Raw genomic sequence first — 44,610 nt, forward strand, 5'->3', positions numbered from 1 at the left:
TTGAACGAATAAAATCCGCAGGGGGCAGAACGTGCCCTCTCTTCCGCTTGCTCCTCTAGGGTTTGCTTTAGGGCATAGCCCCACTCAGGTTTCATTGAAAGGTAAGTGTATGATATCAAGATTCTTCACGTTGTATAAAATTCCTGCTGCGGTTCTTTTCTGCGCAACCCTCCTCCTCAGCGGATGCGGGGGAAATGGCGCGGTGACGGCGGAGGAGACGAAGCTTGTTATGGGAACGGTGGCGCGGCTCACGGTGCGCGCGGACGAGATTACGTCGCAGGCGGCTCTGCGTGACGGGCTTGCCGTACTCGCACAGGTGGAGCGCGACGCGGACGGGGCGGCTCTTGCAGATGTTGAGGCTGCGGCGGGGACGGGAGAGTGGCGGGAGATTTCGCCCGCGCTCTATGAGACACTGCGGCTTGCGCAGGAGATCGCGCGCCGCTCGGACGGCGCGTTTGATGTGACGGCGGGGGCGCTCACGACTCTTTGGGAGCGTGCACGTGCGGAGAAGCTGCCGCCGTCTCCCGAGGAGGTTGCCGAGGCGCGTGCGCGTGTCGGGTATGAGTTCCTGGAACTGAATACGGTGGAAGAAACCGGACAAAAAAGATACCAAGCGCGTCTCCTTCGCGCAGGGATGAAGATTGACCGTGGCGCACTCATCAAGGGGCTGGCACTCGACGGCATCCGCAGCACATGGCAAAACGCAGACATCAAAAACGCACTCGCCGATCTCGGCACGAGTTCGATTCTCGGCATGGGGGTGAATGAGGCGGGAGAGCCGTGGCAGATCGGGATCCGCAATCCGCGCGGCGAGAGAGCGGGGGATGCGCTCGCCGTTCTTCCGCTTTCCGATGAAGTCCTCTCGGCATCGGGGGATGATGAGCGTTTCTTTCTCTATGAGGGGCGGCGGTATCATCACCTCATTGACCCGCGCACAGGCTATCCTGCGGACACAGGGCTCGCCTCGGTGGTGGTGACACTGCCGCTGAGCGCAGAGGATTTGCCCGCATGGCAGGGGCATATGGGGCTGCTCTCGGATATGTTGTCGACGGCGGTCTTTGTGCTCGGTGCAGAGGAGGGGCGGAAGCTGCTTGCGGACGTTCCGTCTGCTCTCGTCATTCTCATCGGGACGGATGGGAGACTCATTGGGGAGTGAAAAACGCATACAAAAACTCTGCCGCTCTGGCTGCGGCAGAGTTTTTGTATGGATGAAGGAAAGGTGTGTTCAGCCGATCTGGATGACGTGGCTGACTTTGAATCCCTTTGACCAGAGGCGATCCTTGACCGTATCCACGTCGTCGATGTCGGCGCGGATGATGATCTGATAGGTACCGCTTGGCTGCGGGAGCGTGACCATGCTGTCGATGCTGATGTCGAGGTCGGCAAGAACGGTCGAGATGTCGCGTAGGACGCCTGTACGGTCGGCGACATCTATCGTGAGGCGCGTCTTGCCGCTGTCCAGTCCCATGACGGCGATAAAGGCGCGGAAGATGTCCGTCGAGGAGATGATGCCGACGAGCTTGCCGACCTCGGAGAGGACGGGGACGCCGCCGATTTTCTCGCGCGCCATGATGAGCGCGGCCTCCTCAATCGTCATCGTGTCCGTGACGGTGATGACGTTTTTCTGCATGACATCGGCAACCTTGATCTTCGATAGCAGGGTGCGCACTTCGAAGCGGTCAAGCGTGGTCGCCGACGAGGGCGAGGCACGCAGGAGATCGCGATTCGTGAAAAAGCCGACGAGCTTGCCGTGCTCCACGACGGGCAGACGGCGAAAATGCCCCTTGTCCATGAGCTTCGATGCTTCATCTATGCCTGCATCGGGACCGATGGTGACAGGGTTCTTGGTCATACAGTTGGCAACAAACATAAATGCTTCCTCCTTGCCAATGGTAACGCGCGATATATTCTATGATATTCGCGTTTTGCGTTGATTTTTCCTGCTTTTATGGGGAAAGTATGTATTGTATACGGGGGAGGCTTGTATCATCCTCCGAGGTATGCCTTCCTAACATCCTCACTCGCCGCCAGTTCCTTCGCTGCGCCCGAGAGCGTGATGCGTCCCGTTTCGAGGACGTAGGCGCGGTTGGCAATCGAGAGTGCCATGTTCGCATTCTGCTCGACGAGCAGAATGGTCGTGCCTGTCTTGTTGATGTCGACGATGATCGAGAAGATCTCTTTGATGAGGAGCGGTGCGAGCCCCATCGACGGCTCGTCGAGGAGCAGGAGACGCGGACGGCTCATGAGCGCGCGCCCCATCGCAAGCATCTGCTGCTCGCCGCCCGAGAGCGTGCCCGCCTGCTGGGCGATGCGCTCCTTCAGGCGCGGGAAGCGCGTAAAGACCATCTCCATGTCGGCGGCGATGCCGTCCTTGTCGCTGCGCGTGAACGCGCCGAGCTCAAGGTTCTCGAGCACGGTCATCTCGGCGAAGATGCGCCGTCCCTCGGGCACTTGGGAAATCCCCGCACGAACAATCTCATGTGCGCCCGTTCCTGCGATGTTTTTTCCTTCAAATTCGATGCTGCCGCCGCGTGGGGCGATCAGCCCCGAGATGGTGCGGAGCGTCGTGGACTTGCCCGCACCGTTCGCCCCGATGAGGGTGACGATCTCGCCCTCATTTACCTCGAGACTCAGTCCCTTCAGCGCGTGAATTGCGCCGTAGTAGACCTCCAGATCCGAGACGCGGAGCATGGGGGTGTTTTTCATATTCGTTTCGTTTGCCATCTTACTCCTCCGCTCCCAGATATGCACGGATGACCTCGGGGTTCGAGCGAATCTCCTCGGGGGTGCCGTTCGCGATGATTGCGCCGTACTCAAGGACGTAGATACGCTCGCAGATGCCCATGACGAGTGCCATGTCGTGCTCGATGAGGAGAATTGTGATGCCGAAGTCCTTCTTAACCCAGCGGATCATCTCCATGAGTTCGAGCGTCTCCTGCGGGTTCATGCCCGCCGCCGGTTCGTCGAGGAGCAAAAGGCTTGGCTGTGCCGCGAGCGCACGCGCAATCTCAAGCCGCCGCTGCGCGCCGTAGGGGAGATTCTTCGCCTTTTCCCCTGCGACATCCGCGAGATGGAAGATCTCGAGCAGACGGTATGCCTCCTCCTCCAGCTTCCGCTCCTCTTCCCAGTATCGTCCGAGGCGCAGCACCGACTCGAGAAGACCGTAGTTCATATGGCAGTGGTACGCGATCTTGACGTTGTCGAGCACGGAGAGCTCGCCGAAGAGGCGGATGTTCTGGAACGTACGTGCAATGCCGCGCTCTGTGATCTGGTTCGGCTTCAGCCCGACGATGCTCTTGCCCTTGAACAGGATTTCGCCCGTGGTCGGCTGATAGACCCCCGTAAAGAGGTTGAACGCCGTCGTTTTGCCCGCGCCGTTCGGCCCGATGAGTCCGAGCAGTTCGCCCGTCTTGATGTGGACGTTGAAGTCGACAATCGCCTTCAGTCCGCCAAAGACCATCGAGACATCGGTCGCTGTTAAGAGTTCCTTTGCCATTATGCCTCGCCTCCCTTCTTAAAGAAGCGGCGGAGCGGCTGCATCGCCGTGACCTCGACATAGCCGAAGAGCCCCTGCGGGCGGTAGAACATGAGCAGGATGAGCGCGAGCGCGTAGATAATCATGCGTGCGTTCGGGAAGCTCGCGAGTGCCGCCGAGAGGAAGGTGACGACAAGTGCGCCCGCGATCGAGCCGGTCATCGAGCCGAGGCCACCCATGACGACCATGATGAGGATGTTGAACGACTGCATGAACGTGAACGATGCGGGGCTGAGGATATACATATTATGTCCGAAGAGCACGCCCGCAACACCCGCGAAGAATGCGCCAATGCTAAATGCGAGCACTTTGTAGCGCGTTGTGTTCACGCCCATCGATTCCGCCGCAATCTCGTTCTCACGAATCGCGAGGCACGCGCGGCCGTGGCGCGAGTTTACGAAATTCTTGATGATAAAGAGGGTGACGAGCATCAGGCAGAAGACCCAGGTAAAGTCCGTGTGGTGGGGGATGCCCTTGAAGCCCGCCGCGCCACCGACATAGGGGACGTTGATGATGACGATGCGGACAATCTCACCGAGGCCGAGCGTTGCGATGGCGAGGTAGTCGCCGCGCAGACGCAGCGTCGGCAGACCGATGAGTGCACCGAGGAGTCCTGCCGTGACACCGCCCGCGAGAATGGCGACTGGGAAAGCCATCTGAAAATTCGTCGTGAGCACGACACCGACGTACGCGCCGACCGCCATAAATCCAGCGTGTCCGAGCGAGAACTGTCCCGTATATCCGTTGATCAGGTTGAGGCTCGCCGCAAGGATGATGTTGATCCCCGCAAAGATGAGGTTGAGCTGCCAGAACGCACTCAGCATCCCCGCACTCGTCAGCCCCATGATAATGCCGTAGATCACGAGGGCGAAGACGAGCATTTTGAGATCGTTTTTTTGCAATGAATTCATCTGCGCACCTCCTTAGACCTTTTCCTTGACATTTTTCCCGAAGATGCCTGCGGGTTTGAAGAGCAGGACGAGAATCAGGATGGCGAACGCCGCTGCATCGCGGAACATCGAGAAGCCGAACCCTGAGATAAACGCCTCGACGATGCCGAGGACAAGTCCGCCGACCACCGCGCCCGGCAGGATGCCGATGCCGCCGAACACCGCTGCAACGAATGCCTTGATGCCGGGCATCAGTCCCATGAGGGGATCGATGGAGTTGTAGTAGATGCCGATGAGCACGCCTGCGACCGCCGCGAGGGCCGAGCCGATGGCGAACGTGACCGAGATGATGCGGTTCGCATTGATGCCCATGAGCTGTGCCGCCTCTGTGTCGTACGACGCGGCACGCATCGCCTTGCCGATTTTGGTCGAGCGCACGATGTAGGTGAGGATGAGCATAAGCACAAAGGTCACACCCATGATGAGGAGCTGCTGCCCACTGATGATGAGCCCCGCCACGTCAAAGGATACGTCGCTGATCGTTGCGGGGAAGGTGCGCGGTGTGGGGGAGACGACCGCCATCATGACGTATTCGAGCAGGAACGACACGCCGATTGCCGTGATGAGCACGGAGATGCGTGGCGCGTGGCGCAGTGGACGGTAGGCGAACCGCTCGACGAGAACGCCGAGCAGTGACGTGACCGCCATCGAGATGAGGATCGCAGGCACAACGGGGATGCCGAGCGTGATGGCATAGAAGCCGAGGTATGCGCCGACCATGTAAATGTCGCCGTGCGCAAAGTTGATGAGCTTGATGATGCCGTAGATCATCGTATAGCCGAGCGCGATCAGCGCGTAGATGCTGCCGAGTGAGATGCCGTTGATCAGCTGTTGGAGTATCTGGTGCATAAACTCCATAGAATAACCACCTCCATGTGATAAAAAAGAGCCGCAGTTTGCGGCTCTTTGTGCACTCTTAGCCGAATGGATTACATACTCGGCATAATCTTTGCGACGACAACGCGGTCGCCGTCCTTGTTCTCGAGAATGACCGCCTGCTTGATCGGGTTGTGCTGCGCATCCATCGTGATCGTACCCGTGCCGACGACGAGATTCTTCGTCTCCTCGATCGCTTTGCGGAGTGCCTCGGGATCATCCGAACCCGCGCGCTTGAGCGCATCCACGAGCAGCTTGCCCGCATCATAGCCGAGTGCCGCGAAGACGTTCGGCGCATGGTTGTATTCCTTCTGGAACGCCTCGATAAAGGGGCGAACCGATTCGTCTTTATCGGAGTAGTGCGTGCTGAAGTACGTGTTGTTGAGAGCCGCTGCGCCCGCCAGCTCGGTGACCTTCGGATCGTCCCAGCCGTCCGTGCCGATGATGGGCGCGGTGATGCCGATCTCGCGTGCCTGCTTGACGATCTTGCCGACCTCTTCATAGTAAGCGGGAACGAAGATGACATCCGCATTTGCCGCGCGCAGACGCGTGAGTGTCGCCTTGAAGTCCTGATCCTTCGCGAGGAATCCCTCGGTCATGAGTACCTGACCGCCGCCCGCCGTAAAGACCTTCTCGAAAACGGCAGCGAGGCTCTTGGAGTAGTCCGTCGAGTTGTCGATGTAGATGACCGCCGTCTTTGCCTTGAGCGTATCCAGTGCGAACTTCGCCATGACATCGCCCTGCTGCGGGTCGATGAAGCAGCTGCGGAAGATCCACGGCTTTACCTTGCCGTTCTCCACGGTGACATCGACTGCCGTCGCATCCGGTGCAATGACGGGGATCTTGTTGTCCGTCGCCACCTGCGACTCTGCGATGACGTTGCCTGTCGTTGCGGGACCGACAATCGCGCGGACGTGGTCGTCGGAGATGAGCTTCGTCGCCGCATTGATCGACTCCGCCGCCTCAGACTTGTTGTCTGCCTCGACGAGGACGATCTTCTTGCCATTGATGCCGCCCGCATCATTTGCTTCCTTGATCGCGAGCTTCAGACCCTCCAGCGTCGACGTACCGTAGTTCGCCGTGTTGCCCGTCATCTCGAAGTTTGCGCCGATGCGGATCTCGTCCGACTTCGCCGCATCGCCGCCGCAGCCTGTGAGCGCGGAGCCGAGGAGCGCCGTGCCAACGAGTGCGGCCGCAAGACGCAGAGCCTTTCTGCCAAATATCATGAATATACCCCCTTAATCAGTTCCCCATATAGAAAAAGATAGCACTCATTATAGGGGAGCGCGCGCATTTCGTCAAGGTATACAATATGAAGTCTGATTGACAGACGTGTTTTTTCATTGCTATAATGGGAAAACTTACCAGAGGGAGGACAATATGAACGAAAAGACATTTCCGCTCACGCAGGAGGAGACCCTGCGGCTGATCGAGCGATACCCGACACCGTTCCACATCTACGACGAGGCGACGATCCGTGCGAACTTCCGCCGCCTGCGCGATGCATTCGCATGGGCGCCGAGCTTCCGCGAACACTTCGCCGTGAAGGCGCTGCCGAATCCGCGCATTGTACAGCTTCTCCACGAGGAGGGGGCGGGCACGGACTGCAGCAGCATCGCCGAGCTCATCATCTCCGAGGCGGCGGGTGTTACGGGAGAGGAGATCATGCTCACCTCGAACGACACACCCTACGACGAGTTTCAAAAGGCAATCGAGCTCGGTGCCGTCATCAACCTCGACGACATCACCCATCTCGACTATATGGCGGAGCACGCGGGGCTGCCCGAGGTGCTCTCGTTCCGCTACAACCCCGGCGACCTTATCGAGGGCAACGATATCATCGGGAAGCCGATGGAGGCAAAATATGGGCTGACACGTCCGCAGCTCTTCGAGGGCTATCAGCGTGCAAGCGAGATGGGCGTGCAGCGCTTCGGCCTGCATACGATGGTGATTTCGGCGGAGCTGCGTACGGAGGCATTCCTCCTCACCGCGCGCATCATGTTCGAGCTGGCGGCAGAACTCAAGGCGAACATCGGCATTCATGTCGAGTTCATCAACCTCGGCGGTGGATTCGGCATCCCGTACCGCCCCGAGGAGAGCCCCGTTGACTACGCCGCTGTCGGCGCGGGCGTGGAGCGCCTCTATAACGAGATCATGCGTCCCGCAGGACTGGATGATGTCGGCATCCGCACGGAGAGCGGGCGCGCCATCACGGGTGACGCGGGCTGGCTTGTCTCCACCGTCCTCCACGAGAAGAATACCTACAAGCACTACATCGGCCTCGACTCCTGCATGGCGAACCTCATGCGTCCCGCACTTTATGGCGCGTATCATCACATCACCGTCCTCGGCAAGGAGCACGCGCCCGCCGACCACATCTATGACATCACAGGCTCGCTCTGCGAGAACAACGATAAGTTTGCCATTGACCGCGCCCTGCCGAAGATCGACATCGGCGACATCGTCATCATCCACGACACAGGCGCGCATGGGAGCGCGATGGGCTTCAACTACAACGGCAAACTCTGGTGCGCCGAACTCCTGCGCCGCACGGACGGCAGCATCGAACTGATCCGCCGCGCACAGACGATTGATGATTACTTTGCGACATTGAAATACGATGGATCGCTGATGCAATAGAAAAAGAGGATTGCGCCGCTGCAATCCTTTTTTTCGTGGGCATTATGAATTGAGTTTTCGGTTTGGATAGATGCTGAGCCCCTTGAGCATCGCTCCAACGGCGAGACCCTTCGTCGTGACCTGATAGACCCATGTGTCCTTTGCGACGATGTCCGCGCCCTCAATCGCACCGCCCGAATAGCCGTCCGTTGCGGAGGCTTCCGCTGCGCCGCCGACTTTGAACTTGCCTGAGATAAAGGAATCCCATGCGTGTTTTGTGCCAAAGACAAAGATGAGATCGTATTCCTTCACGCCAAGCCCGATGCCGACCTGATACGCCTCCATCTTCATGTAGAGCTGTTCACCGGTGCGGTTGTTCTTGGCAAGACCTCGTCCGTGTGCGCCGCCGAGCAGCCCCACCTGCGAGCCTGTAGCACTGATTGTTGCGTATCCATAGGCATTGTTGATGACATCACGCGCATCGGGAGAGAGCTCATAGAGGTTTGTGAGTGCTTGCGTGTGGAGCCCTTGGATTTCGGTGCGCTGCTGATTTGCACTTTTGGCGAGTGCCGTGACTGAAAATGCGAGGAGCAGTGTGAGTGTGAGGATGATAAGCCGTGTTGGGAATTTCATGGTGACCTCCTTGCCGTATGGTAATAGAAATGAACGATAAAAAACCCTGATAAAATGAAGGCGTCAGATTGGCGCGACAGAATTCATCAGTGCTTCCTATATTTTATTTTACGGTCTTTTGCTGTCACTGGCAAGAAAAAGATAGATTGGAATACGTTGCGGACAGCAGGAGATCCATATAAAATCTGCATAGTAAAGGAGCATTGCATGAGGCAATGCTCCTTTTGCTTTTGTAAATGCTTTTGTAAATATCAGCGCAGCACGAAACTCAGCAGCGTGATCTCGAGCATGGCAGCGAGTCCGAGGACGAGCGTACCCATCGTCTGGACGCGGTAACCCTGATCGGGCGTCAGCCCGCTGAACTCGGAGACGACCCAGAAGTAGGAGTCGTTTGCGTGCGAGACGGTCATTGCGCCCGCACCGATCGCCATACAGACGAGCGTTGCCTGAATCGGCGTATCAAAGCCGAGCACGGTGAGCAGCGGTGCAATGATGCCCGCCGTGGTAATCATTGCGACCGTGGATGAGCCCTGTGCGGTCTTGAGCACCGCTGCGAGCAGGAACGGGAAGAAGATGCCCATGCCACCGAACACGTCCGCGTGCGCCGAGATGTATTTGACCATATCCGAGACCGCAATCACCTTGCCGAGCACGCCGCCTGCCGCCGTGATAAAGAGGATCGGGCCGACCGTCATGAGGCTGTTGTTGCAGATCGCATAGAACTCCTCGGAGCGCCCGACGGAGAAGAGCTGCAGCGTTGCGAGTGCCATGCCGACAGCGAGTGCGATGATCGGCGTGCCGAGGAAGCGGATGAGCTCGGGGACAAATCCCGTCAGTCCCAGCATTGCGACCACGGAGGACAGCGCCATCAGCGAGATTGGAACCATGATCGGAGCGAGTGTGCTGAACGCCGAGGGCAACTTGCCATAGGAGTCAATGAGATCGTTGTAGACCTTTGCGACCTCCTCGGGCTCGACCTCGTCCTTGGACTGCACGCGCGTGCCGATCCAGCGTGCGAAGAAATAGCCTGCAATCAGCGGGAAAATGGAGCAGAGAAGACCAAGCCCGATGACCTGCAGCAGGTAGTCGCCAATGCCGAGCGTGCTCGCCGCCGCGATCGGCCCCGGTGTCGGCGGGATGAAGACGTGCGAGATGAAGAGACCGGAGCTCAGGGCAAAGGTCATCGAGACTGCAGAGACTGCCGTGCGGCGTACAAGCGCCTTGCGGATCGGGTCGAGAATGACGAAGCCCGAGTCGCAGAAGACGGGGATCGACACCACCCAGCCCATGAGCTGAACGGCGATGACGGGGTTGTCCTTGCCGACGAGGCGGATCATCATGTCCGCGAGTTTCAGCGCGCCGCCCGTCTTTTCGAGCACCGTGCCGATCATCGCACCGAGGATGATAACGATACCGATGCTTGTAAATGTCCCCGAGAACCCTTGCCCGACAACAGTTGCAAGACCGTGCTGCACCGTGCCGTCCGCGAGCCTATGATCCACGAGGGGGATGCCCGCGACGAGTCCGAGTACGAGCGAGACCAACATGATCGAGATGAACGGATGAATGCGCAGCTTTGAGATCATGACAATCATAATGACAATCGCGACCCAAAAGGCGAGGATAAGCGGTAATCCAGTCATATCAAAACCTCCTTGCATTGGGGCACAATGATTCGCTGTGCCCATTCAAATGAAACGTCCCTGCACTGCTATTTTAATCCAATTCAAAAATTTTGGCAAGAAGGAAGATGAAAAAACGGACGCAGGAAATGCGTCCGCTTGTATAATTTTATGCCGTAATCCCGAGAATCTTGTCCAGCTTCTCGCGGTCGTAGCTGAGGGCGAAGTCTTTGCCGTCCGCTGTCGTCACGGGGACAATCGTGTCGCCCGAGAGGCGGCGGCACTCCTCGCGCGCTGCCTCATCGTGCTCGATGTTGAACTCCTCGTAGGGAATGCCGCGATATTTGAGGTATTTTTTCACCTTGACGCACCACGGGCAGACCGTGATGGAGTAGACCTTTACCATAGCCATCCCTCCTCACGCGCCGATGAGGCGGTCGATGGCGGGCTGATCGAAGCCGCGCACATACTCGCCGCTATCCGCGAGGATGACGGGGCATGCGCCCTCGCCCGTGAGCTTGATGAGATCATCGTAGGCGGCAGGCTCTTTCTCGATGTCGCGGACGGTGTACGCGACGCCCTTCTTGTCGAGATACTTCTTTGCCTTTGTGCACCACGGGCACGCGTCGAATGAAAAAACCTGAATCATGGAAATGCCCTCCTTATTTGTTTGTATCGAATAGTTCGTTACTTCTGAACGCCCCTATCGGCTCACTGCGTTCGCCACTTCCCCGTAGCGACGGGGGAAGCTAATATGCCGTTTTCGAAAGCCTCCCCTGCCACAGCGGGGGAGGGGACCATGCGCAGCATGGTGGAAGGGGCGCCCCTCATCACTTCTTCAAACTTGCGAGATACTTCTCCGCATGGAGCGCGGCAGTCGTACCGTCGGCGGCGGCGGTTGTCAGCTGGTGGATCTCCTTGACGCGAATGTCGCCCGCGACAAAGACCCCCGGGATCTCCGTGCGGCAGTTCTCATCCGCCGCGATGTAGCCCGTTTCCGTAAGCTTCAGCTGCCCTACAAAGAGGTCGGTATTCGGGAGAACACCGATGTTGACGAAGATGCTGTCCACAGGCAGCGTCTCCTTTTTGCCCGTGTCCTTGTGCAGGAGATCGACGGACGTGAGCCGATCCTCGCCGTTCAGATGCGTGATCTCTGTCTCGAGCATCACCGTCACCTTCGGATTCGCATAGAGCGCATCCTGCGAGGACTTGTCTGCGCGCAGCTGCGAGCGGTGAATGAGATAGAGATGCGAAGCGTACTTCGTGAGGAAGTTCGCCGCATCCACTGCCGCGTTGCCGCCGCCCATCACCGAGATCACCTTGTCCTGATACGTGTGCCCGTCGCAGAGCTCACAGTAGTGCACGCCGCGATTGAAATAATGCGGCTCCTGCGGGAGCGGGAGCTTCCTGCGGTTCATGCCCGAGGCGATGATGATAACGGGCGTTTCATAAATATACGTTTCGGTCTCCACGATCTTCGGCGTGCTCTTGAGGTCAACGCGCTCGATGCGGTCGAACTCGTCAATCTCCGCGCCGAAATTCGTCGCCTGCTTCTCGAGCGTGCCGATCAACTCCATCCCGCTCACGCGCTCGAAGCCCGGATAGTTCTCAATGTCCGCCGCTGTCGCGATCTGCCCGCCGACGAGCGAGTTCTCAAGCACAAGTGTGCGCAGGTTCATGCGACCCGCGTAGAGCGCGGCGGTTAGCCCCGCCATGCCTGCGCCGATGATGACGACATCCTTTTGAATACGTTCCTTTGGCATGGATTCATCTCCTTTGACTGCCCGCTATAGAGGGAACGGGCGTATATACATCTGCCTGAACTTTTTGCAGTTATATTGACCTTTTGATTTATTATAACACAGCTGTCAATACTTGGATAGTATCTACCAAAAAGAAATTATTCTTTATTAGTTGCTTCGTGACAGACAAGAGCGCACAAAAATAGCCCACACTCCACTGTGGACTATCTTTGCTGTGTATTATATTTTAGGAGAGCTTTGGAAACGTCCGAGGACGTTCCCTAACGAAAGCCTGTATAGAATATAGCACACATGAGAAAGAAAATCAATAGGTCTATGAGAAAAATTTTCAGCGGCTGCATTTGACCCGAAGCCTTCCCAGTCGAAACGGGGGAGGGGGACTATGCGCAGCATGGTGAAAGGGGGGCTTTGAAGAGTAAATACTTTCTATCGTGAGAAAGTCGTTTGTGTCACAGGCGCCCCTATCGGCTCGCTGGTATCACATCTTCGATGAATATGTACAGTATCTCAATTCTAATGACTAATTTTTAGGTTTTTGTTGACTAGTGCAGGAACGCGGAGTTCAGCCCCGTGAGACCTGTGCTCACGGGGCTGAACTTATGCCCGAAAATGCAGAGCAGAAAAGAGTTGACGAACACCTCCCGACGTAGTAATCTCTGAGCGTTTGGAGGTGTTTCTTTGTCATTCTATACATATGACTACATCACAGCGCACAGTCAGTTTAACGATACCCTGTGGTACGTCCTGTCATTCCTCGCGCTCGCAGCACTCTTCGTCATGAGCGTCAAACATCTGCGCAGACGGCTCGTCACGCGTGACCGTGATCTCATCGTCATCCTCTTCCTTGCCGTCGCATTCCTCGGCGGCGTGCAGTGGAACAGCTACAATGCGGCGCAGAGCGACCACGAGCAGACTTCGCGCATGGTGACCTTCCTCCATAGTCTCAGCGAGGATCTGAACGTGCCGGTGGCACAGATCCGCACGAACTCCACCTATCTGAAGCAGGGGATGCTCGTCGATGTGCAGGGGGCGTTCTACGCCGTGACATTCAATGCGGACTTCACCGCGTTCCAGTACGAACGAACACATCTCCTGTATCGTGACGTGAAGATTGTGGACAAGGAGGACTGACATGCTCATCTACTCGCTCATGCTTGCAAAGCTCGCGCTCGGTCTCCTCTGTCTCATCGTGCAGATCAACCTCCTCGGCAAGGGTAACCTTGCGCCGAACTCCGCGACCGATCAGGTGCAGAACTATGTGCTCGGCGGCATCATCGGCGGTGTCATCTACAACAACAGCATCTCGATCCCCGACTTCCTGCTCGTCCTCATCGCGTGGACAATGCTCGTGCTGATCCTGAAATATCTGAAGTCGAACAGTGCCGTGGTCAAGGGCTTCGTCGACGGGCGTCCCGCCGTCCTCATCGAGCGCGGCAAACTCATGGTCGAGGAGTGCATGCGACACGGACTCCTCGCGCACGATATCACGCTGAAACTCCGCATGGCGGGGGTCTACTTCATAAAGGACGTAAAGCGCGCCGTACTCGAACCAAACGGACAGCTCACCGTCATCCAGTACGGCGAGCAGAACGCGCGCTATCCGCTCATCCTCGATGGGCAGATCGACGACGACGCCCTCGAACTCATCGACAAGGATCGCATCTGGCTCAACGGAGAGCTGCGCGTGGCGGGCGTCGAGCTGAAGGATGTCTACATCGGCGAGTACAAGGACGACGCGCTCGCAGTTTACCCGTATGAGAGTCCGTGAGGGGCATACGAAAGCCGCCCGACATTTCGTCGGGCGGCTTTTATGTGCAGCGGGACGCCTACGCCGCCTGCATAGTGCGGCTCTTCTATTCACCCTTCACACGATACGCGACTGCATACATGACAGGCAGCACCAAGAGGGTGAGTGCCGTTGCGACGATGAGGCCGCCCGCGATGGCGACCGCCATTGGTCCCCAGAAGACGCTGCGCATGAGGGGGAGCATGCCGAGGATGGCGGCGGCGGCGGTGAGCATGATCGGGCGAAAGCGCAGGACTGCCGAGTCGATGATGGCGTCGAGGGGCTTCTCGCCCGCATCCTCATGTTTTTTGATCTGGTCGATGAGGATGACGGAGTTGCGGATGATCATGCCAAAGAGGGCGAGGACGCCGAGGTAAGCGACGAAGCCGAGCGCGGAGTCGGTGAGGAGCATTGCGAGCGCAACGCCGATGAGTCCGAGCGGGGCGGTGAGGAGGGTGAGCGCCATCTTGCCTATTGTGCCGACCTGCAGCATGAGGAGGGTCATGATGATAAAGACCATGGCGGGCACAGGCTGCACGAGGTAGCCCATCGCCTCCGCCGAGTCCTCAAGCGCGCCTGCGGGGGTGATGCTCGCCCCTGCGGGCAGGGAGGCGCGCAGCTCCTCCGTCGCGCGGTAGATGCGCTGCGTCGCGTCGTTGCCCTCGCCGCGCACGACATCGCCCTGCACCATGATGGTGGGCAATAGGTTGCGCCGCTTGATGAGTCCGTCCTCCGCCGCATAGGAGAGGTGTGCGATCTGGGCGAGCGGGACGTAGCCGCCCTGCGTTGCAATCGGCAGCTCGCCGAGCCGCTCGAGATTCGTGCGGTCTGCGTCTGCGAGGCGCAGGACGATGCCGATCGTGCGGTCGCCCGTGTAGAACTCCGCCGCCTGTGCGCCCGTCAGCTCGGTGTAGAGCATCTGCTTGACATCGCGCGCGCTGATGCCGTAGAGTTTCAGCTTTGCCTTGTCAAAGTCAATCTGCACCGCCTTGGATTTCTCCGTCCAGTCGAGATGGATGTTCGCGGTGGCGGGATCGTCTGCGGCAATCGCTGCGACCTGCTCTGCGATGCGGCGCACCTCGTCCGTCGAGGAGGCAGAGACGCGCAGCATAACGGGGAAGTCGGCGGGCGGCCCTGTCTGGATGTACTGTGTGGCGACGCGCACGCCCGAGAGTTCGTTCAGCTGCGCCTCTGCAATGAGTGCGGCAAGCTCCTCGCGCTCCTCGGTACCGTTCGCCGTTATAACGAATTGGGCACGGTTGTCCGCGTCAGCTTTGACATTGACGGGCAGGACGAAGCGCGGCGAGGTGCGTCCGACATATGCGGCATAGTTTGCGATCTTGTCGCTGTGGGCGTCGAGGATGGCGGAGAGCACCTTTGCCTCGCGCTCGGTTGCGGCGATGGATGCGCCCTGCGGCAGGGTCAGCTCGACGAGGATTTCGGGGCGCAGTGAGGGCGGGAAGAAGGTCTGCTTGATGTGCGGAAATGCGGCGATGGATGCCGCGAAGAGGAGCACCGTACCGATGAGGACGGCGGCGCGGTGACTGAGAAAGAGTGTGAGCACGCGCCGAAAGCGTTGGTAGAAGGGGCTGCTGTAGGGATCGTGCGCAGCTTCCGCGCCCTTTTTCACACGGATCAGGTAGTAGCCGAAGAGCGGCGCGACCATGACGGAGACGATCCAGCTGAGGACGAGCGCGATGCCGATGACAGGGAAGAGACTGCGGCAGAACTCGCTCGCCATGCCCTTTGAGAATGCAACGGGGATGAAGCCCGCGCAGGTGATGAGCGTGCCCGTGAGCATGGGTTTCGCCGTCTGGGTAAAGGCGTAGCACGCAGCGTCAAAACGCTCCATGCCGCGCTCGAGCTGGACGCTCATCATCTCGACGGCGATGATGGCATCGTCCACGAGGAGACCGAGCGCGATGATGAGCGCGCCGAGGGAGACCTTGTGCAGGTCGATGCCAAGCATATGCATGGCGACGAATGTGCCCGCGAGGACGAGCGGGATGCAGCCCGCGACAACGAGCCCGGTGCGAAAACCGAGCGAGAGGAAGCTGACGGCGAGCACGATGATGATTGCGAGTGCGAGTGTCTCGACGAAATCGTGGATGGAGTGCTGCACGACGGCGGGCTGGTTCGATACCTCGTTCAGCTCCATGCCGAGCGGGAGATCCTGCCGTATTTCGTCGGTGAGTGCAGCGAGGTTGCTGCCGAGCGCGAGGATGTTGCCGCCGTCCTCCATGGAGACGGCGATGCCGATAGCGGGCGCGCCGTTGTAGAACATCATCGGCTCGGGTGGATCGGCTGTACGCCGCTCGACGGTGGCAATATCGCCGAGGCGGAAGACGTTTCCGTTTGCGGCAATCGGAAGCGCGCGGATGTCCTCAAGACTCTCAAATACGCCCGAGGCGCGCAGCTGCACGGTGTCCGTCTCCGTCTCGACCGTACCGCTCGTCGTCATCGTGTCCTGCGTATGGAGCGCGTCCGTGATCGCGGTCGGCGGGATACCGAGCTGCGCCAGACGCGCGAGGGAGATCTCGACGTAGATGCGCTCGGGCTGTACGCCGAGGAGGATGACCTTCTGCACGCTCGGGACGGTGAGAATGCGGCGGCGTGCATCCTCTGCCATGGCACGCAGCTCCTCGTAGGAGTAGTCCGCGCCTGTGATAGCGTAGATCGAACCGTACACATCGTCGAATCGGTCATTGTAGTAGGGGCCATAGACGCCGTCGGGGAGTTCGCTTTTGATGTCCTCGCCGAAATTCCGCACGTCGCGCCACGTTGGGCGGATGAGGCTGTCGTCAATGTCGGAGCGCAGCTGAATGTAGATGATGGTCTGCCCCGCACGCGTCTCGCTGTCGATGTTCTTGAGTCCCGGCGTGTCCTGAAAGCGCCGCTCGAGTTTGTCCGTGACCTGCTCCTGCATCTCCTCGGCGGTTGCGCCCGGCCATGCGGCGGAGACGACCATCTGGCGGATGGTAAAGGCGGGATCCTCCATGCGGCCGAGCGCGTTGTAGGCGAAGACGCCGCCGACGGTAAAGACGATGATGAAATACCAGACAAGAGCGCGGTGGCGCAGGGAAAGCTCTGTGAGATTCCTCATTTCGTCCGCACCTTCTCTCCGTCATGCAGCTGATGGACGCCCGCCGTCACGACGACTGCGCCGCGCGGGAGGCCCGTGACGACGGCGTTGCTCTCGTGAAATGCGGTGACGGTGACGGGGAGGAGGTGCGCAGTGCCGTCCTCGACGATGTAGACCCCTGCCGTGTCGCCCGTCTGATAGAGGGCGGAGAGGGGGATGACGGCGCCTTTTTCCGCGCTCTCACCGAGGAAGACGCGCGCCGTCATGCCGAGCGGGAGGTCTGCGGGTGCGTCCGTGAGTGCGATGCGTGCTGCATAAGTGCGCGTCGCCGCATCGGGGACGGGCGAGAGCTCGCGGACGTAGCCTGTGAGTGCGGCGTGATTCGCCCAGAGCGTGACGGCGGCGGGCATGCCGATGCTGACCGCAGAGAGCTGACTCTCGGGGACGGCAATCTCCACCTCGCGCTCGCCATCCTGCGTGAGCATCATGACGGTCTGCCCCGCCGCGATGATCTGTCCCTCCTCAGCGGTGATGTTCGAGATCACACCGTCCGCGCCTGCAACGAGGTTCGTGTAGCCGAGTGCGTTGCGACTCGCCGTGTCCTGTGCGACTGCCTGACGATAGGCTGCCTCGGCGGCGCGCGCATTCGTGCGGTACTGGTCGAGCATCGCCTCTGAGATTGCCTGTGCGGCGTACAGTTCCTCGTAGCGTTTGAGATTTGTCTGCGCGAGCTGCAGCTGTGCTTGTGCAGAGGAGACACTGGCATTTGTCGCGTTTGCCTGCTGCTGCACGTCGCGTGCGTCGATGACCATGAGCACATCTCCCGCGCGGACGTGCGCACCCATATTTACATTGCGTGAGAGAATCTGTCCGCCGACCTGAAAGGCGAGCCGCGTCTCATAGCGTCCGCGCACGGCGCCTGTATAGCCTGCCTCTGATCGGGCGGCATCGCCTACCGTCATCGTCCGCACGAGGGGCGCAGGTGTCTCCTGCACCTGCTCAGTGCCGCAGCCCGCCGCAGCGAGAGCTGCCGCAAGCAGGATTGTGATATAGGTACGCTGCTGCATGATGATCTCCCTTTCGTTTGACGTAATTTCCTAAATTTTACCACTGAAACGGGAGTGTGTCCATAGAGAGAGGATTTGAACACGTGCGCGTTTTATGCTAGAATGAATGGCGATAATGATGAGAAAGGATGTCACGATGGACGAGGAACTGCGGCGGTATGAGAAGATCAGGGGGGCGTATCACTCGGTGGGGCGCCTCGCGAGTCTGTACGATGGCATGATGACGTACTCGACGTGGTCGGGGAAGTTCGTCTCGCGGCTCGTGTGGGGATTGGACAGAAACGGTGTGAGCCGCTACGTCGGTCTTGCGCTGCGTGCGGCGCATGAGGGCTTTGAGGGACGGCTGCTCGAGGTGCCGGTGGGGACGGGATGTCTCTCGCTGCCCGTGTATGCGGAGCTGCCGAACGCAGACATCACCTGCCTCGACTACTCGCCCGCGATGCTCGCTGCGGCGCGCGCGCGTGCGGATGCAATCGGCATCCATAATGTCGCCTTCGTGGAGGGCGACGTCGGACAGCTGACGTTCGAGGATGATTTCTTCGATGCGGCGGTCTCGATCAACGGATTTCATGCGTTCCCGGACAAGACGGCGGCGTGGAGCGAGGTGCATCGCGTCCTGCGTCCCGGCGGACGGCTGACGGGCTCCGTGTTCGTCCTCGGCGGGAATCCGCGCACAGAGTTCGTTGTGAAACATCTCTACACGCGCATGGGCTTCTTCACGCCGCCATATGATACGAAGGCGGGACTCGAGGCGCGTCTGCGTGCTCTTTTCCGCGAGGTGGAGGTCGAGTGCGTGGAATCGCTCGCGTGCTTCTCCTGCATTAAGTAAGTTTCGATTGACATAGGAGGTTTTTATGAAATTCCGTACACTTTCCCGCATGCTTGCCGCTACGCTCGTTGCCGGCGGAGCATTCTTTGCAGCACCTGCCGCATACGCCGAGGAAAATGCGACTCCTGCTGCCGAGCAGGAGCAGACGCAGGAACAGGCGGCAGAGCAGACGCCGTTTGACGTGCAGGTGGTCGAGCAGCACGTGATGGCGACGATTGCACGCTTTGAAAAGGACGATGTGACCGGTCTGCAGGCGGAGGCGACTTCGGAGCTGCGCCCGCATCTGACGGCGGAGCAGATCTCTGGTGCAAAGGCGGAGTACGCGCCGAAGTGGGGCGCGCGTGCCGGCGTTGGCAAGCCTCTTATGACGGCGGGCAAGGAAGGTGACAAGTGGTATGTCATCTGCGAGCTCGCTGTGGGCTACAAGGCGACTGCCGTTGTCTACCGTCTTACGTACGATGAGAATATGAAGCTGGCGGCCTTCTTCGTCCGCTGATTGATTGACCGCATACAAAAAGCTCACGCCTTGTGGTGTGAGCTTTTTGTATGCGTTACACGTTGTCGTTGTAGACGCTCGTGTCGTTGTTCTCGCTATGCGAGGAGGTTGCTGCCGCAGCCTGGAACGGCGCAGCGCTGTCGTAGGTGGTCTGGACGCCGTAGACGGTGGTGTCAGTCTGCGTCTGGATGTAGAGCTCGGTGCCTGCGGGGAGGTCGATGTTCTTACCGTGGACGAATGCACCCGCGACAACACCGAGAGGTCCGAGGACGGCGATGCCCGCGAGCGATGCACCAGCAGCCATGGCGAGATGCTGCATTTCCTTCTTCGCCTCTTCGCCGATGAAGGTCGTGACGTAGGTGCCGTCGAGCGCCTTCGTGTTTTTGAAGTCGATGTCAACCTGCGCGTTGCGCCCGAAGTTCTTTGCCTGCTTTACCTTCGTGACCGTGCCCTCGCCGCGCGAGCCCTTTGTGAAGACGAGTGTATCGCCGACGAAGACGTCGTCCGCAACCTGATACTCGATCGTGTCGCCAACCTTCAGGTTCTTCGCGTTGACGGGGGTCACGAGTGCGACCTTGACGAGGGTGTTCGCGGGAACGGAGACGGGCGTGACGGGAATCTCCTTCGTGCCGAAGGATGCCTCGGAGAGGGTGGAGATCCGCTTTTGGAACGTGCCCTCGGCGGTCTTGCCGAGCAGTGCGACCTCCATCTCGCTCACGCGTTCCTGCACGGGGCGCAGACTCGTCTCGTGGTTGATGTTCCACTCAATCGCGTTGAGGTTCATGAGGACGGACGGCGTTGTGCTGTTCGTATAGACCTCGTCGTAGATGGCGTCGATGCGCGCCATCAGGCTGCCCGAGCGGTGCTTGCCGTCATAGTCGCGCTCAAGGCGGTTGATGCGGTCGATCAGCGCGCCCGTCTGCTCCTGTCCGTAGGTGTCCTGCTCGATGAGTGCGAGCTTGGACTGGACGGCGTTGGGCGGCTCGGCCGCGAGCGCCGTGCCGAAAGACGTGAGTGCGAGCACGAAGGTCAGCACGAGTGCACAGATTTTCTGCTGCATGAATGATCTCCTCCTACCGTGGCGGCTGCTGTTTTGTCGTCAGCAGCTCTTCAATGAAGTCCGCGATGCTTCTGAGGGGCGACGCCGGCGTGTATTTCTGCGGCACGTCCATGCCCTGCGTTGTACGCAGAACTTCCTTTGTATCGTAGATCTCAACCTGCGCGGAGACGAATTGGTACGTTCCCGCCTGCGGGTTGAGGCGTGTGCGGTACAGATAGCGGCGGTTCTCAGTCGCCTTCACGACGGCAACAACGGCGTCGCGCTCCGTATCCGAGACGCGCACGACGGTCGCTGCATCGACATAGTAGCCCGTGTCGTCCTCCGCGTCGACGAAGCGCATGTCCTCTGCCGCATTACACACGTTGAAACTTGTGAAAAACACGAGAGCGGCAAGCAGAATTCCACCGCTCATAAAACGCTGCATTTGTGGGATAGCCCCCTTCCGAATTTTTCTGTGATTCGGATTCATTATAGAGTAAAAAATTTTTTGCGTCAAATTTATCTTGTATGAGACTGCAATTTTACCTCGATGAGTATGCGCTCTTTTCAGTTGCGAAAACTCTGTTTATGATGTAGTATAAGAACGACAGAATTCTTTGTAAAAGACAGGAGAACGCGCCGATGACCAAGGCTACAAAAACGCGCATCCTACTTGCTATGACTACCGCCTGTACCGTGCTCCCACCGGCTGCACATGCTGCCTATCGCGGGGACACGGATACGGGCTTTCAGCATCTGGATTTCATCGAGAACGAGCGGCGTGAGGAGCGTGAGAACCGTCTCACGGAGGAGCAGAAGAAGCTGCTCGCCGATGTGGGGGAGATGGAGAAGTACCTGCGTCATCCCGTGGATGCGACGGCACCGTCGCCGATTGCGTTTGAGGGCGATGATTTGACCTATGACGAGCGCACGGGCGACTTCACGGCGAAGGGGCATGTGGACATCGTGCAGCTTGCGGCACGGCGCTTTCAGGGCGACTATGTAGAGGGCAACACTGTCTCGGGCGAGGTCTCCGTCCCTGATCGCGCGCATATGCTGCAGCTGACAGAGGGCGCGGCACGCGTGACGCTCGATGGCTACCGCATCAACTACAACTACAAGACACGCGAAGGCACGATGGCGGAGGCAAAGGGCAAGGTCGGCGGCTACTACATGACGGGCAAGCGGTTCGAGTTCTACCCGGACAAGATCGTGGTCTACGACGGCACGCAGACGAAATGCTCTGCGGAGAAACCTGACTACCATCTGAGTGCCGATGTGGCAGAACTGTATCCGGGCGACAAACTTGTGCTCACGAATGTAAAATTCTGGATCAAGAACAAGGTTATTTTCAAGAAGAAGCGGTATGTGGTCGATGTGGCAAGCCCCATACAGCGGAACTTTCCGACGGCGGGCTATGACAGCGAGGATGGCCTTTGGGTTGAGCAGACATTCGACTATGATATTGCACCGCGCGTCACGGCGAGTGCGAATCTCTATGTGACGACCAACAAGGGCTGGCGCAGTCACTACGATCTCGGCTGGCAAAACGGTGGTGCGAGTGCCGTCCTGACCTATGGTGTGTTCGACGACGGGGATGACGACTGGATCAAAAAGCAGCCCTCGTTCATCCTCGGCTATGGGCATCGCGTCGGTAAGACGCCGGTCACCTACAACCTGTACTCGGAGTATGGACGTTGGTATTCGGACGGGATTCACAGCAACCACTGGAAATACGGTGTCTCGCTCGCGCATGATACGATCCGTTTTCATGGGTATCGGCTCGATCTCGCGGGAGGGTATTCCATCACGCGTGAGAGCTATGACAGTTCGCGCGTACAGGGGTTCAATGCGAGCGTGTTCCTCACGAAGCCGTTCAACGAGCGTTTTGCGGCGTACATCGGAGGCCTGTACTCCAAGAGTTCGAAGGAGAATTCGCTCTTTGCCTTCGATCAGGAAGACTACTCGCGGATTTTGCAGACGGGGCTGAGCTACCGGATTGATGAACACAACCGCATTGCGGTGGGGACGAAGTACGCCGTTGAGCCACGGGAATGGACGGATGTGGACTACTACTGGTTTCACGATCTGCACTGCTCGCAGATCATCCTGCGCTATCGCTCGAAGCAGGATTCGTGGAAGGTCAAATGGGAGTTTACGCCATGGTAAATGCACTCGCGCAGATGGCAGATGCGCCTGTCCTCATCATTGGGGATATGGTGGCGGATGTCTACCTCGACGGCACGATTGCACGGATCTCGCGTGAAGCTCCCGTACTTGTGCTGGAGCAGCGCGAGGAGCGTGTGGTTGCGGGCGGCGCGGCAAATGTCGCGAACAACGCGGCAACGCTCGGCGGTATGGCGTACGCCGTGGGGGTCTGCGGCACGGAGCGCAGCGGTGACGCCCTCCTCGCGGTGCTCGGTGAAAATGGGGTGCATACAGAGTTTGTCCGCGCAGAGGCGCATCCGACGATCACGAAGACGCGTATCATTGCGGGCGGCCGGGCGACGGTCAGCCAACAGATCGTGCGCGTTGACCGCGAGTGGCACACGCCGCTCACGGCGGAGACGGAGAAGCTGCTCCTTGGGCGCATCCGTGAGCTCCTGCCGCAGGTGCGCGGCGTTGTGCTCTCGGACTACGGCTCGGGAACTGTGACGGAGCGCGTACGGCGCCTCGTCATCGAGGAGACGCGCAGGTTGGGAATTCCAAGTATCGTGGACTCGCGCTATGACATCCTCTCCTACGAGGGCATCGGCTACGTCAAGCAGAACGATGCGGAGCTGGCAGCAGCACTGGGACGGGAGCTGTGCTGCGAGGAAGAGATCTGTGCGGCGGGGCATGAACTGCGGCAGCGGCTCTCTGCAGACGGTGTTCTCATCACGCGTGGAGATAAGGGGATGACACTCTTCCTCGCCGATGGTTCGGCAACGAATATTCCCGTCAGCGACCACAGTGAGATCTTTGACGTGTCGGGCGCAGGCGATACCTGCGTCGCGGTTATGATTCTCGGGCTCGCGTCGGGGGTTGACCCGTTGACGGCAGCACGGCTCAGTAACATCGCATCGGGGATTGCCGTGCGCAAGCGCGGGACGGCGACGGTTGCACAGGAGGAGCTGTGCGCTGCTGTACTTGCGGCAGAAGGGGAGTGCTGATATGCTGATTCCGAATGAGCGGATTGCGGAGTTTGCCGCTGCGCTGCGCGAAGGAGGGGCACGCGTTGTCTTTACGAACGGTTGCTTTGATATCCTCCACGCGGGGCATGTGCGCTATCTCGCGGCGGCACGTGCGCTTGGCGACGTACTCATCCTCGGGCTGAACAGCGACGCATCCGTGCGCCGTCTGAAGGGAGAGACGCGCCCCGTGAATACGGAGGCGGATCGTGCGGAGGTCGTGGGTGCGCTGAAATCCGTGGACGCGGTCGTCATCTTTGGCGAGGATACGGCGGAGGAGCTGATTGCAAAGGTGCGCCCTGCGGTGTATGCGAAGGGCGGCGACTACACGCGTGAGACGCTGCCCGAGGCGCGCATTGTCGAGCGTTACGGTGGCGAGGTCGCCTTTATCCCGCTTGTGGCGGGGAAATCTACGACGAGCATTATTGAACGGGCGGGGCGGAAGTAGGGGGCGCGTTCGCGTGGGACAAGCACCAGAACCAACCTTTGACGATGAAAGGAGGGCAGGACATGAAGAACATCTTGGTTGTCAAACTGAGCGCAATCGGTGATGTGATTCATGCCCTGCCCGTTTCGTATGCCATCAAGGAGCGCTTCCCCGAGGCGCATCTGACGTGGGTTGTCGAAAAGCCCGCCTATCCGATCCTCGAGGGCAATCCCTACATCGACGACATCATCCTCTTTGAAAAGGCGAAGTTCCGCAGCGTCAGCGGCTTCCTGCACGAGATCGGCCCCTTTCGGCGCCGCCTGCGCGCGCGGCGCTATGACGCCTCGCTCGATCTGCAGGGGCTGTTCAAATCGGCGGCAATTGTATGGAATGCGGGCGCACGGCGGCGCGTCGGCACGGCGAATATGCGCGAGGGCGCGCATCTCGTGAGCCGTCCTGTGCGTGGTGCGCACGCAGCGGGGCACATCGTTGAGCGCTATCTCGATGTGGCGCGTGTGCTTGGCTGCACGGTGAACGAGGTGCACTTTCCCGTTGCCGTATCCGAACGCGATTGCTCGGCGGCTGAGATGCTGCTCGCACGCGAGGGTGTGCAGGAGGGGCGCGCGTTTGTCGCCTTTGCCATCGGTGCGAACTGGCCGAACAAGCGCTGGCCGGTGGAGCATTTCGCCGCGCTCGCGGACAGGCTCTACCGTGCGCACTACGTTCCCGTTCTCGTCGGCGGCGGACGGCTCGATGAGACGCTCGCACAGGACATCATGGCGGCGAGCGAGATTCCGCCCGTGAACCTCGTCGGGCGCACGAATCTGAAGCAGCTCGCGCATATCTTCACGCGCGCCGCGCTCGTCCTCGGCGGCGACACGGGCCCCGTCCACCTCGCGGCGGGGCTCGGCACGCCGACCGTCATGCTCATGGGGCCGACGGATGCGAACCGCAATGGCCCCTATGGACAGCTCGAAAACGCAATCGAGGCTGACCGTCCCTGCCGCGCGTGCTGGAAGCGCGCCTGTCCGAAGGGGCTGGACTGCCTCGCGGCGATCAGCGTGGATGCCGTCGCCGCGAAGATGAGACCGCTGCTTTCGCGGTAGTGTGTCAGGACGTATTCGCCTGTGGGAGGCTGTAAGTTTGTACCGAAACATTCTCGTCATCAACCTCATGCACCTCGGCGATCTGATGCTTGTGACGCCCGTGCTGCACACGCTGCGGCAAAGCTATCCCGAGGCGCGCATCCCCCTCCTCGCGGACGCGAAACTCGCGGACATTGTGCGGGAGAATCGGAACATCGACGAATGCCTCCTGATCGACAAGAAGGGGAAGGACAGCAGCCTCCTCGGTATCCTGCGGTTTGCATGGCGTCTGCGGAAAGCAAAATACGATCTCGTTGTCAATCTCCACCGCAACGAGCGCGCCTCCGCACTCGCGGCACTCAGCGGCGGCAAGTACATCATTGGTTATGCCAAGCCCGGCTTTGCGCTCCTCTTCAATCATGTCAGTCCCGATCAGCATATGATCATGCACGAGATTCACTCGCACTACGCGGCACTGCGTGCGGCGGGCGTGATTGACGAGATTGCGGAGGCAGGGCTCCGGATGTGGCTGCCCCCTGCGGCAGAGGAGGAAGCGGCGCGCCTCTGGGCGACGCATTTCGCCTCGGGGGACAGGGTGATCGCACTCAACATCGGCGCGAGCTGGCTGACGAAGCGGTGGGTGGACGAATACTTTGCAGAGGTGGCGGACACCTACCTCGCGCGCGGCTATCACATCGCCGTCATGGGCGGTCCGATGGATGTGGAGATCGTCGAGCGCTGCCGCGCACAGATGCGGGAGCGGGACAACGAGCGTCTGCACATCTTCACGGGGCAGGTCAGCCTTGGCGTGCTCGCGGGGCTTCTGCGCCGCTGCATCCTCTTCATCACGACGGACTCGGGTCCCATGCACGTCGGCGTTGCGATGCATGTGCCCGTCCTCTGTATGTTTGGCGCGTCGCCGATTCCGGGCTTCTACCCCTACGATGCGCGCAGCATCTCCGTGCGCGCGCCCGTGCCGTGCCATCCCTGCCGCATTCACGAGTGCCCGCTCACAGGAGAGGAGTATATGAAGTGCATGAAGGGAATGCCGTCCGATCTCATCATCCGCTATGCCGATCAGATGCTTGCGGAGTGCGGGGAGCAGCCCGCCTATGCGCTTGCGCCGCCGACGGCGTTCGAGACGCGGGTAGTGGAGCAGGTGGACGGTACATTCGTCCTCGCGCCAAAGGGGGCGGCGGGGCGCGTCGTTCGTCCCGTGATGCCCGCAGGGCTCAAAGCCCATGGGTTTGATTGATATTTCGATTTCCACAAAAGATAGGAGCGTTCTCATGGATATGGCAAAGATCCGCGCAACCGTTGCGGAGAAGAGTGTACGCAGCAACATTCTCGTCGTCGGCGATGTCATGCTCGATAAGTATTACTCGGGCGAGGTCACGCGCATCTCGCCCGAGGCGCCTGTGCCGATCACACATGTGACGGGGACGCGCGAGACACTCGGCGGTGCGGCGAACGTCGCACACAACCTCGCGTTGCTCGGGACGAATGTGAGCATTGCGGGCTATGTCGGCGATGATGCGCACTGCAAGAGCCTCCTTGAGAAATTCGCCGCGCGCGGGATTGACTATGCGGGGCTTGTCCATACGGATCGCCCGACCACGACGAAGATCCGCATCATCGGCGGGCATCAGCAGATGCTCCGCCTCGACTTCGAGGACGCCAGCCCGATTGACGGCGCGTATGCGGAGCAGTATCTCGACTACATCGACAAAAAGCTGAACGAGAGCATGGACTGTGTCATCATCTCGGACTACGGCAAGGGCGCGTGCACGGAGTTTGCGTGCCAGCACATCATCCGCGCGGCGCATGATCACGGCGTGCCCGTCATCGTCGACCCGAAGGGGGCGCAGTGGGCAAAGTACCGCGATGTCGACTACATCACGCCGAATGTCAAAGAGATCAATGAAATCATGCTCGAGCCGATTAAAAATGATGATTTCGAGGTCGAAAAGGCGGCGCGCTATGCCATCCGCAAGTTCGGCATTCGCAATGTCGTCCTTACGCGCTCCTCGAAGGGGCTTTCCCTCATTCACAATGAGGAAGTTGTCCACGTTCCAACGCGGGCACAGGAGGTCTTTGATGTCTCGGGTGCGGGCGATACGGTCATCGCCGTGTTCGGGCTGGGGCTTGCAGGCGGACTGAAGCCTGCAGACGCGGCATATCTGGCAAATCTGGCGGCGAGCGTTGTCGTCTCGAAACTCGGAACGTATGCCGTGAGCAGGGAAGAACTGCTGCAGGTGCTCGACCGTCAGGAGGGGGCAAATTCATGATTATCGTTACCGGTGGTGCCGGCTTTATCGGCAGCAATCTCGTCCACGCGCTGAATGCGCGCGGGCACAAGGACATCCTCATCGTCGACGATCTTGCAGACGGCGAGAACTACAAGAACCTGCGCGGGCTGCATTTCATTGACTACCAGCAGAAGGACGACTTCCTCCACCTCATCGAGGAGGGTGACTTCGACGGCACGGACATCGACGCAATCTTCCACGAGGGCGCGTGCTCGGATACGATGGAGTACGATGTCAACTACATGATGAAGGTGAACTACTCCTACTCCAAGGCGCTCCTGCACTTTGCGATGGGGGCGCGCATCCCGTTCTTCTACGCCTCCTCCGCCTCGACCTACGGCGGCGGGAAGCACGGCTTCACTGAGGGCGGACGCTGCGAGGATGCGCTCAATCCCTATGCGTTCTCAAAGCTCTCGTTCGACCGCTATGTGCGGCAGGTTATCCCCGAGGCACGCAGTCCCATTGTCGGGCTGAAATACTTCAACGTCTACGGTCCGCAGGAGCATCACAAGGGAAAGATGGCATCCATCTTCTACCAGCTCTACCATCAGATCATGGAGACGGGCGAGGCACGCCTTTTCCGTGGGACGGATGGGCTCGCGGACGGTGAGCAGCGGCGTGACTTTGTCTATGTCGGCGATGTTGTGCGCGTCAACCTCCATTTCTTCGAGCACGGCGGCGAGAGCGGCGTCTACAACTGCGGCACGGGCGTCGCACACAGCTACAACGAGGCGGCGCGTGCCGTGATAGCCGCGCTCGGTAAGGGAAAAATCGTCTATCGTGACTTCCCCGAGGTGCTGCGCGGCAAGTACCAGAACTATACGCAGGCGGATACGACTGCGCTGCTTGCAGCGGGCTATGACGGCGGCTTCACGCCGATGGAGGAGGCGGTCAAGGAGTACTGCGACTTTCTGACGGCGGGCGGGTACTTCTCCTATGGCGAATAAGGCGATCTTCTTCGACCGTGACGGCACGCTCAACGTCGACGTGCACTACCTCCACGAGCCTGAGAAATTCGTCTGGATCGAGGGATCAATCGACGCGATTCGCTGGGCGAATGAACACGACTATCTCGTCATCGTCGTCACGAACCAGAGCGGCATTGCGCGCGGCTACTATGATGAGGCTGCCATGCACCGCCTTCACGACTGGATGAATGCGGAGCTTGCCGCGCATGGTGCACATATCGACGCATTCTACTACTGCCCCCATCATACAGAGGGAAAGCTCCCTACCTATGCGAAGAGCTGCGACTGCCGCAAGCCCGCCCCCGGCATGATCCTGCGCGCGATCAGAGAGCACAATATCGACTCCGCCGTCTCGTGGATGTTTGGCGATGCGGCGAGTGATGTTGCCGCCGCCGAAAACGCGGGGGTGAAGGGAGTACGGTATACGGGGGGGAGTCTCGTGGACTGTGTGCGGCGCGCTATAGAACAAGAGGAATAACCTGTCGAGGAGGTGCTCATGTGAAACTTGCCGTTATCATTCTCACGCACAATGAGGAGCGGCACATCGAGGCGTGCATTCGGAGCGCCTCGTTTGCCGATGAGATTCTCGTCATCGACGATGACAGCACGGATCGCACGGCGGAGATTGCGCGCTCGGCAGGGGCACGCGTCATTGCGCATCCTCTGGCGGGAGACTTCGCGGGGCAGCGCAATTTTGCATTGACGCAGACGGACGCAGACTGGGTCCTCTATGTGGACGCAGACGAGCGCGTTCAGCCGGAGACAGAGGCTGAGCTGCGCCGCATCATGGCAGAGGATGCGCGTGCCGTCTATGAGATCAAGCGCATCAATGTCGCCTTTGGACAGCGTATGTACTACGGCGGTCACCGACCGGACTATCCGCGCCGCTTCTTCCCACGCGATGCGGTGCGCTGGGAGGGGCTCGTGCACGAGCGTACGGTGTCCGATCTCCCCGTTCGCCGCCTGAAGGGAAGTCTCCTGCACTATACCTATACAGACTGGGATCGCTATTTTCAGAAATTCAATCAGTATACGACACTGATGGCAGAGCGGCAGTATGCAGACGGAAAGCGGGCCTCGTTTCTAAAGATTTTACTTGATCCGCCGTTTGCGTTCTTTCGTTTTTATATTCTGCAGCGCGGCTTCCTCGACGGGCGGCTTGGTTTTATTCTCGCTATGACGCATGGTTTTTATACGATGGTGAAATATATCAAGCTGCATTATATGGAAACGGATTCTGATTCCTTGACATCATTTCGGTCTGCATAGAGAAAAGCAGAGGGAACATATGAAAATTGCCATCTTTGAAAACATCATGACGCCTGGTGGTCACGAGGTCGACTTTGATCGTATTCTTGTGGAGGAACTGAAAGCGCTCGGACATGAGATCGTGTTCTATGTGCCCGAAGGCTTTCGTTTTGGAATGGACTATCATACTGAGGTGCGCCATCTCTCCGGCGGACCCGTTTCCTACACACATGCGCGCGGCATCGGGAAACTTGTGATCTCTCTCAGGCGCACGCGCCGTCGGTTCAGCTGGTATCGCCAACTCTATCAGGCGGCGGAGGCGGGAGCGTTTGATGCGCTCATCGTTCCGACGGCAACCTATCGTTATTTGCGTGCGCTTCGCCACAGCGTCCTGCGCCGCTCGCCTGTGCCCGTCATGTTTCTTCATCATGGAATCACGCCGAAGGACGCCGACTCCTTTTTCGATGCCGTACATGGGTTGCTGGAATATCCCAATATCCGACCGACGGTCATTACTTTTGGAGACGCTATCTTTGGGAAACGTCCCGAAAATCTGCGCTTCATCGTGCCGCCGACCTATATTCCGCGGGATATTGAAGCTGCTCCGCGCATGCCTGTCAAGGAGGATGAACCTGTTACCATCGGCTTCTTTGGACAGTTTCGCAGGGAAAAAAGGCTCGAGGATCTGCTCAATGTCTATCTTGCGGGACATTATACACGCCCCGTTCGCCTGCTTGTACAGGGATCGACGATGCATGCGGAGGATGCGGAGGAGTTCGAACGCATCATCGCAGCCTATGACGGCAAGGGGATTACGTTCCTGCATCGCGGCTTGATCGGTGCGGAGTGGCAGCGCGCCATTGCGGGGGTGGATGCGCTCCTCCTGCCGTACTCGGCAGAGCGTTACCGCTACCAGTGCAGTGCAGTGCTCTTTACGGCGATTGGTTTTCAAAAACCCGTGCTCGTGAGCGATGATATGAATCCCGCTGTATTTGAACGGTTTTCTGTTGGGGAGACCTTTCCCAGCGGTGATTCCGCCGCACTCGGGCGGACGCTCGAGACCTTTATCAACGAATATGACAGCCGCGCGCCGCATTGGCACCATGCGCTCGAAGAGGCGGCGCGCTACTATGCACCGTCGCGTGTCGCCGCGCAGATTGCGGCGATCCTCGCAGAGAAAAATTGAAACGGAGTTTGCCTATGCTTGCTGAGATTCGCGCCGTCGCCCATCGCGCCTATCGCTGGGAAAACCCGCGCGAGCGCCACCGTGCGCTCGTCTTTATGGTGCGCGGACTCCTGCATAGGAAGCAGCTGCGCGAACTGTACGAATTCTTTCAGGAAACAGAAGTGCGGTGTGCCGTCTACGAGCGCAACCCGTTTCCGCTCGAGCAGGCGACGCGTGCCTTTTTTTATGCGGGCTCGACCGTGGGCACGCGGATCGCACTCATCAAGGATCATTATGCCTTTCTTGAAGCACATCTGAAGCCTGCAGATTTTGTCGATCTCGCACTCGAGCGTCCACGCGAAATCTGGCGGTCACAGGAGACGGATATAGAGTGGAATGCCTGTCTGAAATTCGAGCCGGGACAGCGCAAGGAGGGGTTGCTCTCTGTGATGATGGATGTGAACGGGACGCATCTCTATCAGATCATCTTTTGGATCGAGCAGCGTGACGGGCAGCCGACGCTTGTGATCGGTGCCATGCAGGGACCCAATACCGAGGACGCGCAGGATTTTGTCCGCGAGATGACAAAGCGCGCCCACCGCTTCCGCACGAAGAATCTCATCCTCTATATGACGCAGGCAGTTGCGCGTGCGCTTGGCGTGCAGCGCATTCTCGCCGTCTCGAATGCAGGCTACTACGCGAATAACCACATCCGCCGCGATCGCAAGCTCAAGACGGACTTTGGTGCATTTTGGGAAGAGGCAGGCGGACGGAAGACGGAGGATGCACGCTTCTATGAACTCCCTCTCACGCTCCCGCGCAAGACAATGGAGGAGGTGCCGACGCGCAAGCGTGCCGTCTATCGGCGGCGGTTTGCATTTCTTGATGAGGTGGATGCAGAGATTTCAGAGCGCGTGAAAGCCTTTATGACTCCCCTTTAAGTGATCGCATATGAAGGAAACACAGATAGAGAGGGCGTGTGTCATGAGACGCTTTGTGATTGTGGAACTGGATGGCGACCTAATTCGTGATGTTTTAAAGGAATTTCATAAGAATGGAACGATAGAGATTGTAAAATGGTACATTGCAGAAGAAAATCGGGCGGCGTTTTCTGATTTCCCTTCGGCAGAGGTGTTTATCACATCATGGCGGAGAGGCTTGTCTTATACACCGACATTAACAGAGATGGACGAGCGTCGCCTTTTTACTGAACTTGACTATATCTTAGCGAACTTTGCGCGTGATACGGAATTTTATCGTTTGCCATACTACGAATACAAGCATGTTGTCCATATGATGGCAAATTATTTTGCCGATGCGCTGCGCCGCGTGCATGCGGAAGCAGTTCTCTTTCAAGATTTGCCGCATGGTCCTACCGTCAGTGTCATTTATGCGGCAGCGCGCATTTTAGGGATTCAGACCTATTCATTGGTTCCCTCTGAGCAGGCGGACTTTTTTCATATTTGCACATCAATAGAGGATTATGGTATCTTTGAGATCCAACCTAGGGTACAGAGCGCAGGGCAAAGCGTGGTACAGATCGAGAAAACCTATCGGAAAGAGCTGGCATATATGACCGAAGAGCGGATTCGGGAGGATTTGGGCAAGTCTGGCAAACGCAGGTTTCGCCTTTTCACGCATCCGCGTGCATGGCTTGCAGAACGACGGGCGATATTAAAGCGTCACGGAGATAAATATGATTCTGTCGCGGATTTCATTGAGCGCCGTATTGTCCTCGGCATCAGCCGGTATTTTCGCACCAAAGAGTATCTTAGAGCAGCAAGGCGCGCAGAGGCGAGCAATATCAGCTGGAGTGAAAAGTATGTATATTTTCCGCTGCACCTACAGCCGGAGATGACTACGGATACGCTTGGCGGTTGCTATCGTGATCAGCTCTTGGCGATCGAGCAGCTGGCACGCATTCTTCCGAAAGACTGGCTGATTTACGTCAAGGAGAATCCGAAGCAGCTGTTCTGGATGCGGGAAAAATATTTTTTCAAACGATTGTCATGTCTGCCACAGGTGCGGTATATTTCACGTTCGGTAGATACATATCAGCTCATGCAGCACAGTCAGTTTGTTGCAACCATCAGCGGAACGGCGGGCTGGGAGGCGATTTCCGGCGGGAAGCCCGCGGTCGTCTTTGGGCAGTGCTGGTATAAAAACTTTCCCGGTGTTTTCTCGTTTTCCGATGAGCTTGACTTAGAGGCCGTGGCTGGTTATTTCATCGAGCATCGCGCCGTGGAGGAGGTATTCTCTGCATATCGAGGAAAGGCTTTGAAAGGGATCTTCCGCAGTGATTGCCTGCGTGACGCCAAGGATTTTGATGCAGGGGAAAACCATAAAAATATGCTCCAAGCGATGGAGTTCTTGTTCGTCAAATTGGATGGGGCACATCCGTGAAAAACGGAAGCCATGTTAGGGCTGCATATGAGCATGACAAGGGGGAAACAGGATGTTAAACACATTGATTTGGGGGTTGGATCAACCGATTGCGGCTCCTTTGATTGCACGTCTCCATGATGAGGGTGTATTTTGTGTAAAAAAGTGGATTGTTGGTGAGAGTGAAAGCAAGACGCCGTTCTTTCTGGAGAGAGAGGGCGTCGAAATCATCGAGGATAAACTTGAACTGAATTTCTGTCAGGGTGATTTAGATTTCCCGCCGACTTGGCTGGATGAGAAAATACGACACTATTTCCCTGTCATCTTACAGAATTTCGCCCGTCAGTTTTTTTATGATCGCCTTCCTGTCTATGAGTTTATGAATATCATACAGATTTGGGTGAGATATTATTATACAATGCTTGCACGAAATCAAATTGATGCGGTCATTTTTGCCGATATACCGCATGAGGGGGGGCGGAGCATTCTGTATCCTATGGCACAAGCCATGGGAATACCTACTTTGATGTTAGTGCCGTCCGGTCCCTTCGGAACCTTTGCATACTGTTTTTCGATAGAGGATTATGGGCGCTTCGCGGATGTTCCGATGTTTCGCACACCGCATCCTGAGGAGAGCCAGATTCGGCAGGACTATAAAAAAGAACTGTACTATATGAAAGGGAAACATGCACCCAAGCAGAGAAAGACACTACAGTATCGCTTAAGAAAATTAGCGTCGCCAAGGGCATTCATAAAACGGAAAAAGGATATTTTTGAAAGTACCCTTCAAAAATACGGCAGCATTCAAGAGTTTCTTCTGAAAAAAGTTGCGACGTGTGCTATGAACTATGACGAAAAGAAGAAGTATCAGGCAAATGCAATGAATTGTGCTGATAAAGATGTTGATTTTAATTGCGATTATGTATATTTTCCGCTTCATCTTCAGCCTGAAATGACAACGGATGTATTAGGCGGCATATATTGCGACCAGCTGCTCGCCATTGAGAAACTGCGCGCAATGCTGCCGCCGGATTGGATGATCTACGTTAAGGAAAATCCAAAGCAGACGAAACGCATGCGGCTGGATTACTTCTTCAAGCGTCTGAAGCTTATTCCGAACGTCAAGTATGTGGATCGCTCCATCGATACCTATGCCCTTATGGAACATGCCAAATTTGTCGCGACTATTACGGGGACGGCCGGGTGGGAGGCAATCAGCGGAGGAAAGAATGCCCTGATCTTTGGCCGCATATGGTACGAGGCGTTTCCCGGTGTATTCCAGTATCATGAGGGGCTGCGCCTAGAGGACATCACATCCTATGTGATCGACCATGATGCTTTGGAGCAAGCTCTGCATTGCTATTTAGAAAAGACGGTGGACGCCGTTTATTCACCGGCGATTCAGGAGGCTATGCCGGCGTTTGACGCCAAGAAGAATGATGAAAAACTGGAGAAGTTTTTCAGGTTCATCATCCCCTATATAGAGATGCATCGATGCAAGGTCGCAGGAGAAAAGGAGTAGAATATGTTCAATAATAAAAATATCCTTGTCACAGGTGGGACAGGCTCATTTGGCAAGATGTTCATCAAGATCCTGCTTGAGCAGTATCGGCCCAACAAAGTCATTGTCTACTCACGCGACGAGCTCAAGCAGTTTGAGATGCAGCAGACGTATAACGACAGCTGTATGCGTTACTTCATCGGCGATGTACGGGATGGAGAGCGCCTGAAGTATGCGATGGAGGGCGTGGACTACGTCGTCCATGCTGCGGCGCTCAAACAGGTGCCGGCAGCGGAATACAACCCGATGGAGTGCATCAAGACGAATGTGAATGGTGCGCAGAATGTCATTGACGCGGCGCTTCATGCAGGCGTTAAGAAGGTCATTGCACTCTCCACGGACAAGGCGGCAAATCCGATCAACCTCTATGGTGCGACAAAACTCTGCTCGGATAAACTCTTTACGGCAGCAAACAACTTTGTCGGCGCAAAGGAGACACGATTCGCCGTCGTACGCTATGGCAACGTCGTCGGAAGCCGTGGCTCTGTGGTACCGTTTTTCAAACGCCTTGTAGCGGAGGGAGTGCAGGAGCTTCCCGTGACTGATCCGCGCATGACACGCTTCTGGCTCCGCTTGGAGGATGGCATCGCATTCGTTCTCAAGAGTTTTGAACGCATGAAGGGCGGTGAGATCTTCATCCCAAAGATCCCGTCGATGCGGATTACCGACCTTGCGGAGGCGATTGCACCGGGGCTGCCGGTCAATATCATCGGCATCCGCCCAGGGGAGAAGCTGCACGAGGTGATGTGCCCGTCGGATCTCTACTATGAGACGTTGGAGTTTGCGGATCATTTTGTCATCATGCCCTCCACACAGGAGCAGACGGTGGACTACACGCACAACGCGATCGGTGAAATAGGAGCCCTCGTGCCGGATGGCTTTGACTATAACTCCGGAAACAATCCATATTTCTTGACGGTGGAAGAACTACGGGAGATGAACCCATGATTTACTACGGAAGACAGGATATCAACGAGGCGGATATACAGGCCGTGGAGGCGGTGTTGCGCTCGGACTTTCTGACGCAGGGTCCTGCGATTGAGCGCTTTGAGCAGCGCGTTGCACAGTACTGCGGTGTGAAATATGCAGTGGCTGTCTGTAACGCAACCTCAGCACTTCACATCGCCTGTCTTGCGGCAGGCCTTGGGAAAGGTGATCTCCTCTGGACGAGTCCGATTACCTTTGTCGCCTCGGCGAACTGCGCACGCTACTGTGGTGCGGATGTGGATTTCGTCGATATTGATGAAAACACCTACAACATGAGCGCCTCCGCACTGGAGCAGAAGCTGCAGGAGGCGAAGCGGCAGGGCAGACTGCCCAAGATCGTCGTTCCCGTGCATATGGCAGGGCAGTCCTGCGATATGCGTGCCATCAAGAAACTGTCGGAGGAGTACGGGTTTACACTGCTTGAGGATGCTTCACACTGCGTCGGCGCGGACTATGCCGATACCAAGGTGGGAAGCTGTGCCTATTCGGATATGGCAGTGCTGAGCTTTCATCCCGTCAAGATCATAACGACAGGCGAGGGCGGTATGGTTCTGACGAACGATGCCGCTCTCTACGAGCAGCTTTGTCTCTATCGCAGTCACGGCATTACGCGCGATCCGAAGCACATGACCAAAGAAAGTGATGGGGACTGGTACTACCAGCAGGTCGCACTTGGTTTCAACTATCGCATGACGGACATTCAGGCGGCGCTCGGCGCGAGTCAGATGGATCGTCTGGATGAATTCGTTGCGCGCAGACGTGCTCTTGCGGCGCGCTACGATGCACTGCTGCGGGATCTTCCTCTTAAAACGCCGTTTGTTTTGGATGGGGCGCAGCCGTCGTGGCATCTGTATATCGTACGCATTGACTTTGACCGCGTACACAAGACGAAGCAGCAAATCTTTGCGAAAATGCGCGCACGTGGCATTGCGCTGAACCTGCACTACATCCCCGTGCATACGCAGCCGTATTATGAGGCGCTCGGTTTCCATGCAGAGGATTGTCCGGCTGCGATGGCGTACTACCATGAGGCACTCACGCTGCCGCTCTATCCATGCATGACGGATGCCGAGCAGGAGATGGTCGCACGGGCGTTGCGTGAGGTGCTGATCGGAGGCTGATCGGAGCAGCGGTGTCGGAAACAGGAGGACATATGACGGCGAAACTCTGTCTGGGAACGGTGCAGTTCGGCATGCGCTATGGCATTCACAATACATTGGGGCGTCAGCCGACCGAGGAAGAGGTCTTTGGTATCCTGGATGCTGCGCTTGACGCCGGCATTTGTATGTTTGATACTGCCAGCGCATACGGTACGTCGGAGGAGTTGCTCGGCCGCTATGGTTTGGCGGCACGCGGCGGGCAGATCATCTCCAAGCTGCACCCTGCAGTGGAAGGTGAGCGGCGTGATGTGCAGGGCGAAATCCGACGCTCCCTTGTACGTCTTGCCGCGTCCAGGCTTTACTGCTATATGCTGCATCGTGTAGAGGATCTGGATGATGCCTCTGTGATGGATGTGATGGAGGATGCAAAGGCGCGTGAATGGACGGATAAGATCGGTGTGAGCATCTACAGCCCCGAGGATGCCATGCGTGCAGCAGAGGATTCTCGCATTGATGTCATACAGGTGCCGTATAACGTGCTTGATCAGCGGCTTGACGACTGTGGTTTTTTCGAGTATGCCAAGGAAAATCAGAAAGAAGTATTCGCGCGGAGTACGTTTTTGCAGGGCCTTCTGCTTATGTCTCCTGCGGATGCAGAGACAAAGGTCGCGGGAAGCGGTGTCTATGTGGAGCGCTTTCAATCCATGGCGGCAGAGGATGGATTCCTCCCGCGTGAGGCGGCGATGCTCTACGCCCTCTGTCATGCGGGGATTTCCTACGTCGTGTTCGGTGTGGACACGAGTGCGCAGCTGAGGGAGAACACGTCGTTGTTATCCAGATGCCGCACATTTTTAGCAACCTATAAAAAACTGCACGGTGCGTTTCGTGATATAGATGTGAATATACTCGAGCCGCAGCGATGGAAGGTCAGTCTCTGATTTTTTATTATGAATGTGTATAATTTATGGCTGATGTTCCTATGGAAAAGGACTGATATATCTTGGTGCTAGCCATTTTGCAGGCGCGGTGCTCCTCGCATCGTTTGCCGAACAAGGTGTTGAAGCCATTGCTTGGGCGAGCGATGGTGCTGCGGGAGATGGAACGTCTGACGCACAGTCGATACATTGACCGGATTGTTCTCGCGACGAGCACGGATGTGAGTGATGATCCGCTCTGTGCTCTTGCAGAAGAGACAGGCGTAAACATCTATCGCGGCAGTCTTGATGATGTTTTGGATCGTTACTATGCCTGTGCGAAAGAATATGGCGCAGAACATATCGTGCGCGTGACGGGGGACTGTCCGCTCATTGACTGGCGCGTGAGTGATGATGTGATTGCGCGTCACCTCACTGAGAAGAATGACTATACGCGTACAACAGAACGATTTCCGGATGGGCTTGACACCGAGATCATGACGTTCGATGCTCTGGAACAGGCACATCGGGAGGCACGACTGACCTCTGAGCGGGAACACGTAACACTCTATTTTCGAAATAATCCGGAGCGTTTTCGTATCGGTTCTGTGGATTGTGCGGAGGATTATCGCGATTTTCGTTGGACAGTGGATGAGCCGTGTGACTTTCCTTTTGTGGAAGCGGTCTATGAAAAACTCTATGCGAAGAACAAAGATTTTTCCATGCAGGATATTCTTTCCCTGTTGAAAGAACAGCCTGACCTTCGGACACTCAATCAAGGGATTGTTCGGAATGAGGGGTTGCTGAAATCTCTGGCAGAAGATACGAAGTAAGCGGGATAAATATGGGAGGCGCATCTATTATGAAGATCAATCAAAGAAGTCTGAAGAAGTCAGATGAACTGTGGCAGCGGGCACAGGATACCATTCTCTCGGGCTGCCAGCTCTACAGTAAAGGGCCGGAGACGCATATCAAGGGCGTGTCTCCCATCTATATCGACCATGGCAAGGATGGGCACGTCTGGGATCCGGACGGCAATGAGTACATCGACTACGATATGGGACTCGGGCCGATCCTGCTCGGCTATCAGTACAAGGCGGTGGATGATGCAGTCATGGCGCAGCTGCGCCGCGGTATGGGCTACTCCCTCGTTGCACCCGAGGAAGTGGAGTATGCCGAACTGTGTGTAAAGCACATCCCGAGCGCGGGAAAAGTGCGCTTCCTCAAGACGGGGTCCTCGGCGACGGAGGCAGCTGTCCGCATTGCGCGCTGCTATACGGGGCGCAAACACATCGTGCGCGGAGAGTATCATGGCTGGCATGAATGGACGACAGCGGCGGAGAACGTCCGTCAGGGCGGCATCCTGCCCGAGGTGCGTCAATTCGTCCATAAATTCGACTACAACGACCTGGCGAAGGTCGAAGAGTATTTTGAAGCCTATCCGGGGGAAATCGCCGCTGTCATTACGGAGGCGGTTGAGGTCGAGCCGCCCAAAGAAGGCTTCCTTGAGCAGTTAAAGGAACTCTGTCATCGGAATGGGGCACTGCTCATTTTCGATGAGGTTGTCAACGGCTTCCGCTTCTCGATCGGCGGCGCGCAGGCGTATTTCGGCGTGACGCCTGACCTCTCGACGTTTGGCAAGGCGGCCGCAAACGGGTTGCCGCTCTCCATCGTCGCGGGACGCAAGGACATCATGGAGGAAGTGGATAAGAAGATCTTTATCTCCACCACCTTCGGCGGTGACTGCCTGTCTCTTGCCGCCGGTATTGCCGTGATGAAGGAACTCGAATCCGGTGAGGTCACAAAGGCAATCTGGGAGAAGGGGAAATACCTTCAGGATAATTTCCGCCGTCTTGCCAAGGACATTGACGTGCCGATTGATCTCAGCGGCTATCCCTGCCGTCTGAATCTCGAATACACGGACTATGAGGGGAAAAAGGACTGGCTCTACAACTCCATCTTCATGCAGGAAAGCGTTAAGCGCGGTGTCCTCCTCGGCTGGCACATCTTCCCCTGCTATACGCATACGCAGGAGGATCTGGACTTCACGCTCAACGTATTCGAGGATGCGATGAAGATCTATCGCGAGGCGCTGAAGAGCGGGCATCCCGAAACCTATATGGAGGGGCAGCCGCTCAAGATCGTTCTGGGGTGATTCCTTGTGTTGAAACAGATCGGGTGGATGTCATGAATGACGTTGTGGCGATTCGCGTGGACTCATCCGAGCAGATCGGAAGCGGGCACCTGATGCGCTGCCTGACACTGGCGGAGCGGCTGCGAAAGGATGGTGCTGACGTTCATTTTATCTCGCGTGATCTTGCAGGGAGTCTGAATCATCTGGTGCGTGAGCAGGGCTTTTCTTTGTATATCCTCCCGTGCCATGCAGATCATCCTGCGCTTACGGGATATACGGCATGGCTGACCGTGCCGCAGGAGATGGACGCAGAGGAAACGGCGGCGATTTTGCGGCAGCTTTTTCCTGTGGAGCGTCTCGTCGTGGACAGCTATGCACTGGATGCGGCGTGGGAGCAAAAACTGCGCCCTCTTGTCCGTGAGATCTTCGTCATTGACGATTTGGCGAACCGACCGCACGACTGCGATGTGCTTCTCGACCAGAATTTCTATCGGGAAATGCGGCATCGGTATGACGGACTTGTACCTCCTGCCTGTAAGCTATTGCTCGGGCCGAGTCATGCCCTCCTGCGCGAGGAATTTTATGCAGCGCGGGAAAAGATCGGCGTGCGGGATGGTGTCCTGCGCCGCATTCTTGTATTCTATGGAGGCAGTGATGTGACGCGGGAGACCGAAAAGGCAATCCGTGCGCTCGTGCACCTTCAACTTCCCGCCGTTGCTGTGGATGTCGTCGTTGGAGGGAGCAATCCACGTCGCACGCAGATCGAGGAGCTTTGCGCTGCGCATGACTTCCTTTACTATCACTGTCAAGTTTCCAATATGGCAGAACTAATGGCACATGCTGATCTTTGTCTCGGTGCAGGCGGTACAACCACATGGGAGCGCTGTTTCCTGGGACTTCCTGCTATCGTGACTGCTGTTGCCGAAAACCAGATTCAGGTCTGCGAGGACTGCGCCGAGGCGGGCTATATCCGCTATCTTGGCAGATGGGATGAGGTAACAGTGGGGGATATTGCGGCGGCTGTGCAGAAGTGTATCATGCCGCAAACTCTTCGGGAGATGCAGCGAAGCTGCAGATTGGATGTGAATGATTGTGACAGATGAAAGACGGCTATACCTGCGTCCTGTTGAACTGTCTGATGCAAGGCTGCTTTTTCAGTGGCGTAACGAGAAAGCGACGCGTGCAAATTCTCTTCATAGTGAGGAACTCGTCTATGAGGATCATGTCCGATGGTTGGAGAGTGTACTCGGAACGACGAAGGCACAATATTTCTTTATTCTGATGGCAGATCTTGTGCCGGTTGGTCAAATTCGCCTAAGTGTTGAAAATGAAATGGCTCTGATCAGCTACAGCATAGATGCAGCTCGTCGTGCGCGTGGGTATGGGCATATGATATTGCAGATGACAGAAGACAAGTTGAGAGAGCAAAGCGTGCATCTGACACTCGTTGGTTACGTCAAAGAGGAGAACGTCGCTTCTCAGAGAGCATTTACGTCGTTACAGTATCGAGAAAGCCGTGAAAACGATCTTCTTCGATACGAAAAAGTGATTGGGGAAGCAGACAATATATAGGGAGGAAATGTCGTGGAGGGACAGAAACCTTTTATCATCGCAGAGATGTCGGGCAATCATAACCAGTCGCTTGAGCGTGCACTTGCCATTGTCGATGCGGCGGCTGCTGCAGGTGTCGATGCGATTAAGATTCAGACCTATACCGCCGATACAATGACGCTCGATATTGATACAGGCGAGTTTTTTATTGCGGATCAAAACAGCCTATGGAAAGGCGAGACGCTCTATCGGCTTTACGAGAAGGCTCATACCCCGTGGGAGTGGCATAAACCGATCTTTGACCGATGTAAAGAACATGGGATTATGGGCTTCAGCACGCCGTTCGATGATACATCGGTCAATTTTCTTGAGGAACTCGATGTGCCCTGCTATAAGATTGCCTCCTTTGAGAATGTGGATCTTCCACTCATTCGGAAGGCTGCGCGCACGGGCAAGCCCATCATTGCATCGACGGGGATGACAACCGTATCGGAGCTTGCCGATCTTGTTCGTACGGCGCGGGACAATGGCTGTGCAGATCTGACCCTACTCAAATGTACGAGCAGCTATCCATCCTCTCCGGAGGGGACGAATCTCCGCACGATTCCACATATGCGAGAGATGTTCGGATGCGATGTGGGGCTGTCCGACCATACGCTAGGCATTGGAGTTGCCGTCGCGAGTGTCGCGCTCGGTGCGTCGATGATCGAGAAGCACTTTACCCTGTCGCGTGCCGATGGCGGTGTCGATGCTGCTTTTTCGCTCGAGCCGGATGAGATGGCGCAGCTCGTGTGTGAATGCCGAGCCGCCGCACTCGCTATGGGTGAGGTGCGCTATGAGATGGCAGAGCAGGAAAAGAAATCTCTGCAATTCCGGCGCAGCCTATACATTGCAGAGGATATGAGAGCGGGAGATGTTCTGACGGAGAAAAATCTGCGCCGTATCCGCCCCGGACATGGGCTGTCGCCAAAGCATTATGATGCACTGCTCGGGCAAAAAGTAAGGTGTGATGTAAAGCGCGGAACGCCAATGTCTTGGGCATTGGTGGAGTAACAACTTCGTTTTGCTTGCAAGAGGAGGAAGGACAATGTGCTCAACTCAAGATAAAGGACAGGATATTTATAATCTTGCACAGAAGATTTTCCGTATTGTAGGAGCATTACCGGGGAAGGGGTACGCCGTACAATCGCGGATTTGAAAGCGTATATCGAAAAAGATAGCAATACTGTACTCAGCGTTCATGAAATACCGTCAGGTACGCCTGTTTTCGATTGGACTGTTCCAAAGGAATGGGGTATTCGAGATGCCTATATCGAAGATGAGATAGGCAATCGCGTGATTGATATGAAGCAGCATAATCTTCATGTCATGGGGTACTCCACTCCGGTCGATCGGTGGGTTGATTTGGATGAATTGAAACAGTATATCTATACGGAGCAGGATCAGCCTGATGTGATTCCCTATGTTACCTCCTACTACAAGGAACGCTATGGGTTCTGCATGAGTGAGCGGCAGAAAAATGCCCTGCCTCCCGGTCGGTACCATATGTATATTGATAGTGAGCTTTTTGATGGTGTGCTGAACTATGCCGAGGCGGTGATTCCGGGAGAGCGGGAACAGGAAATTTTCTTTTCGACGTACTTCTGTCATCCATCTATGGCGAATAACGAGTGCTCGGGACCTGCGCTTGCAGCAGAACTGATTCGTTTTGTTTCGTCGATGGAACGTAGGAAGTACACATACAGATTCATATTCATTCCAGAGACGATCGGCTCAATCAGCTATATGAGCACAGGAGATCATCTGGCACAGATGAAGAAAACAATGTGTGCGGGGTTCAATCTGTCTTGTATGGGAGATGATCGTGACTACTCTATTGTGGAGTCGAAGTATGGTGATACATTGGCTGATCGGGCACTCAAGAATGTGTTGAGCTATCACGCAGCGCAGTACTCAACATATTCTTTTTTGGAACGCGGGTCTGATGAACGTCAGTACAATGCTCCTGGTATTGACCTGCCTGTTGTATGCTACTGTCGCTCTAAGTTTGGAGAATATCCTGAATATCATACCTCTGCGGACGATATGACGCTGGTCTCACCGGAGGGATTTCAGGGCAGTTATGATGTTATGACCCAGGTTATTCAGGCACTGGAACATAATGCAAATTACCAAGTTGAGGTTTTGGGGGAGCCTCAGCTCGGCAAGCGTGGACTATACCCGACAATTAGTCAAAAGGGGTGCTACGATGAGGTTACTGCGATGGTTGATCTCGTCGCCTATGCCGACGGGAAAAATGATCTGATAGCGATTAGCGAGCGAATCGGAGTACCTGTCAAAGATCTTCTGCCGATTGTTCAGAAGCTGCGTGATGCAGCGTTGATTCGGATGGTGAGATGAGATGAAAGAAGCGATTGCAGAACTGAGGAAGACACTCGGTGCGCTTGGAATTCAGCGAGGGGATATTGTATATGTCGCCTCTGATATAACATTGCTTATGTATATAATACAAAGAGAATATGGTGTTGATAACATTGATGCATTTTTGGACGAATGCATCAATATTTTTGAGGATACTGTAACAGAAAGCGGAACACTGCTTTTTCCCATGTTTACATGGGCTCCGTGTCGTGGCGATACATTTAACGTGCGCAGCAGTAAATCTGAGGTCGGAGCATTAAATAATTGGGTTTTGCGCCATCGCCCTGAGTTCGTGCGTACTGCACATCCAATGTATTCCTTTTTTGTTTGGGGGAAAGACACAGATCAACTTGTTTCTTTGCATAATGAGAGTGCATGGGGAGAAGATTCTCCTTTTGGATATTTTCATAGGAATCATGCTAAAATGTTATTGATTGATGTCCATCTAAAGCAATGTTATACATTTATGCACTATGTTGAGGAACAGATCCGAGTGCCATATCGTTATATGAAGAATTTTAGGATAAACTATATTGATAAAGATGGCATTGAGAGCGAACGATCTTATACAATGTTTGTGCGTGATCTTGCGATTGACTCTATACAGCACACTCCCGATGATAAATTACTAGAAACAGGGATCATGACTGAAACCAAATGGCTGGATATTCCAGTGCGTCTTGTTGATATGGCTCAATCTTATTCAGTATATGAAAATGATCTTCGTTATAATAGAGGTAAGTGGTGTTATATTTTTTCTAGCTATGAATTAGACTGGAAGGGGGGACAAACCCATCCAGATGAGTTGAATAATTAATATGGAGAAAAAGTTTATGGAATCAGATCTCAATAAAAATTTTACCTATCCATATGACAATGATCTCTTGATGC

44 protein-coding genes are annotated in these 44,610 nt (G+C 56.7%); 29 read left to right on the forward strand and 15 right to left on the reverse strand.

Annotation, left to right across the window (positions count from 1 at the left end; translation table 11 throughout):
- The first annotated feature begins 109 nt into the window (after positions 1–109).
- Positions 110–1,156, forward strand: coding sequence for an FAD:protein FMN transferase (locus tag HMPREF9163_RS06605; RefSeq protein WP_009440955.1), 1,047 nt, complete (start codon positions 110–112; stop codon positions 1,154–1,156).
- 69 nt (positions 1,157–1,225) lie between these two features.
- Here HMPREF9163_RS06605 and HMPREF9163_RS06610 read toward each other — a convergent pair whose 3' ends face one another.
- The 6 genes from HMPREF9163_RS06610 to HMPREF9163_RS06635 all read right to left on the reverse strand — a co-directional run bounded on the left by HMPREF9163_RS06610 (position 1,226) and on the right by HMPREF9163_RS06635 (position 6,587).
- Complete coding sequence (locus HMPREF9163_RS06610) at positions 1,226–1,870, reverse strand: CBS domain-containing protein (protein ID WP_009440956.1); 645 nt, start codon at positions 1,868–1,870, stop codon at positions 1,226–1,228.
- 116 nt (positions 1,871–1,986) lie between these two features.
- A complete protein-coding gene (locus tag HMPREF9163_RS06615; RefSeq protein WP_009440957.1) occupies positions 1,987–2,724 on the reverse strand; it encodes an ABC transporter ATP-binding protein in 738 nt (245 codons plus the stop codon).
- 1 nt (position 2,725) lies between these two features.
- A complete protein-coding gene (locus HMPREF9163_RS06620; RefSeq protein ID WP_009440958.1) occupies positions 2,726–3,496 on the reverse strand; it encodes an ABC transporter ATP-binding protein in 771 nt (256 codons plus the stop codon).
- Positions 3,496–4,446 (reverse strand): branched-chain amino acid ABC transporter permease, encoded by a 951-nt coding sequence (locus tag HMPREF9163_RS06625; protein ID WP_009440959.1) that lies wholly within the window; start codon positions 4,444–4,446, stop codon positions 3,496–3,498. Before HMPREF9163_RS06625 ends, HMPREF9163_RS06620 begins: the two co-directional genes overlap by 1 nt.
- A 12-nt stretch (positions 4,447–4,458) precedes the next feature.
- Positions 4,459–5,343 (reverse strand): branched-chain amino acid ABC transporter permease, encoded by an 885-nt coding sequence (locus HMPREF9163_RS06630; RefSeq protein ID WP_009440960.1) that lies wholly within the window; start codon positions 5,341–5,343, stop codon positions 4,459–4,461.
- A 71-nt stretch (positions 5,344–5,414) separates the two neighbouring features.
- Positions 5,415–6,587, reverse strand: coding sequence for an ABC transporter substrate-binding protein (locus HMPREF9163_RS06635; RefSeq protein WP_009440961.1), 1,173 nt, complete (start codon positions 6,585–6,587; stop codon positions 5,415–5,417).
- Positions 6,588–6,741: 154 nt separating this feature from the next.
- Here HMPREF9163_RS06635 and HMPREF9163_RS06640 point away from each other — a divergent pair, with 154 nt between their 5' ends.
- Entirely contained in the window at positions 6,742–8,001 is a 1,260-nt protein-coding gene (locus tag HMPREF9163_RS06640) for a diaminopimelate decarboxylase (protein ID WP_009440962.1), read from the forward strand.
- 42 nt (positions 8,002–8,043) lie between these two features.
- On the opposite strand, the gene HMPREF9163_RS06645 is transcribed toward HMPREF9163_RS06640, so the two are convergent.
- The 5 genes from HMPREF9163_RS06645 to HMPREF9163_RS06665 form a co-directional block, all read right to left on the reverse strand.
- The gene (locus tag HMPREF9163_RS06645; RefSeq protein ID WP_009440963.1) at positions 8,044–8,613 is read right to left on the reverse strand and encodes a YSC84-related protein; all 570 of its coding nucleotides are present in this window, start codon (positions 8,611–8,613) and stop codon (positions 8,044–8,046) included.
- A 251-nt stretch (positions 8,614–8,864) separates the two neighbouring features.
- Positions 8,865–10,256, reverse strand: a complete 1,392-nt coding sequence (locus tag HMPREF9163_RS06650) for a GntP family permease (protein WP_037346359.1) — start codon at positions 10,254–10,256, stop codon at positions 8,865–8,867.
- 148 nt (positions 10,257–10,404) lie between these two features.
- The gene (locus HMPREF9163_RS06655) at positions 10,405–10,641 is read right to left on the reverse strand and encodes a glutaredoxin domain-containing protein (protein WP_037346363.1); all 237 of its coding nucleotides are present in this window, start codon (positions 10,639–10,641) and stop codon (positions 10,405–10,407) included.
- Positions 10,642–10,653: 12 nt separating this feature from the next.
- Positions 10,654–10,884, reverse strand: a complete 231-nt coding sequence (locus HMPREF9163_RS06660) for a glutaredoxin domain-containing protein (protein WP_009440967.1) — start codon at positions 10,882–10,884, stop codon at positions 10,654–10,656.
- Between the two features lie 181 nt (positions 10,885–11,065).
- Positions 11,066–11,998 carry an NAD(P)/FAD-dependent oxidoreductase gene (locus HMPREF9163_RS06665; protein WP_009440968.1) on the reverse strand — a complete coding sequence of 311 codons (933 nt, stop codon included), beginning with the start codon at positions 11,996–11,998 and terminating at the stop codon, positions 11,066–11,068.
- Positions 11,999–12,676: 678 nt separating this feature from the next.
- Between HMPREF9163_RS06665 and HMPREF9163_RS06670 the strand changes: the two genes are divergently transcribed.
- Both HMPREF9163_RS06670 and HMPREF9163_RS06675 read left to right on the forward strand, forming a co-directional pair.
- A complete protein-coding gene (locus tag HMPREF9163_RS06670; protein WP_009440969.1) occupies positions 12,677–13,129 on the forward strand; it encodes a DUF3290 domain-containing protein in 453 nt (150 codons plus the stop codon).
- Between the two features lies 1 nt (position 13,130).
- Positions 13,131–13,766, forward strand: coding sequence for a DUF421 domain-containing protein (locus HMPREF9163_RS06675; protein WP_009440970.1), 636 nt, complete (start codon positions 13,131–13,133; stop codon positions 13,764–13,766).
- An 85-nt stretch (positions 13,767–13,851) separates the two neighbouring features.
- Here HMPREF9163_RS06675 and HMPREF9163_RS06680 read toward each other — a convergent pair whose 3' ends face one another.
- Both HMPREF9163_RS06680 and HMPREF9163_RS06685 read right to left on the reverse strand, forming a co-directional pair.
- On the reverse strand, positions 13,852–16,887 hold the full coding sequence (locus HMPREF9163_RS06680) for an efflux RND transporter permease subunit (RefSeq protein ID WP_009440971.1): 3,036 nt from the start codon (positions 16,885–16,887) through the stop codon (positions 13,852–13,854).
- Positions 16,884–17,933: an efflux RND transporter periplasmic adaptor subunit gene (locus tag HMPREF9163_RS06685; protein ID WP_009440972.1), complete on the reverse strand. Its 1,050-nt coding sequence runs from the start codon at positions 17,931–17,933 to the stop codon at positions 16,884–16,886. The genes HMPREF9163_RS06680 and HMPREF9163_RS06685 overlap by 4 nt, the downstream gene beginning before the upstream one ends.
- A 136-nt stretch (positions 17,934–18,069) precedes the next feature.
- On the opposite strand from HMPREF9163_RS06685, the gene HMPREF9163_RS06690 reads away from it, so the two are divergent.
- Together HMPREF9163_RS06690 and HMPREF9163_RS06695 are read left to right on the forward strand one after the other, a co-directional pair.
- Positions 18,070–18,762: a class I SAM-dependent methyltransferase gene (locus tag HMPREF9163_RS06690; protein ID WP_037346422.1), complete on the forward strand. Its 693-nt coding sequence runs from the start codon at positions 18,070–18,072 to the stop codon at positions 18,760–18,762.
- A 25-nt stretch (positions 18,763–18,787) separates the two neighbouring features.
- A complete protein-coding gene (locus tag HMPREF9163_RS06695; RefSeq protein WP_037346366.1) occupies positions 18,788–19,258 on the forward strand; it encodes a hypothetical protein in 471 nt (156 codons plus the stop codon).
- A 55-nt stretch (positions 19,259–19,313) separates the two neighbouring features.
- Here the strand turns inward: HMPREF9163_RS06695 and HMPREF9163_RS06700 are convergent, their stop codons facing one another.
- Together HMPREF9163_RS06700 and HMPREF9163_RS06705 are read right to left on the reverse strand one after the other, a co-directional pair.
- Entirely contained in the window at positions 19,314–20,318 is a 1,005-nt protein-coding gene (locus HMPREF9163_RS06700) for a hypothetical protein (RefSeq protein WP_009440975.1), read from the reverse strand.
- A gap of 13 nt (positions 20,319–20,331) precedes the next feature.
- Positions 20,332–20,742: a hypothetical protein gene (locus tag HMPREF9163_RS06705; protein ID WP_037346369.1), complete on the reverse strand. Its 411-nt coding sequence runs from the start codon at positions 20,740–20,742 to the stop codon at positions 20,332–20,334.
- 197 nt (positions 20,743–20,939) lie between these two features.
- Here HMPREF9163_RS06705 and HMPREF9163_RS06710 point away from each other — a divergent pair, with 197 nt between their 5' ends.
- The 23 genes from HMPREF9163_RS06710 (at position 20,940) to HMPREF9163_RS06820 (ending at position 44,536) form a co-directional block, all read left to right on the forward strand.
- Positions 20,940–22,466, forward strand: a complete 1,527-nt coding sequence (locus tag HMPREF9163_RS06710; protein WP_009440977.1) for a hypothetical protein — start codon at positions 20,940–20,942, stop codon at positions 22,464–22,466.
- Entirely contained in the window at positions 22,460–23,449 is a 990-nt protein-coding gene (locus HMPREF9163_RS06715) for a bifunctional heptose 7-phosphate kinase/heptose 1-phosphate adenyltransferase (RefSeq protein ID WP_009440978.1), read from the forward strand. Before HMPREF9163_RS06710 ends, HMPREF9163_RS06715 begins: the two co-directional genes overlap by 7 nt.
- 1 nt (position 23,450) lies before the next feature.
- Positions 23,451–23,915 (forward strand): D-glycero-beta-D-manno-heptose 1-phosphate adenylyltransferase, encoded by a 465-nt coding sequence (rfaE2, locus tag HMPREF9163_RS06720; protein ID WP_009440979.1) that lies wholly within the window; start codon positions 23,451–23,453, stop codon positions 23,913–23,915.
- A 62-nt stretch (positions 23,916–23,977) separates the two neighbouring features.
- The gene (waaF, locus tag HMPREF9163_RS06725; RefSeq protein WP_037346372.1) at positions 23,978–25,000 is read left to right on the forward strand and encodes a lipopolysaccharide heptosyltransferase II; all 1,023 of its coding nucleotides are present in this window, start codon (positions 23,978–23,980) and stop codon (positions 24,998–25,000) included.
- A 37-nt stretch (positions 25,001–25,037) separates the two neighbouring features.
- Positions 25,038–26,234 (forward strand): glycosyltransferase family 9 protein, encoded by a 1,197-nt coding sequence (locus HMPREF9163_RS06730; RefSeq protein ID WP_037346374.1) that lies wholly within the window; start codon positions 25,038–25,040, stop codon positions 26,232–26,234.
- Positions 26,235–26,268: 34 nt separating this feature from the next.
- Entirely contained in the window at positions 26,269–27,267 is a 999-nt protein-coding gene (rfaE1, locus tag HMPREF9163_RS06735; protein ID WP_009440982.1) for a D-glycero-beta-D-manno-heptose-7-phosphate kinase, read from the forward strand.
- Positions 27,264–28,235 (forward strand): ADP-glyceromanno-heptose 6-epimerase, encoded by a 972-nt coding sequence (gene rfaD, locus HMPREF9163_RS06740; RefSeq protein ID WP_009440983.1) that lies wholly within the window; start codon positions 27,264–27,266, stop codon positions 28,233–28,235. The genes rfaE1 and rfaD overlap by 4 nt, the downstream gene beginning before the upstream one ends.
- The gene (gmhB, locus tag HMPREF9163_RS06745; protein WP_009440984.1) at positions 28,225–28,734 is read left to right on the forward strand and encodes a D-glycero-beta-D-manno-heptose 1,7-bisphosphate 7-phosphatase; all 510 of its coding nucleotides are present in this window, start codon (positions 28,225–28,227) and stop codon (positions 28,732–28,734) included. The genes rfaD and gmhB overlap by 11 nt, the downstream gene beginning before the upstream one ends.
- A 20-nt stretch (positions 28,735–28,754) precedes the next feature.
- Positions 28,755–29,525 carry a glycosyltransferase family 2 protein gene (locus HMPREF9163_RS06750; protein ID WP_009440985.1) on the forward strand — a complete coding sequence of 257 codons (771 nt, stop codon included), beginning with the start codon at positions 28,755–28,757 and terminating at the stop codon, positions 29,523–29,525.
- Positions 29,526–29,544: 19 nt separating this feature from the next.
- Positions 29,545–30,690, forward strand: a complete 1,146-nt coding sequence (locus HMPREF9163_RS06755; RefSeq protein ID WP_009440986.1) for a glycosyltransferase — start codon at positions 29,545–29,547, stop codon at positions 30,688–30,690.
- 14 nt (positions 30,691–30,704) lie between these two features.
- Complete coding sequence (locus HMPREF9163_RS06760; protein WP_009440987.1) at positions 30,705–31,610, forward strand: VirK/YbjX family protein; 906 nt, start codon at positions 30,705–30,707, stop codon at positions 31,608–31,610.
- A 43-nt stretch (positions 31,611–31,653) separates the two neighbouring features.
- Positions 31,654–33,072: a hypothetical protein gene (locus tag HMPREF9163_RS11520; protein WP_051038589.1), complete on the forward strand. Its 1,419-nt coding sequence runs from the start codon at positions 31,654–31,656 to the stop codon at positions 33,070–33,072.
- A 52-nt stretch (positions 33,073–33,124) separates the two neighbouring features.
- Complete coding sequence (locus HMPREF9163_RS11525) at positions 33,125–34,573, forward strand: putative viral phosphatase (RefSeq protein WP_009440989.1); 1,449 nt, start codon at positions 33,125–33,127, stop codon at positions 34,571–34,573.
- Positions 34,574–34,576: 3 nt separating this feature from the next.
- Positions 34,577–35,560 (forward strand): UDP-N-acetylglucosamine 4,6-dehydratase (inverting), encoded by a 984-nt coding sequence (gene pseB / locus HMPREF9163_RS06775; protein ID WP_009440990.1) that lies wholly within the window; start codon positions 34,577–34,579, stop codon positions 35,558–35,560.
- The gene (gene pseC, locus HMPREF9163_RS06780; protein WP_009440991.1) at positions 35,557–36,720 is read left to right on the forward strand and encodes a UDP-4-amino-4,6-dideoxy-N-acetyl-beta-L-altrosamine transaminase; all 1,164 of its coding nucleotides are present in this window, start codon (positions 35,557–35,559) and stop codon (positions 36,718–36,720) included. The genes pseB and pseC overlap by 4 nt, the downstream gene beginning before the upstream one ends.
- 32 nt (positions 36,721–36,752) lie before the next feature.
- A complete protein-coding gene (locus HMPREF9163_RS06785) occupies positions 36,753–37,637 on the forward strand; it encodes an aldo/keto reductase (protein WP_009440992.1) in 885 nt (294 codons plus the stop codon).
- 65 nt (positions 37,638–37,702) lie between these two features.
- Positions 37,703–38,446: a glycosyltransferase family protein gene (locus HMPREF9163_RS06790; protein WP_232296680.1), complete on the forward strand. Its 744-nt coding sequence runs from the start codon at positions 37,703–37,705 to the stop codon at positions 38,444–38,446.
- A 29-nt stretch (positions 38,447–38,475) separates the two neighbouring features.
- Positions 38,476–39,768 (forward strand): aspartate aminotransferase family protein, encoded by a 1,293-nt coding sequence (locus HMPREF9163_RS06795; RefSeq protein ID WP_083475865.1) that lies wholly within the window; start codon positions 38,476–38,478, stop codon positions 39,766–39,768.
- A gap of 32 nt (positions 39,769–39,800) precedes the next feature.
- On the forward strand, positions 39,801–40,850 hold the full coding sequence (pseG, locus tag HMPREF9163_RS06800) for a UDP-2,4-diacetamido-2,4,6-trideoxy-beta-L-altropyranose hydrolase (protein ID WP_009440995.1): 1,050 nt from the start codon (positions 39,801–39,803) through the stop codon (positions 40,848–40,850).
- A complete protein-coding gene (locus tag HMPREF9163_RS06805; RefSeq protein ID WP_009440996.1) occupies positions 40,834–41,319 on the forward strand; it encodes a GNAT family N-acetyltransferase in 486 nt (161 codons plus the stop codon). The genes pseG and HMPREF9163_RS06805 overlap by 17 nt, the downstream gene beginning before the upstream one ends.
- A gap of 12 nt (positions 41,320–41,331) precedes the next feature.
- Positions 41,332–42,351 carry a pseudaminic acid synthase gene (gene pseI, locus HMPREF9163_RS06810; protein WP_009440997.1) on the forward strand — a complete coding sequence of 340 codons (1,020 nt, stop codon included), beginning with the start codon at positions 41,332–41,334 and terminating at the stop codon, positions 42,349–42,351.
- 141 nt (positions 42,352–42,492) lie between these two features.
- Entirely contained in the window at positions 42,493–43,698 is a 1,206-nt protein-coding gene (locus HMPREF9163_RS06815) for a DUF4910 domain-containing protein (RefSeq protein ID WP_009440998.1), read from the forward strand.
- 1 nt (position 43,699) lies between these two features.
- On the forward strand, positions 43,700–44,536 hold the full coding sequence (locus HMPREF9163_RS06820) for an AAC(3) family N-acetyltransferase (RefSeq protein WP_009440999.1): 837 nt from the start codon (positions 43,700–43,702) through the stop codon (positions 44,534–44,536).
- Positions 44,537–44,610 lie beyond the last annotated feature (74 nt).

It is taken from the genome of Selenomonas sp. oral taxon 138 str. F0429, assembly GCF_000318175.2.
GTDB classification, from domain to species: Bacteria; Bacillota; Negativicutes; order Selenomonadales; family Selenomonadaceae; genus Centipeda; species Centipeda timonae.

What these genes read in the sequence shown, in the direction of transcription:
- HMPREF9163_RS06625 (WP_009440959.1), bottom strand. Translation starts at nt 4,446, where the DNA reads ATGAATTCATTGCAAAAAAACGATCTCAAAATGCTCGTCTTCGCCCTC.
- HMPREF9163_RS06760 (WP_009440987.1), top strand. Translation starts at nt 30,705, where the DNA reads ATGCTTGCTGAGATTCGCGCCGTCGCCCATCGCGCCTATCGCTGGGAA.
- rfaD (WP_009440983.1), top strand. Translation starts at nt 27,264, where the DNA reads ATGATTATCGTTACCGGTGGTGCCGGCTTTATCGGCAGCAATCTCGTC.
- waaF (WP_037346372.1), top strand. Translation starts at nt 23,978, where the DNA reads ATGAAGAACATCTTGGTTGTCAAACTGAGCGCAATCGGTGATGTGATT.
- HMPREF9163_RS06645 (WP_009440963.1), bottom strand. Translation starts at nt 8,613, where the DNA reads ATGAAATTCCCAACACGGCTTATCATCCTCACACTCACACTGCTCCTC.
- HMPREF9163_RS06715 (WP_009440978.1), top strand. Translation starts at nt 22,460, where the DNA reads ATGGTAAATGCACTCGCGCAGATGGCAGATGCGCCTGTCCTCATCATT.
- HMPREF9163_RS06700 (WP_009440975.1), bottom strand. Translation starts at nt 20,318, where the DNA reads ATGCAGCAGAAAATCTGTGCACTCGTGCTGACCTTCGTGCTCGCACTC.
- rfaE2 (WP_009440979.1), top strand. Translation starts at nt 23,451, where the DNA reads ATGCTGATTCCGAATGAGCGGATTGCGGAGTTTGCCGCTGCGCTGCGC.
- HMPREF9163_RS06615 (WP_009440957.1), bottom strand. Translation starts at nt 2,724, where the DNA reads ATGGCAAACGAAACGAATATGAAAAACACCCCCATGCTCCGCGTCTCG.
- HMPREF9163_RS06635 (WP_009440961.1), bottom strand. Translation starts at nt 6,587, where the DNA reads ATGATATTTGGCAGAAAGGCTCTGCGTCTTGCGGCCGCACTCGTTGGC.
- HMPREF9163_RS06705 (WP_037346369.1), bottom strand. Translation starts at nt 20,742, where the DNA reads ATGCAGCGTTTTATGAGCGGTGGAATTCTGCTTGCCGCTCTCGTGTTT.
- HMPREF9163_RS06665 (WP_009440968.1), bottom strand. Translation starts at nt 11,998, where the DNA reads ATGCCAAAGGAACGTATTCAAAAGGATGTCGTCATCATCGGCGCAGGC.
- HMPREF9163_RS06680 (WP_009440971.1), bottom strand. Translation starts at nt 16,887, where the DNA reads ATGAGGAATCTCACAGAGCTTTCCCTGCGCCACCGCGCTCTTGTCTGG.
- pseC (WP_009440991.1), top strand. Translation starts at nt 35,557, where the DNA reads ATGATTTACTACGGAAGACAGGATATCAACGAGGCGGATATACAGGCC.
- pseG (WP_009440995.1), top strand. Translation starts at nt 39,801, where the DNA reads ATGAATGACGTTGTGGCGATTCGCGTGGACTCATCCGAGCAGATCGGA.
- HMPREF9163_RS06620 (WP_009440958.1), bottom strand. Translation starts at nt 3,496, where the DNA reads ATGGCAAAGGAACTCTTAACAGCGACCGATGTCTCGATGGTCTTTGGC.
- HMPREF9163_RS06695 (WP_037346366.1), top strand. Translation starts at nt 18,788, where the DNA reads ATGAAATTCCGTACACTTTCCCGCATGCTTGCCGCTACGCTCGTTGCC.
- HMPREF9163_RS06685 (WP_009440972.1), bottom strand. Translation starts at nt 17,933, where the DNA reads ATGCAGCAGCGTACCTATATCACAATCCTGCTTGCGGCAGCTCTCGCT.
- HMPREF9163_RS06805 (WP_009440996.1), top strand. Translation starts at nt 40,834, where the DNA reads ATGATTGTGACAGATGAAAGACGGCTATACCTGCGTCCTGTTGAACTG.
- HMPREF9163_RS06655 (WP_037346363.1), bottom strand. Translation starts at nt 10,641, where the DNA reads ATGGTAAAGGTCTACTCCATCACGGTCTGCCCGTGGTGCGTCAAGGTG.
- HMPREF9163_RS06660 (WP_009440967.1), bottom strand. Translation starts at nt 10,884, where the DNA reads ATGATTCAGGTTTTTTCATTCGACGCGTGCCCGTGGTGCACAAAGGCA.
- gmhB (WP_009440984.1), top strand. Translation starts at nt 28,225, where the DNA reads ATGGCGAATAAGGCGATCTTCTTCGACCGTGACGGCACGCTCAACGTC.
- HMPREF9163_RS06710 (WP_009440977.1), top strand. Translation starts at nt 20,940, where the DNA reads ATGACCAAGGCTACAAAAACGCGCATCCTACTTGCTATGACTACCGCC.
- pseB (WP_009440990.1), top strand. Translation starts at nt 34,577, where the DNA reads ATGTTCAATAATAAAAATATCCTTGTCACAGGTGGGACAGGCTCATTT.
- HMPREF9163_RS06675 (WP_009440970.1), top strand. Translation starts at nt 13,131, where the DNA reads ATGCTCATCTACTCGCTCATGCTTGCAAAGCTCGCGCTCGGTCTCCTC.
- HMPREF9163_RS06605 (WP_009440955.1), top strand. Translation starts at nt 110, where the DNA reads ATGATATCAAGATTCTTCACGTTGTATAAAATTCCTGCTGCGGTTCTT.
- HMPREF9163_RS06820 (WP_009440999.1), top strand. Translation starts at nt 43,700, where the DNA reads ATGAAAGAAGCGATTGCAGAACTGAGGAAGACACTCGGTGCGCTTGGA.
- HMPREF9163_RS06795 (WP_083475865.1), top strand. Translation starts at nt 38,476, where the DNA reads ATGAAGATCAATCAAAGAAGTCTGAAGAAGTCAGATGAACTGTGGCAG.
- HMPREF9163_RS06650 (WP_037346359.1), bottom strand. Translation starts at nt 10,256, where the DNA reads ATGACTGGATTACCGCTTATCCTCGCCTTTTGGGTCGCGATTGTCATT.
- HMPREF9163_RS06630 (WP_009440960.1), bottom strand. Translation starts at nt 5,343, where the DNA reads ATGGAGTTTATGCACCAGATACTCCAACAGCTGATCAACGGCATCTCA.
- HMPREF9163_RS11525 (WP_009440989.1), top strand. Translation starts at nt 33,125, where the DNA reads ATGTTAAACACATTGATTTGGGGGTTGGATCAACCGATTGCGGCTCCT.
- HMPREF9163_RS06610 (WP_009440956.1), bottom strand. Translation starts at nt 1,870, where the DNA reads ATGTTTGTTGCCAACTGTATGACCAAGAACCCTGTCACCATCGGTCCC.
- HMPREF9163_RS06785 (WP_009440992.1), top strand. Translation starts at nt 36,753, where the DNA reads ATGACGGCGAAACTCTGTCTGGGAACGGTGCAGTTCGGCATGCGCTAT.
- HMPREF9163_RS06755 (WP_009440986.1), top strand. Translation starts at nt 29,545, where the DNA reads ATGAAAATTGCCATCTTTGAAAACATCATGACGCCTGGTGGTCACGAG.
- HMPREF9163_RS06640 (WP_009440962.1), top strand. Translation starts at nt 6,742, where the DNA reads ATGAACGAAAAGACATTTCCGCTCACGCAGGAGGAGACCCTGCGGCTG.
- HMPREF9163_RS11520 (WP_051038589.1), top strand. Translation starts at nt 31,654, where the DNA reads ATGAGACGCTTTGTGATTGTGGAACTGGATGGCGACCTAATTCGTGAT.
- HMPREF9163_RS06690 (WP_037346422.1), top strand. Translation starts at nt 18,070, where the DNA reads ATGGACGAGGAACTGCGGCGGTATGAGAAGATCAGGGGGGCGTATCAC.
- rfaE1 (WP_009440982.1), top strand. Translation starts at nt 26,269, where the DNA reads ATGGATATGGCAAAGATCCGCGCAACCGTTGCGGAGAAGAGTGTACGC.